The organism is Corynebacterium gottingense, assembly GCF_003693265.1.
In the GTDB taxonomy this organism is placed as follows: domain Bacteria; phylum Actinomycetota; class Actinomycetes; order Mycobacteriales; family Mycobacteriaceae; genus Corynebacterium; species Corynebacterium gottingense.
On sequence record NZ_RDRE01000008.1, the window covers coordinates 1 to 56455 of the forward strand.

The window sequence follows — 56455 nt, forward strand, 5'->3', positions numbered from 1 at the left end:
AATGCCGCGTGCCCCGAAGTCACGCGGTCACCAAAGAGTTTCCCCCGAAAACTGCAGTGTTACTCGATACTCACCATCGCGTTACTCGATACTCACCACGGTGTTACTAAATGCACGCGCGCAACAGTTTGCCTACGGGCAACCGAACCCGGATGCGGTGATCGTCAACCGGGTCTTCGAGACGGCCTAACAACGCCCATACGCAGCGGCCGTCAGGGAATGAGAAACTGAGTCTTCGCTGATCTCCGCCCAACTTTGCAACAACACCAGGTGGAGACTGCGAGTACGCGCTTGACCCCGCCAACAGTGCCGCCAAGCACCTGCAGGTAATACAAGCGGAGTTGCCTGCCACTTCCCCACTGGCCCGCGACGCCGGCATACTCGCCAAGTTCGTACGCGCAGCACAACGAAATCTGTCTCAACAGCGATCCGAAGATAACCCAGATGAACTTCTAAGCTTAGCCACCAGCCTCAAAGAGAAGCTGAAAGGCTCGCAATTATACGGTTCCCCTGCCGTTAGACAGTTAGATAAAACCTCACGTGAAGAAAATCGGCATGCTCTGTGCTATCCATTTTCACCCCTGCTTTCTACCGGTGCCGGAAACAGTAAGGTGGGCGCCGCGCAGCGTGAAAAACATCCCGACAATCAATGAACCAGCCGCCACTGCGAAACTCAAGGTAGTTGAGTTACTAAACACCACAGCGATAACCGCAGGGCCCATAATTTGCCCCAAGCTGTACCATGTCGTCAGGGAAGCCGCCGCAACTGGGCTCCCCGCTTTGAGACCCGCTTCAATAGTCAGCATCGTTACCCCCATGAAGGTAGCTCCGAACAAAAACGCCGACACAAACAAAAGACCGGGCCCAGAGCTGAAGACTGCCACGACAGCACCAGTAACCTGCAGGAAATAGCATCCAGCAAGCGCTTTGAAGGTTCCCACCCGGTTTGCCGCATACGACCAAAACAACGGGGATGGAGCGGTGGCGCATCCAGCTACCAGCCACGTCGAGGCGGCGGCTGTTTGCCCGAAAACCGGCTGCGCTAGAACCACCAGATATGTACCGATGATGATGTAGCCTGCGCCTTGGAAGAGATATCCAGCAGATAACCACCGCAATGGTTCAAGCGAAGATTCCTGTCCTTGGTCACTTCGTGGCCGAGTAGAAGAATCGGAGCGATTCTCACGTATTGGCCAATTCCATGCAAGAAGCGAAAGTGCTGCACTCACTGCTGCGCAGATAAGCCACAGTGCCCGCCATGAGATAACGCTTCCCCCCATGAGGACAATTCCTCCGGAGATGAGAATGCCTAACCCAACCCCAGCGTAAATTATTCCACCATCATGGGCTCGGCGTTTGACCACGGGAATATTCTGCGTCACCGAGACGAAAACTAGAGCTGAGATGGCACCAGCAAAAAAGCGGACCGCTATTTGCCACCACGGTGAGCCAGAGAAAGCAACCGCCGCCAGAAGCACTGTCGTCAACACAAGGGCTGCCCTGTGTAACCTTCTAGAAATCGGCACCCACCCTCGGGAGGCCGCCAAAGAACCCGCAAAATACCCGGCGTAGTTGGAGGTGGCGATCCACGCGCTGGACTGTCCCGACCAACCCAGGGAACCTACCATCAAAGGCAAAATGGGGGTATAAAAGAACCTACCCAAGCCCATGGCTACTGCTAGGCCGGCGGTACCACGCGACACCAAAAGAGCATCCCGGTGGGTAGTTTCAGTCGCAGCGGAGTGAGCGTCTCCTTCAGGCTTCCCCATTGTTTTCCTCTCGTGCAATGCCCTGGCCGATTTTTGCTCCTTCTACTGCAGCCGGCATTCCAGCCGCCAACACAACATTTTTGACCACTACTGTGTGCCCATCAGAGTCCATGAGAGCGTATGCTCCCTCTTGATCGGAAATAGATAGCACTCGCGTGGGCACTAAGTGAATATCTACATAATCTCGATAGGCAGTAACTACCTGAGAAGCTGCCCAGTGAAGATAAGCACCATAGAGAGCCCTAGATGTATAGGTGTCTGGCCCCGTTTGCAGAGCCTCTTCCAAAAGGACAGGATCTGAGTGTAGGAAGGCAGAGGCATTCTCAGATTTCAGCCATTCGTAAAATGTGGGACCTTCGAGATACCTCCCCTCGATACCGGCGCTGGAATCAGGGAAACCACTGAGCTGAGATGCCACAGTATTCATGAGGAGAGCAGGGGTCTGATAAGGATTCCACACCTTGCCGGATCCGAAGGATGAATCATCAAACCAGACCAGTACGGGTGTTTCTTCTCGATCATTACTGTGCGCCAACCGGTCCAGGGTTCTTTCGATGACCGCCAGCCCTCTCGGCCCCCCGCCCACAACAGCTACCTGGGCAGCCAGAGGAACGGCTCGACCGACGCCTAGAGAAGTAGAATATGGGGTCAGCTCATCAACAATATCGGCCGCGGGTGCCGAATGGGCGCACCCGTAGTTCACTCCCGCCCAAAGGTTAAGGCTTTCTACATCGCCAGCGGAATTAGCATTTGCTCTTAACTCTGAAGTCAAATGGTGAAGTTCCGGATACATCGACGGAGCGGACTGGGAGTACTTTTCAGTAAAAGTATTGGTGATGGTGCGAGCCGGTCTTCCGGTGAAGGCCTTAGTAAGGGTGGTCGGTCGACCGCGTAACTCTTTCAGAGCAATCTTGTGGGTCTGTTTCGTCCCCGCCTCATCTGCGAGAAGAAAATGGGTGCCTACCTGTATGGCCCATGCACCCCGGCGAAGGAGTGCGAGGGCTTCTTTTGCAGTCGCGATACCACCTGCAGCAATAACAGGCTTACTTACTTTAGATAAGGCATATTCCAGCAGTTCAGAAGTAGAATGAGTCGATCCCTCACTCTCGGTAGAGAGCACAGTCGCTCGATGGCCTCCAGCTCCTGCCCCCTGAACACATATAGCGTCACACGAGGTGGATGCAAGAAAGTCGATCTCATGAGGCGTTGTCGCATTTAAAACAACACTTTTCCCCGCTTCTTGAAACTCATGGATCAACGTTTCATTAGGGTAGCCAAACGTAAAAGAAACTACTTGAGCCTGCGAGCTTAAAGCAATGTCTATCTTTTCCCGATAAAAGTCGTCCCCCGTAAAGGGTTGATCAGGTAACTCCGCAAGTATCTGGGGATCCTTTTCGAGTAAGACGCGGTACCGCTTCCATAGGTCCTGATCCTTAGAAGAACGCTCTCGATCCGGAGGCGGGCAGAATATATTTATCCCGTACGGGCCGTCCGCTTCACTTTCAACCTGTTGAATTGCCGATATCAGCTTTTCTGGAGTTAAGTAACCTGCAGCGATATTTCCCAAACCGCCGGCATTCGTTACCGCGACACAAAGTTCAGGAGTAGAAGGCCCCCCTGCCATTGGCGCCAAAATCAAGGGTCGCTTCAAGGTGATCATGAATGAAAATCCTTACTCAGTGAGATTCACGGCGTGATTCATGGTACACGATTCCCCCCCCCCCCGAACCACAGACCATCGCTAGGTGTGATATTTGTCACCGCACTACACCGCCCCGTAGAGGTAAGCACGAAGCGATCCCACAGGAATGCGCACGGGCACACCGCGCTTAGGTGGGCGTACTGTTTTCAGTTCGCCTTGCTCGATAAGGCGCTCAACAGACCGAATGCTGATTTGGAGGCGATCGGCTATATCTTGCTTAGTTAGCGCTCGCAGCTCGTCGTGCGTAGAGCCCACGGAAGATAAATTAGGCATGAAAATCCAACTCCTTTGACTAGGAGATGAGCACCATTACCTATCTCGCGGGGGCATGTCTACCTAGTCCCGCAAAGCGCACTCGGATATCGGAGCGGCACGCCAACTGTAACTCTCCCAGCAGATCACCATGCCCAGTTGGCGACATTCACTGCTGACTTCACCATTCACTACTCAGCCGAGGCGCCGGGTGTGTAGGCGCGATCCGACTGGGTGTACGACGCCGAGAAAAGCACACATTTTGTCGCTTAACCCGCGATTGCCACTCCTCCACACAACCCCCTGGCTCGCAGAGGTACCACGTAGGTACCACGGCAACCGCAGTACCACGTATAAAAAATGGAAAAACCGCCAGTTACCTGGCGGTTTGTCTCGTGGTCCTAGCTGGGATCGAACCAGCGACCTTTCCGGTGTGAACGGAACGCTCTTCCACTGAGCCATAGGACCGAACGAATTCATACTTTACAACGCCACCCCGCGATTCCACGAATCCGCAGGACACGACACTCTTCGGCACACCTATGGCCCTCACGGAAGTACGGGGATAGCGGTGGCGTCGATAAGCGAAGGGGCGGGAACGCCAAACGACAACGATGTAACTCAGAGATCGACTCGGCGTCATCGGAAATCGGGGCGTGACCTCACGATTTGGACTATGATTGCCAACCGGTTAATGTTTTATCTCGCACCACGCAGTGTTGGTCACGATGTTGACAGCCACTAAGGTGCGTGCGGATGTAGCGCAGTTGGTAGCGCATCACCTTGCCAAGGTGAGGGTCGCGAGTTCGAGTCTCGTCATCCGCTCCAATCCCGTAAGGGATGAGCGCGATTAGCTCAGCGGTAGAGCACTACCTCGACACGGTAGGGGTCACTGGTTCGATCCCAGTATCGCGCACAGAGTCTTCACTGCAAGACTCGGGGCAAGCTCATGTTTGCCGCGCGGATGTAGCGCAGTTGGTAGCGCATCACCTTGCCAAGGTGAGGGTCGCGAGTTCGAGTCTCGTCATCCGCTCCAAGTACATACGGGTACTTTGGAGGAAGCTCCACGGTGGATTGGTCGAGTGGTTAGGCAACGGTCTGCAAAACCGTGTACACGGGTTCGATTCCCGTATCCACCTCCAAGCTGGAAACAGCCCGCGCGATTAGCTCAGCGGTAGAGCACTACCTCGACACGGTAGGGGTCACTGGTTCGATCCCAGTATCGCGCACAGAGTCTTCGCAAGAAGACTTGTGGCAAGCCCACGCTTGCCCCGCGGATGTAGCGCAGTTGGTAGCGCATCACCTTGCCAAGGTGAGGGTCGCGAGTTCGAGTCTCGTCATCCGCTCCACGCAACACCGTCGGGTTCTTCCCCGGCGGTGTTTTTGCATGTGCCCCTGCTTCTTTATGCTGGCATGTATGAAGCAGACACCGTTCACCACCGCCGACCTGCTGGGCCCCACGCTCCCACCTGCCGAGCGCGAGCTGCGGCTGATCGCAGTCATGTCGCTGTCCGGCGCCGCCGCCGTCGAAGGCACCTCCGAATCGCTCGGTAACGACATCGATGCGGCCCTCCTCACCACGGTCCGCGCCTGGTCCGACGTCGTCCTCGTCGGTGCCGGCACCGCCCGCGCCGAAACCTACTCCGGCGTCAAGTGCAGCGAGTCCGAGCGGGACAAGCGAGTCGCCCGCGGCCAAGCCCCCGTCCCACCTATCGCGGTGCTCACAAAATCCTTCGACTTTGACCCATCCTCGCAGCTGTTCACAGACACCGAAGTGCCGCCGGTCTTCCTCGCGCCGCAAGCCTCCCTCGACGATCCAGGCCTCGCCAGCGCTCGCCAGAAGCTTCTCGACGCCAACGCGCAGCTCATCTCCACCGGTGACGGCTCCGCACACGCCATCATCGACGCCCTCCACACCCACGGATTCAACCGCATCACCTGCGAGGGCGGACCGGGGCTGTACGGAACCCTCCTCGCGGCCGGTCTCGGCGACGCCCTCCACCTCACCATCGACCCGCTCGTCCACGGCAACGTCGAAACCACGCTCTTCGGCGCCGGCGGCAACTACAACGCGCGTCTCGCCCTGGAAGACGTGCACACGAGCGACGATTCCGTCATGTTTTGCCGCTACCGTCGCGCAGACCAATAGCCGCACCGGCGATACCGGAAACGCGCACCCGGTTCGGTACGGTAAATCGCGTGACTACCACGCTTCGCCCCTCCCCCAGCTGGCAGCAGCGGATCAACGCGCTGTGGACCTCGCCCGCGGCGCGCCCACCCGCAGCCGCCGCGCCGCGCAGCAGCACCGGGGACCTTCACTCCCCCTCCGCCCGCGCTGTAACGGCCGCCGCGTGGCCGCTGGCCATCCTGCTCATCGTGCACCGGCTTGTCGTGCTCGCCCGCGAGGGCTCACCCACCGACGACTTCACCACCGTGTGGGCGGCGACACACCGCTTCATCCAGCGGGTCCCGGTCTACAACGAGATCTACCACTACGTGGACCCGCATTACCTGTACAACCCTGGTGCGACGCTCCTGCTCTCCCCGCTCGGATTGGCGGACTCGCCAGACACCGTGCGCCCCTGGTTCATTCTGGCTAACGCGCTCGCGATCATCGGTGCGCTCGCCTGGTGCGCCCGTCTTGCGGGTGGCCGGCTCACCGGACCCGTGTTCCCCGTCGCGCTCGCGGCGGCGTTTGCGACGGAGTCGGTGACCAACACGCTGGTCTTTTCCAACATCAACGGCATCCTCCTGTTGGTGCTCACCGCATTCCTGGCCAGCTACCGCGCCCACCGCTTCCTCGTCGCTGGGGTCGTCCTCGGCCTGGCCATCCTGATCAAGCCTATGTTCGCCCCCCTTCTCGTGCTGCCGCTCATGCAGCTGCGTTTCGGGGCCGTGGCCGCAGGAATCGCGGTGCCAGCCCTCCTGAATGTGGTGGCCTGGCCGCTCACTCCAGGCGCCGACGACTATCTGACCAAGCTCGTGCCGTACCTGGGCATCACGCGCGACTACGCAAACTCTTCGCTCGCGGGCTTCGCTGTTTACTTCGGCATGCCCGCCTGGGCGCACGGTCTCCTCTTCGTCGTGCTCGGCGCGGCCGTCGCGGCCGCAGTCCTGGGCCTTGCGCGCTGGCGTTTTAGCGACGAATGGCTCTGGCTCACGTGTTCCACCGCCGTGCTCCTCGCCGGGGTGTGCCTGCTCAGCTCGCTCGGCCAGGCGTACTACTCAATGATGCTCTTCCCCGCAGCGTTTACGGCGCTGCACCGCGCCAGCCCATTCCACATCGCCGCGCCGTGGGCGGGCCTGCTTCTGTGCGTCAGCCCGCTCCAGTTCAACAGCACCGTCATCGGGCCGGTCGGCCGGTGGCTCAACACATTTCTGCCCACCGCGGGTTGGGCAATCTTCATCGTGGCAATCGCCGCTTGGGTAATCTCAGTGCTAACGCGTAGTCTGCCAGCAGCACCGGCACAGGAGCTACACGAGCCGGGCAAGACACCGGAGGCACAGGAGGCACAGCATGACTGAAAACAGCAACGATTACAGCGCTTTCACTGAGGACGATTGGAAGGCAAAACTCTCCCCCGAGGAGTTCTACGTCCTGCGCCAGGCCGGCACCGAGCCCGCGGGCGTCGGCGAGTACACCAACACCACCACCGAGGGCGTCTACCGTTGCCGTGCCTGCGGCGCGGAGCTGTTCCGCTCCACCGAGAAGTTCGACGCGCACTGCGGCTGGCCGGCGTTCTTCAGCCCGCTCGCGGGTGATGCGATCATCGAGCGCGAGGACCGCTCGCACGGCATGGTCCGCACCGAGGTGCTCTGCGCCAACTGCGAGTCCCACCTCGGCCACGTCTTCGCCGGCGAAGGCTTTGACACCCCCACCGACCTGCGCTACTGCATCAACTCCATCTCGATGACGCTCGACGAGCGCAAGTAAAACGCTTCTCGACGCCACGTGGACCGCGGCGTCTGCAACGGGGCGTCGACAAGCGTGCTCTGCTTAGGGCAGAATCTTGATGATCTCGCCAATGTCCGCGACGCGGCGACCCGTCTGGAACGGGATCTCCTCGCGCACGTGAAGGCGCGCCTCGGTGTAGCGCATCTTGTGCATGAGGTCCTCGATGCGCTCCAGGCTGGGCGCCTCGAACGCGAGCATCCACTCGTAGTCACCCAGCGTGAACGCCTCAACCGTGTTCGCGCGGACATCGGCGAAGTCGCGCGCGGCTTTGCCGTGGTTGGCCAGGATGCGGCGGCGCTCCTGCGGGTCCATGATGTACCAGTCGTAGGAGCGCACGAACGGATACACGGTGATCCAGGCCTCCGCCTCCTCGCCCATGATGAAGCTGGGCAGGTGGGATTTGTTGAACTCAGCCGGGCGGTGCAGGCCGTTGCCCAGCCACGAGACCTCGAGCAGCTGGCCGAGGGCGGTGGTGCGTCGGAAATCTGCCAGCGCCTTCTGCAGGTACTCAAACTCCTCGGCGTGCCACCAGATCATGAAGTCGGCGTCGGCGCGGATGCCCGTGTTGTCGTAGATCCCGCGTACGACGACCTTGCCTTCCGCCTCAAGGTCCGCGAAGAAGCGCTTTGCTTCCGCGGTCAGCTCCTCGCGCTCGGAGCCGAGAGCACCGGGGATGGCGCGGAACACCGCAAACTGGAGGTAGCGCTGAACGGAGTTCAGTGCGTCGAAATCAAGCTTGGCCATAGGTTTGTATCCTTTCTTCGGCCCGGGCGGGCCAAATCAACCGAAAGTCGTAGGGACAGTCTACGCGCCGTCGGCACGCGCCCCGGCGTTCGGCGCGCCTCCCACCCGCGGGCCGCTACGGTAGCTACGTTGAACCCTGTGATGAATTCGGACACCCCCTCCAACACGGGCGACGGCACACCCGCCCCGCACAGCGACACCGCCTCCCTGCCCGCAGATTTCTCTGCTGCGGTGGAGTCTATGCACGCTGCGAAGCTGCGGCCGGAAGTCACCCTCGGCACCATCCGACCACCCCAGCGGCCCGCGCCATACAGCCACGCCGTCGGGCTTGAGGTCGACCGCTCCGGCGACGAGTCCGGCACCGTCCCCGCAGACAGCGAGGGCGACGCGTTCGGCCGCCTCATCCTGCTGCACTCCCCGGACGCCGAGGAGGCGTGGGAGGGGTCCATGCGCCTCGTGGCCTACATCCAGGCCGACATGGACGACGCGGTCGCGTCCGACCCGCTGCTTCCGGACGTCGCGTGGCAGTGGCTCAACGAGTCGCTCGCCGAAGCCGGCGCGGGCTACACCAACCTCGGAGGCACCGTCACCTCCACGGCCTCCGTCCGCTTCGGCGAGATCGGCGGCCCGCCGCGCGCCTACCAGCTGGAGATGCGCGCCTCCTGGACCGCCGAAGGCATCGACCTCTCGGGCCACGTCGAGGCGTTTGCCAAGGTGCTCGCGCACGTCGCGGGGCTGCCGCCGGAGGGCGTCACCGCGCTGGGTGCACGCAAGTAGTTCGCCCCGTGTGTGAAAAGGTAGATTACAGGCTTGTCGATACGCCCGCTGGCTTCCAGGAGGCGGCCGAGGCGCTGGCGGCAGGCCGCGGGCCGTTCGCCGTCGACACCGAGCGGGCCTCGACGTTTCGCTACGGCGACCGAGCATTCCTTATCCAGGTGCAGCGCGAGGACGCAGGCACGTTTCTCATTGCACCCGAGGGGCACCGCGACGACGCCACCCGCGCCCTCTCGCCTGTGCTGAACGGCGAGACCTGGATCCTCCACGCCGCTGCGAGTGACTTGCCCTGCCTGTCCGAGCTGGGCCTGCGCGCCGTCAGCCTGTTTGACACCGAGGTCGCCGCGCGGATAGCCGGATACCAGCGCCCCAACCTGGCCAACATGGTCGAGCGCATCTGCGGCGTGGTGCTGGAGAAGGGCCACGGGCGCGAAGACTGGTCCAAGGTACCGCTGCCCCGAGAGTGGCAGGACTACGCGGCGCTCGACGTGGCCTACCTCACCGATTTGGCCGACGGGCTCGCCGAGGAGCTCGCGCAAACCGGCAAGCTCGAGTTTGCGGAGCAAGAGTTTGCGTACATCCTGGACACCTCCTCCTCGCCCCGCACTGGCACGGGCTCCTGGCGCGACCTGAAAGGAGCCTCGCGGATCAGCAGCGCGCTCAGCATGCAGCTTGCCAGGGCGCTGTGGGCTGCGCGTGAGGCACAGGCGAAGCGCTCCGACCGCTCTCCGTCCAACATTCTGCAGAACCGCGTGCTTGTCGACATCGCACTCGCCCAGCCGACCACCATCCGCGACGTCATGGCCGTCCCGGGGTTCCCGCGCCGACGCAAAGACCTCGCCGCTGCCTGCCTGGACGTGATGACGGAGGCGCGCGAGCAGGATCGCTCAACGTGGCCGTCCCGCCCGAAATCAGCGCCGACGGACGTCCCCTCCAAATCGACCATGCGCCGCGAGTACCCTGCGCTCAGCGAGGCGCTCGAGGAGGCCCGGGACGAGGTAGCGGACCTCGCCGACGCGCTGAACATGGAGGCGAGCACCATCGCCACCACGAAGCTGCTGCGCGCAGCGGTGTGGAAGGCGTCGCACTCGCTGCACCCCTGGGATGTGCGGCGGGCTCAGCAGGAGCTCAGTGAGCTCGGCGCGCGGCCCTGGCAGTGCGAGCTCGTCGCGCCGATCATCGCGGCCGCGGGGCTTTCCGCCGCCGACGAGTAGGAGCGGCTAGTTCTCCCGGTCTGCGAGGTCAAGCGCCCATGTGCGAACCTGCGCGCCCGCAGACTCCGCATCCAGGCCGTACTCCGCCAGTACCTCATCACGCGACGCGTGCTTGGGGTACACGGACGGGAATGCCAGCTGGCGCAGCGGCGTATCAATCTCCGCGGCGTGGAGCGCCTCCGCGACGGCAGAACCCACGCCGCCGCGCATCACCCCGTCCTCGTACACCACCACCAGGTCCGCCGAGGCAGACATATCGATGAGCTCCGGCGCGACCGGAACGACCCAGCGCGGGTCCACAACCGTAACGTTGATGCCGTCGCCGGCGAGGGCGTCAGCGACCTCGAGCGCCGGGCCCGCGAACGTGCCGACAGCGACGAGGAGGACGTTGAGGACGGAGTCGTCGGAGTCGTCGTCGCGGTCAAGCGTGGTGCGCAGCACATCGACCGTACCGCGGCGCTCCTTCGCCTCGATGTCAGCGCCGACCTTGCCCTTCGGGAAGCGGACGACGGTAGGGCCGTCGTCAACGCCGAGCGCTTCGTGGAATTCTTCGCGCAGCCGTGCCGGGTCGCGCGGCGCGGCGATGCGGATGCCCGGGACTATCGACGCCACCGAGAAGTCCCACACCCCGTTGTGGCTCGCACCGTCCGAGCCGGTCACGCCGGCGCGGTCGAGGACCACCGTGATGGGGAGGTGCAGCAGGCCGGCGTCCATCAACAGCTGGTCAAAGGCGCGGTTGAGGAAGGTGGAATAGACGGCCACCACCGGGTGCATCCCACCGAGCGCGAGACCGGCGGCGGAGGTGATCGCGTGCTGTTCCGCGATGCCCACGTCGAAGAAGCGATCCGGGAACTCCTCGGCGAACGGCTGCAGGCCGGTCGGCCCCGCCATCGCCGCCGTGATGGCAACAACGTCGTCGCGCTCGTGGCCGGCACGCAGCAGTTCCTTGGTAAACACGGAGGTCCAGCCGGGAGCGGACTTGGCCAGCGACTCGCCTGTCACCGGATCAATCACTCCAGTGGAGTGCATCTGGTCCGCCTCATTGTTCACGGCCGGGGCAAAGCCGTGGCCCTTCTCCGTCACCACGTGAACGATCAGCGGGCCGTCGTAGCGCTGCGCGTAGTGGAACGCGCTGAGCAGCGCCTTGAGGTCATGGCCTTCCACCGGGCCGACGTACTTCATTCCCAGGTCCGGGAACATCTCCGTGGGCAGCACCTGGTACTTCACGCCTGCCTTGAGCGCGTGGAGCGCTTCGAACGTCCGCTCCCCGACCCAGCCCATGGATTTCAAGGTCTTCTTGCCGGACTCCATGACTTCGTCGTAGCCCGGCTGCATCCGCAGTGCTACGAGCTGGTCGCGCAGTTTGGACAGGTTGTTTGCAAAGCCGCCGATGGTTGGCGAGTAGGACCGCCCGTTGTCATTGACCACGATGACCACGTTGCGGTTGCCCGCCGCGATGTTGTTCAGCGCCTCCCAGCACATGCCGCCGGTGAGCGCGCCGTCGCCCACGACGGCGACCACCTTGTCGTCGCCGTGGCCGCTGAGCTCCTTGGCCTTGGACAGCCCGTCCGCGTAGGACAGCGACGCGCTGGCGTGCGAGGATTCGGTCCAGTCGTGCTCCGACTCAGCACGGTCGGTGTATCCGGAGAGTCCGCCTCGCTTACGCAGCGTGTCAAACTTGTCGGCGCGGCCGGTAAGGATCTTGTGCACGTAGGACTGGTGCGAGGTATCAAAAATGATCGGGTCCTGCGGCGAGTTGAACACGGAGTGCAGCGCCAGCGTGAGCTCGACAACGCCGAGGTTCGGCCCGAGGTGCCCGCCGGTGGCGGAGACCTTAGCAATCAGCAGCTCACGGATCTCCTCCGCGAGCGCATCAAGTTCCTCCACCGACAGCTTTTTCACGTCGGTTGGCGATGTGATTCCCTCGAGCATTCCCACTGTTGTCAAGCTCTCCTTCGTCTCGCCGGTATTCCCCGCCATGTTACACCGTGCCGCCACGCTGCCCTATCCTTGCAGCGCTCACGCCCGGGGCGTCAGGAGGACGACGGTTTCGAAGTGGTGGGTGAGCGGGAAGGCGTCGATAAGCATCATGCGCTCGACGCGGTACCCGTGCTCGCCCCAGGTGCCCAAATCGCGCGCGAGTGTTGCGGGATCGCAGCCGATGTGGATGACACGTGGTGGCGCGGCCTGAGCCACCGCGCCGACGACCTCGGCTCCCGCGCCGGATCGCGGCGGGTCGAGCACTACGAGCGCTGGGCTGGGCAGCTTATCGACGCTCACCTCCACCCGAGCATTCCGCACCCGCACATCCAGGTCCGCAAGCCCCGGCTGCGGCGTCCCGGTCGCCGCCGGCGAGTAGTCCACGGTCTCGACGCGGCCCCCACCCAGCGCGCGACTGATCGCGGGCGCGAACATGCCGACGCCGCCATAGAGATCCCAGCCAACAGCACCGGGAGCGTTGGCAGCCTCGCCCCACTGCGCAACGATGTCGGCGTACGCCTGCGGTGCCGCGGTGTGCGCCTGCCAAAAGGCGGTGGCTGGGAAGGTGAACTCGCGGTCGTCGACACGCTCGGTGACCATCCCGGTGCCTTCGATGACAGTGTCGATTGTCTCCGCGCGGCGCCCGCGCTGCACCTTTGCCGTCTCCACGACGTGCCGGGCTCCAGTGGAATCGATCACCGCGATGACCTCGGCTCCCGGAGTGAAGCGGCGACCGCCGGGGCCGACGAGGCCGTCGAGCAGGCCGGGCACCATCTGGGCACAGGGGAACTCGGTTACCAGCTCGGTGGAACGCAGCTTGCGCAGGCCGACGCGGCCCTCGCTATCCACGCCCAGCCGGGCTCGGGTGCGCCAGCCGTGGTCGGGCGCGAGCGCGGTTTCCTGAAGATCACTGTCGGCTTGGAACCCGTCGAGCACCCCGGATCGCTTCGCCAGGGTACGCAGCTGGCCGACGAGCACCTCACGCTTCAGCTCGCGCTGCGCGGGAGCTGTCACGAAACCGAAGTCGCAACATCCGGCCCCGTGCGCCGCAGCCTGGCACACCTGGCGGGTGCGCTGCGGGGATGGCTCGAGGACCTCGACGAGGTCTGCGCGCGCCCACCGCTTTTTCACCTTGGTGGGCCGGGCTTCGACGCGGTCGCCGGGGATTGCGCCGCGGACGAACACCACACGTCCGTCGGGCGCGTCGGCGATTCCCTCCCCTCCGTGCGCCATTGCGCGGACGGAGACCTCGAGGGTCTCGCCTACCTCAAGTGCCCCGGTTCCCGAGTCTGCCATGCGTGGAAACTACTTATCCTTGTTGAACTGGTTGTTCTGGTCGATGATCTGCTTGAGCGCGTCGCTGAGCAGGTTCGGGTTGCCACTCTGCGGAGCACTCTGGCCCGCAGCGGCGCTCTGGCCCTGCTGAGCACGCTGCTGCACCGCCTGCTGCACCTGCTCTGCGATCTTCTTCGGCAGGATCACATCGAGGGAGCTCCCGGCCAGGACCGGGTCGTTGCCGCGATACACAAAGGATCGCGCTACGATCTCGCGCCCCAGCCTTGCCAGGTCGTCCTCACGGCCCTGCGGCGCGGCGAGGGTGACGCGGTAGAGCCAACGCGGACCCTCCACACCGATGATGCGGATCACACCATTCGTGCCCTGACCAACGATCTCTTTGCCCCACGGCCCCTGCTCGAAGGTGACCGGCATGCCCTCGTTGCGCATGCCCTCTGCAATCTCCTCGGCGGAGTCATCCCAGAGACCACCGCTGCGCGGAGCCGCGAAGGCAACCGGGGTGACGCGACCGTAGCGGGTGACAATGTGGACCATCTTCGGCCCCTGCTCACCCATCTCCACCTGCACCTGCGCCTCCTTCGGGAACGGGATGCGCATGGAGTGCAGGTTCAGCGTGGCGCTGGAGAAGTCAGAGAAATCAAAGTCCTCGATGTTGACGGAGTCGCCGTCGAAGGGGCCGGTGCTACCGTTGATCGGGTCGTAGTCCGTCAGCGGTGCGGTGCCAGCCGCCTGGCCGCCGTCCTGCACCGCGGGTGCCGCCGCCACCGCAGACTCCGATGCTTCGGGCGCAGCTGCTTCTGCCTGTGCTGCTGCGGCGTCCGGAGTATCGGTGGGCTCGGCAGACTCGGTGTGCTCGGGGACCTGCTGGGCAGCCGCGTCGTTGTCGGCCTTGTTGCGGTTTTTCTTCTTGCCAAACGGCCACAGTGCCATAGTTTCTGTCCTCCTCGCGCCCGGTTGGGCGTTGCTGCGAAATTTTCGCGGTGGTTTCGCGTCGTAACGTCGTGCCCTTTGACCATAGCGCGTCGCGCCCCAAGCGCGCGGTGGTGGGGCCTTCAACGGTTGGCGCTATTTCGTCCCGGTCGAGCCGTAACCGCCCTCGCCGCGGACCGTTTCATCCAGCGCATCGACTTCGACGAAGTCAACCAGCTCCACGCGCTGGACGACGAGTTGGGCAATGCGCATCCCGCGCTCGACGGTAAATGCTTGCGAGCGATCCGTGTTCACCAGACACACTTTAAGCTCACCGCGGTATTGGGCGTCGACGGTCCCCGGCGTATTCACAATGCTTAAGCCGTGCTTCGCAGCGAGCCCGGAGCGCGGGTGGATCAGCCCTACCGTGCCGAGCGGCAGGGCGAGGGCCACACCTGTGCCCACAAGCGCCCTTTGTCCCGGTTCCAGGGTGATTGTCTCGGCGGAGTACAGGTCCGCGCCGGCATCCCCGGTATGCGCGCGCTTGGGAAGCGGCAGCTCCTTATCCAGCCGTTTCAGCGGGATCGGCGGCAGCTGGCCCGCGCCAACCAGTTGTGTGTGTTCGTTGTTCTCGCTCATGGTGCCCCACCTTACGGTACGGCTCACACAAGTCGATGCGGCGAATTGGACAGCTCACCCATCCCCTGAACTAAAGTTGCATTCGTGTCTGAAACCTCGCGCTCCAACGATGCAACTGCCCACGCCACCGGCGCCGCAGCGCCCGAGGTGCTCTACCGCGAACGACAGTGGGTGCCGTGGTACTGGTGGGCGGCCGGAATCGGCCTGACGTTACTCCTTGCCGCCCAGTTTGCGCTCAACCGCAACGTCTGGTGGTTCATCGTGCCGCTGGTAGTCATCGGCGCGCTCGTCGCGTGGTTCCTCACGTGGCTGTCCAACACCACAGTGTCCGTCGAGCGCGACCCGGACGGCTCGCGCTGGCTTCGCGTCGGCGAGGCGAACCTGCCCGCGGACGCAGTTGATCGCGCGATGGTTGTTCCCCGCTCCGCGCGGCAGAACGCGCTCGGCCGCCAGCTCGACCCGGCGGCGTACCTCGTCTCCCACGCGTGGGTCCCCGAGCACGCGCTCATCGTGTTGAACGACCCAGAGGACCCAACCCCCTACTGGCTCATCTCCTCGAAGCACCCGGAGGCGTTGCTCGCCGCCTTCGTCCCCGAGAAAGCCCCTGCCGACGGGGCTGCGTAAGGCTTACTCGCAGTCCAGGCAGTACTTCGAGCCGTCATCGGCCGTGTACGCCAGGCGCTTTTTCTTTTGCACCAGGAAGCAGGAGGCGCAGGTGAACTCGTCGTCCTGGCGGGGCTTGACTTCTACGTTAAGCTCCTCACCGGACAGGTCCTGCGCGGGGATTTCCACTGGCTCGACGATCTCGCCGTCGTCGTCCATGCTGCTGCCGGCTACTTCTGCGGCCTTCAGGCCTTCGAGCGAGTCGGTCTCAATCTCGTCGTCCTCGAGTCGGCGACGCGGCGCATCATAATCCGTAGCCATGGTGTTCTTCCCTCCAGCTCAACGTGCAAACGTAAAAAGGTGCGGTGCATTGTTTTGAGCGTCCTGCCAGGTCCTGCCAGGACGCGTTTGAGCGGAATACTAAAGCAAATGGCTCAATCTGTCACTTTCGCCCCCGACCAGGGGCGATGCTGCTAAGCGCCGGCTCCCAAGACGCGCATCGCCCCCGCCTCCTCCAACAGCCGCGGGAACGATTCCGCGAGCCCCGGAGCGCAGGCGTACATCAATGCGCCGTCACCGCCGCGATCGCGCAAGCCCGGGTGGTGCACCACCGCTCCCGCCTCGGCGGCAATCACCGCGCCGGCAGCGTAATCCCAGGGGTGCGTGCCGTGCTCGTAGTAGGCGTCCGCGCTCCCCTCAGCAACGCGGCAGAGGTCCAACGCCGCCGAGCCCATGCGGCGGATGTCGCGCACCTGCGGCAGGAGCGCGGTCAGTATCTGCGCTTGCTGGCCGCGCCACCCGGAGTCGTAGGAGAAGCCGGTCTCCACCAGAGCGGTGGCGTGACGGGAGGCCCGGGATGTGTGAAGGGGGTGGGCGGTGGCGTCGCTAAGCACGAAGGCCCCGTGCCCGCGGGCGGCGAAATAGGTGATGCCGCGGGCGACATCAGCGACCGCGCCAGCGACGAGCTCGCCGTGCACGGCGACGCCGACGGAGACCGCGTAGGCGGGCAGCCCGTAAATAAAATTCACGGTGCCGTCGATGGGGTCGATGACCCATTCAACGCCCGTCTCGCTCGGCTTCGACGCGCCCTCCTCGCCGATGACGCCGTCGCCGTGACGCAACTCCGAGAGCTTGCCCACAATGCGCTCCTCGCACCCCTTGTCCACGGCTGTGACCGGGTCAACCTCGGACGTCTTAGTCTGCGCGACCATCTCCACGGAACCGTGCCTGGTCAGAAAGTCGCGCTGCTTGGCCACGAACCCGGCCGCGTCCTGCACGAGTTCAACGCACAGGTCGCGCAACTCAGATGCGGTGGGAGTGTTGGCGGTGCCATTGGGGGAAGTCGGTGTGCTCATAGTCCCCATCGTGCACCGACTTTCCCGGAAGCGCGACTCGCACCGCCCCATTTATGCCGCGCGTTTGTAAGCTGTGCCGTATGAGCGATACGACTGCAACTCATCTCGGATTCGGCGTGGACGTCGGCGGCTCGGGCATCAAAGGTGCCATCGTTGACATGGATACCGGCGAGTTTGTCGGCGAGCGTGTCAAGATTGCCACGCCCAAGCCCGCGACGCCCCAGGCCGTGGCCGACACCGTCGCGGAAATCGTGCGCGCGCACGACTGGCATGGGCCGATCGGCATCACCCTGCCGTCCGTTATCCGTAACCAGGTCGCGTGCAGCGCCGCCAATATCGACGAAGCTTGGATTGGCACTAACGTCCACGAGCTCTTCTCCGCAGCCCTGGGCACGGAGGACATCGCGGTGCTTAACGACGCCGACGCCGCCGGTCTCGCCGAAGTCGTATTCGGGGAGCCCGAGGCCCGCGAGGGCGCCGTCATCTTCCTGACTTTCGGCACCGGGATCGGGTCCGCCTTCTTTATGGACGGCACCCTTTTCCCCAACACGGAGCTTGGCCACCTGGTCATCTCCGGAGAGGAAGCAGAGCATGTCGCCTCCTCCGCCGCCAAGGACCGCGAGGAACTGAGCTACAAGAAGTGGTCCAAGCGGGTCGACGCCGTCCTGCACGAGTACCAGCGCTTGTTCAGCCCGTCCGCGTTTGTGGTCGGCGGCGGCATCTCCCGTAAGGCGGACAAGTGGGTCCCGAACCTGACGGTGGACGTGCCGGTGGTCGCCGCGCGTCTGCGCAACCGAGCAGGCATTGTCGGCGCGGCGATGGCGGCGAACGAGCACGTTGCGCCGTAATTGATTGGTCCGGCCCAACCACAGATCCATGACTCATGTACGGTGGGCACCGGACAGCAACCACTCCTGCCCTCGTGGGACGCACCTTTCCGGCTCCGTGACACGCACGGCGCGCGAAAGATGCGGCACGATGGCGAGTGCTGGAATAGATTCAGCGCGCGGCCTGTTAGGATTGGCGTTCTAGAATTGGAACCATTGCGCAATCCGGCAGGATATGCATACGAACATTCTCGCAGGAAGCAGGGTTGCGCGCAGTGGAAGAAACCGAATCGGCGAAAGGGCGTACGTGGTAGCCAGCGAAGCATCAGGCAATAACACCGTGGAGAATGCAGCACAGGCATCCTCCGACGGTGGCGCAGGCAACGGTGCAAACGACGCCGCGGCAACTCCGGCGGCGAAGAAGACGGCCAAGAAGGCTGCAAAGAAGACCGCTCGGAAGAAGGCCACGAAAAAGACGGCCAAGAAGACGGCCCGCAAGACTGCGAAGAAGACCACCAAGAAGTCAGCGGCCAAGAAGGCGACCGCTGCGCACGCAGGCGCCGAGGGCGTGGACGAGGACGAGCTGCGCACCGATGCGCTTGTCGACGATGCCGATACCGTCGATGACCGCGACGACGAAGATTACGATCCCGACCTCGCGGACGAGGACGCCGACTTTGATGACGAGCTCGCCGAGGACATCGACGAGGACGACCTGGACGGCGACGACATCGAAGATGACGAAGACGACGACTCGGACGACGAGGAAGAAGACTCTTCGTCCGTCTGGGACATCGAGGAGTCTGCGGCGCTGCGTCAGGCGCGCAAGGACGCGCAGCTGACCGCGTCCGCCGACTCCGTCCGCGCGTACCTCAAGCAGATCGGCAAGGTCGCGCTGCTGGACGCGGAGCAAGAGGTCTCCTTGGCCAAGCGCATCGAGGCCGGCCTGTACGCCCAGTACCGCCTGGACGAGATGGCGCGCGCCGCCGCTGAGGGCGACAAGGATGCCAAGCTCACGCCTGCGGTCAAGCGCGACCTTCGCGCGGTGGCCCGCGACGGCCGCAAGGCGAAGAACCACCTGTTGGAGGCAAACCTTCGCCTCGTGGTCTCGCTGGCCAAGCGCTACACCGGCCGCGGCATGGCGTTCCTGGACCTCATCCAGGAAGGCAACCTCGGCTTGATCCGTGCAGTGGAGAAGTTCGACTACTCCAAGGGCTACAAGTTCTCCACGTACGCTACGTGGTGGATCCGCCAGGCGATCACCCGCGCGATGGCGGACCAGGCCCGCACCATTCGTATCCCGGTGCACATGGTGGAGGTCATCAACAAGCTCGGGCGTATCCAGCGCGAGCTGCTGCAGGACCTGGGCCGCGAGCCCACCCCGCTCGAGCTGGCGAAGGAGATGGACATCACCGAGGAAAAGGTGATGGAGATCCAGCAGTACGCGCGCGAGCCGATCTCCCTGGACCAGACGATTGGCGACGAGGGCGATAGCCAGCTCGGTGACTTCATCGAGGATTCCGAGGCGGTCGTCGCCGTCGACGCCGTGTCCTTCACCCTCCTGCAGGACCAGCTCCAGGACGTGCTGCACACGCTCTCCGAGCGCGAAGCTGGCGTGGTACGCCTGCGCTTCGGGCTTACCGACGGCATGCCGCGGACTTTAGACGAAATCGGCCAGGTCTACGGCGTGACCCGCGAGCGCATCCGCCAGATCGAATCGAAGACAATGTCCAAGCTGCGCCACCCGTCGCGTTCCCAGGTGCTGCGCGACTACCTGGACTAGCCTTTCGCGGATATAGCGGTGCCCCGCCAGGAGGATTCCGGGCGGGGCACCGCTTTTATGTACGGCTGAATTAGCCAAACTCGCGCTCCGCGACATCTTCCACGCACTTTTCGTAAGCGGCCGTGTCATCCACCAAGTGGTCGCACTCCCCGACGAGGGTGGAGACGAGTCCGACACCGACGAGCATAAACACCACGCTGAGCAGCGAGGCGATCGCGCCGAGAACGATGCCGGCGATGGACATCCCCTTCCGCGCGCCCGGACCGGCGATCTTCTTCGCGCTCCGGATCCCCAAAATGCCGAGGATGATCGCGATAACACCGAGGAACACCCCGCCGACGATCGTAATGATTGCAAGCATGGCGAGGATACCCACGATCAAGGCAGCAATCGCCATGCCGTTATTTTTCTGTGCCCCATACGGCTCGCCCTGCGGGTACGCGCCACCGTAGGCGGCACCGCCGCCGTACTGCCATTGCTGGCCCGGCTGGCCCGGCTGTGGCTGACCTGGCTGCGGGTGCTGCCCGTAGCCCGAGAACCCCTCGGGGTGGTTGTACGGACCCTCCTGGTTCGGGTGCTGGTTCGGGTTATAACGATCTGTCATGGTCGTCTCCTTCACTCGTCGCCGTGCACTCGCCCACACTACCGGTCTTTTGCGCTACCAGCCACGCAGATAGTCAATGCGCTGCTGCAGCTGCTCGGCGTTGCACAGTGCGGTCGGCGGCCCGCCGCACGCCTTCCTTGCCTCCGTGTGGATCGCGCCGTGCGGACGCCCCGTCTTGCCCGCGACGATGGAGACGCGCGTGTTCAGCTCCTTGCGCAGCCTGGGGATCTCATCCGCAGCGGTCTCGCCCCCGCCGCCGGTGGAGCCAGACTTGAACGGTGCGGCGCCGGGCCCAGCAGCGACCGGCTCGCCCAGCGTTTTCGCCCGTTCTGCGGCTTCGCGCTCCGCGGCCTTCCGCGCCTTCTCCTCCGCCTCGCGGGCGTCCAGCTGGTCGCTCTGCCGCTTGCGCAGCAGGGTCTTGACCTGTTCGGCGTCCAGCAGTCCCGGGAGCCCAAGGAAGTCTTGTTCCTCGGCGGAACCAGCTGCGGTCGCGGTGCCGTAGGTGGAGCCGTCGAAAATCAGCGAATCCAGCTCAGCGGACGCACCGATGGACTCGTAGCTCGGCCCCTCGTCGGGCTCGTTCTCCTGGCGGTTGGCTTGCTCAATGAGCTCGTCGGACCAGCCCTGCTCGCGGTGCGGCTTGCCCAGGACGTGGTCACGCTCCTCCTCCATGTTCTCCGCCAGCCCCAACAACACGGGCACGGACGGCAGGAACACGGACGCGGACTCGCCGGGCATGCGGGAGCGCACGAAACGGCCGATTGCCTGGGCAAAGAACAGTGGCGTCGATGCGGAGGTGGCGTACACGCCGACGGAGAGGCGCGGGACATCGACGCCCTCGGAGACCATTCGCACCGCCACCATCCACTCGTCGCGGGACGCCGAAAACTCCTCGATGCGGTCGGAGGACCCAGGCTCGTCGGAAAGCACCACTGTGACCGGCGTGCTGGAGATCCCCTCGAGCATCTTGGCGTAGGCGCGCGCCGTGGTTTTGTTCGTGGCGATGACCAGCCCGCCCGCGTCCGGCATGTTGGCACGGATCTTGGTCAGGCGCGTGTGCGCGGCCTGCAGCACGAGCCGGATCCAGTCCCCCTTCGGGTCCAGTGCCGTCTTCCACGCGCGTGCCGTTTGCTCCGCGTTGAGCGGTTCACCGAGGCGGGCTGAGTATTCCTCGCCAGCGGAATCCCGCCATTCTGTCTCCCCGCTGTAGGCGAGGAACACAACGGGGCGCACCACACCGTCCTTGAGCGCGTGCGAATAGCCGTAGGTGTAATCGGCCTCGGAGACGAGGTGCCCCTCGCCGTCCTCGTTGTAGCGCACGAACGGGATCTGTGAGTCGTCGGAGCGGAACGGCGTACCGGTGAGCGCGAGTCGGTGCTCTACGTCGTTGTATGCCTCATAGACGCCGTCGCCCCAGCTCTTCGAGTCGCCGGCGTGGTGGATCTCGTCCAGGATGACCAAGCTGCGCCGCGCCGACGCGACTGCGTGGTGCTTGAACGGGTGCATACCCACCTGCGCGTAGGTGACCACGATGCCGTCGTAGGAGGGGTTCACCGCGGACGAGTTGGTGAAGTTGGGGTCCAGCGACAACCCGAAGCGCTTGGCCGACTCGGACCACTGGTGCTTCAGGTGCTCCGTCGGCACAACCACAATGAGCCGCTGCACCGTGCGGTCGGCCAGGAGGGTGCTCGCCAGCGTCAGCGCGAACGTCGTCTTTCCCGCTCCCGGCGTTGCCACGGCCATGAAGTCGCGCGGTTTTGTACGCAGAAACGAATCAAGGGCCTCTTGCTGCCATTTACGGAGCTGAGGCCCTGGTGTCGACGCTGTCACTTGCGGCGCAGCCCCTCATAAATCCGCTGGCAATCGGCGCAGACCGGGGACCCCGGCTTGGCCTGCTTCTTTACAGAGAACTTCTTTCCGCAGAGCGCGACAACCTGCTTCCCAGAGATCGCGGAATCCACGATTTGGTCCTTCCGCACGTAGTGGAAAAACTTTTCCTTGCCGTCCTCCGTGGTTGACGAGGTGTCCTCCCGGAGGTCGGGGCGCTCAAGAGTCTTCGTCGTCGTATTCACGCCTTCCATCATGCCCCAAAGTGGGTCGGAATTTGCAATGCCCCGCTACCCTTTGCGTTATGAGCGGATCTGACCACACCTTCCACCAACCCGAGTCGGGCGTGCCCGGTCCGCACCCGCACACGATCGACGCCCAGCCGGACGAGGAGCAGCCCCGCCGCCGCCGGCTCCGCCCGAGGCGCTCCCGGCGCGCGCTCATCACCGACGCAACGCGGACCCACGAGCAGGATCTGCAGAGCCGCGAAAAGCAGTATCTGTTGTGGCAGGGTGCGCGCGTGCCACTGATCGCCATCTCCGTCCTGTGCTCGGTGCTGGGCCATTGGTGGTTCGCCGCCCTTTTCTTCTCCATTTCGATCCCGGTGCCGTGGATCTCCGTCATGATTGCCAACGGCCAGGGCGAGGCGCGCGATAAGCGGGACAAAAACGTGTACAAGCCTGCGCTCGCCCGCGAGGAGGCCCGGCTCGCTGCGCAGGCCCGAGCGCAGTTGGAGGCAGGCCAATCGCGCTCTGGCGCCGACCGCTCCCCCGCTATCATCGAGTCCGATCCCGACGCCAGCAAGGAGTAGCCAATGCCTCTCGAACCGCTCCCCGAGTCTCTTCCCAGCGCCGTTCGCGCGCTTGCCGACGCTCTCGCGTCGACCGGTTTTACCGCCGACGGCATCGCCAAGCACCTCGGCCCCCACGCGACTGCGGCGCTCTACCGTGGCGAGCCGGGCGTCGTGCTCGCCGCCTGTGACGCTTCGCCGCTGTCGCGCCTGATCCGTTTCTTCTTGGTACGCGAGCCGGCGTCGCAAGCCCAGCTCGACGAGCTCCTTTCTCCTGACCTGGTGCGCATGCTTCTCGACGCCACCGTGATCCGCCCCTCCGCCAACGACCGGTTCGCCGTGGCCCTCGACCTGCGCCCCCACGTCCTCGCGGGGCAGGACCGACTGATCGTGTCGGACCTGGATGCGTCGATGACCGCGCACGTGCCGGGGCCCGACCACGTCCTGGGCGTTGGGTCGGCGTCGCTCTCGCTGCTCAGCGCCTCGCCGGAGACGCCGGTTGACACGGTGCTGGATCTCGGTTGCGGCTCGGGGGTGCAGGCGGTGGCGCAGGCAGGGGTTGCGCAGCGCGTGGTGGCGACGGATGTGCACCCGCGCGCCCTGGAGCTGGCTCGCGCGACGCTCGCTGCGAACCGGATCGACAACGTCGAGCTGCGCCAGGGCCCGTGGTTCGAGCCGGTTGCCGACGAGCGCTTCGACCGGATCGTAGCGAACCCGCCGTTCGTGGTGGGACTGCCCGAGGTGGGCCACGTGTACCGCGATTCGGGGTTGTCGCTCGACGGGGCAACCGAGCTCGTTGTCGGCCAAGCCCCCGCACACCTGGCGGAGGGCGCGACCGCGTGCATCCTCGGTGCGTGGGTCCACCGCACCGGCGAGAGCTGGCGCTCGCGCGTTGCTTCGTGGCTGCCCTCCCGCGGTGTGAGCGCCTGGGTCCTGGAACGCGATGTTGTCGACCCGGGCCAGTACGTCTCTACCTGGCTTGCTGATGAATCGGTCGACGTCCGCTCCCCAGAGGCCGTCGAGCGCACCGAGCGCTGGCTTGCACACTTCCGCGACAACGACGTCGAGGCCATCGGGTTCGGGTGGATCTTCCTCCGCGAGATCGGCGATAACCCCACCGAGATTACCGCCGAAGACCTCTCGCACCCGTTCACGGATCCCCTCGGGCCGGAGGTGGACGAGTACTTCACCAGGGCCGAATGGCTGCGCGGCAGGGACACCGACGACATCCTGGATGCCGCGTACATGGTCCGCCCGGGCGTGGCGCTGGAAAGGGTGAGCGTCGCCGACGCCGAGGCCGGGATGGGCTTTGCGCAGCGAGTCACGAGGGTTTCGCGTACTGACGGACCGCGCTTTACCCACGAGGTCGACGACGGTGTCGTCTCGATTCTCTCTGGCCTCCACCCACAGGGGTTGCCCCTGCGTGAGGTGGTGGGGTTGCTGGTGGCGTCGCAAGGCGTCGATGACCCGGCGGAACACACACGCCTTGAGAACAACGCAGCGGCGATTGTGGTGGATTGTGTGCGCCACGGCCTCGTCCTGCCCGCTGAGATTATTGCGAAGGAGTCCTGATGAAAGCTGTACTGACGCGAGTGGAGAGTGCTTCTGTCACCGTCGACGGGGAGGTCGTCGGGGCGATCGACTGCCCCGAAACCGGCGGCATCCTCGCCCTCGTCGGCGTGGGCCGCGACGACGCGGAGGACGCGTGGGAGAAGATGGCCCGCAAGATCGCGGAGCTGCGCATTCTCGACGGCGAGCGCTCCGCCCAGGACGCCGGCGCGCCCGTCCTCCTGGTCAGCCAGTTCACCCTCATGGGGCGTACGGCGAAGGGACGCAGGCCGTCGTGGGCGGATGCGGCGCCGGGCGAGGTAGCTGCACCGGTAATTGCCAAGATCGCAGAGGAGCTCCGCGGCCGCGGCATCACGGTCGAGGAGGGCCGGTTCGGCGCGATGATGGACGTGGCGAGCGTCAACAGCGGGCCGTTCACGGTCCTCGTCGAGGCGTGACACGGGACGAAACCTGGCCGCTACCCACGTTCTAGGGAAGAAGTTCCTGGAGTGATGCTGAGAGTCGAGCGAGGCAGACGCGCGTTGCATAATATTTACGCTCAGCCGGAACAATCGGGAGCGTTGCTCCGTTTGATCTATAAGACTGAACTTACGGTTCGAACCCCTTTCAAGGAGGCAGCTCTTCATGACTCAGCCGGACCACGCTCGTGATGCGGGCAACGAAGAAAACGTTGACCGCGGTAGCCGCCGAAATCAGACCAATGACAATCCGTCGGCGGACCTCGTGCGCGTGTACCTCAACGGTATCGGCAAAACGGCCCTGTTGAACGCTGAGGAAGAGGTCGAGCTGGCCCAGCAGATCGAGGTAGGCCTTTACGCCCAGCACCTGCTGGACGACCCGGAGGTCACGCTCACCCGCGCCAAGAAGCGTGACATGAAGATCCTGGCCAAGGAAGGGCGCAAAGCGCGCTCACACCTGCTGGAAGCCAACCTGCGCCTCGTGGTCTCGCTGGCAAAACGGTATACGGGGCGCGGAATGCCGCTGCTGGACCTGATCCAGGAAGGCAACCTCGGGCTGATCCGTGCCATGGAAAAGTTCGACTACGCCAAGGGGTTCAAGTTCTCCACCTACGCCACCTGGTGGATCCGCCAGGCCATCACACGCGGGATGGCGGACCAGTCGCGCACGATTCGCCTACCAGTCCACTTGGTGGAGCAGGTGAATAAGCTCTCGCGCATCCGCCGCGAGATGTACCAGTCCCTGGGCCGCGAACCTACGAATGAGGAGCTCTCCGAGGAGTCCGGCATCGAGGAGTCCAAGATTGAGATGCTGCTGCGCCAGTCGCGCGACCCGGTGAGCCTGGATATGCCTGTCGGCGCGGACGAGGAGGCGCCGCTCGGTGACTTTATCGAGGACGCTGAGGCGACGGACGCCGAAGACGCTGTGGTCTCGACCCTGCGCCACGACGACATCGAGGACATCATCGCAGGCCTGGAGGAACGCGAACAGGACGTGATTCGCCTGCGCTACGGCCTGACCGACGGCGTGCCGCGCACCTTGGACCAGATTGGCCGCCAGTTCGGCCTGTCGCGCGAGCGCGTGCGCCAAATTGAGCGCGAGGTTATGGCCAAGTTGCGCGTCGGCGACCGCGCCGACCGGCTGCGCGACTACGCCTAGGGCACCGCGCGTACACTTGCAGGGCTTGGATGGTCTGTGCGCGAAATGACTCGCGCAGACCGTCTGCACAGAGTGACTCAGAGGGAGAGGCAGCATGCGTGATCTCGTCGACACGACCGAGATGTACTTGAGAACTGTGTACGAGCTAGAGGAAGAAGGCATCACGCCGCTGCGCGCGCGCATCGCGGAGCGCCTTGAGCAATCCGGCCCGACCGTCTCGCAAACGGTCTCGCGCATGGAGCGCGACGGCCTGCTCGTGGTCCAGCCTGACCGCTCCCTCGCGCTTACCCCGGCGGGGCGCCAGCGCGCCACCGCAGTGATGCGCAAGCACCGCCTGGCCGAGCTGCTGCTGACCGACGTCCTACAGCTCAACATCGCGCAGGTCCACGACGAAGCGTGCCGATGGGAGCACGTCATGAGCGAGGACGTGGAGCGCCGCGTCGTCGCCGTGCTGGGCAACCCGACCCGCTCCCCGTTTGGCAACCCGATCCCTGCGTTGGAAGAGCTCGACGCCACGCCGAGCTCCGAAACCGCGTACGGCACCCGCGCGAGCGACCTCGAGCTCGACGGCCCGACCGAGGTCACGGTGGTGCAAGTGAGCGAGATCTTGCAGCAGCTCTCCGCAACCGTCTCCCCGACTGTCGGCGTCGCGTCCTTCGTCGGCTCGCAGGTCACCCTCGAGCAGCACGACGGTGGCGCGATCATGCTCACCACCAAGGACGGCGAACGCGTCGAACTCTCACCCGAACTCGCGCACGCACTGCGCGTCACCCCAGTGGAGGATTAACCCGTGAAGCTTGTAGTCACCGGCGGTGCCGGCTACGTGGGCAGCGTATGCGCTGCTGTGCTCGTCGAGGCTGGCCACGACGTCATCGTCATCGACGACTTCAGCACCGGCAACCGCGACGCCGTCCCCAACGGGGCAACGTTGGTCGAGGGCCATATTTCCGACGTCATCGACCGCGTCCTGTCCGCCGGCGACGTCGACGGCGTGCTCCACTTCGCCGCCCGCTCGCTGGTCGGCGAATCCATGGAGGTTCCCGCCGAGTACTGGCGCGACAACCTCGAGGTCTCACTCACCTTGCTCAACGCGATGCGCGCACACGGCGTGCACTCGCTCGTGTTCTCCTCCACCGCCGCCACCTATGGCGAGCCGGAGGCAGTGCCCATCACCGAGGACGCCCCAACCCGCCCCACCAACACCTACGGGGCGACGAAGCTGTCCATCGATTACGCCATCACCTCCTACTGCCAGGCCTACGGCATCGGCGCGACGAGTCTGCGGTACTTCAACGTTGCCGGCGCGTACGGCGACTACGGCGAGCGTCACCGCACCGAGACGCACCTCATCCCCATCGTGCTGCAGGTTGCCCTCGGCCAGCGCGACGCCATCAAGATGTTCGGCGACGACTGGCCCACCACCGACGGCACCTGCGTTCGCGATTACATCCACGTGAGGGATCTTGCCGACGCCCACGTGCTCGCACTCGAGGCGAATACCCCAGGCACCCACGAGATCTACAACCTTGGCTCCGGCGACGGCTACTCCGTCCGCCAGGTCGTCGAGATGTGCCGCGAGGTCACCGGCCACGAGATCCCGGCCGAGGTCGCACCCCGCCGCGCCGGCGACCCGGCCGTGCTCATCGCCTCTTCGGACAAGATCAAGCGCCAGCTGGGCTGGAACCCCACGCGCACCGACCTGCGCACCATCGTCCAAGACGCGTGGGACTTCACCTCCGCCCGCCACGGGGGTGCTTGAGTCACGCCGCCTGCTCGCGGAGCAGGTCGTCCCACGACTCGCGGCACCCGGCGAGTGCGGTGTTGACCATCCCTTGCCACTCGCCGATCGCCATCAGCTGGCGCTGCACCGCGGACAGCGAATGCCCTGGCACCTCGTCCTGGGCCGCGCGCAGCGCCGCGAACGCCCACGGCTCCAGGCCCGACGCCGCCGCTGCGAGCGCCCACAAGCTCAGCGCATTCGCGCGGATAACACCCGTAAAGTTTCGCGCGATGAGCAGCAGCGCCTGAGCGGCCGTCGCGGAGTGCTCGAGGACGTCTTCGACGAGACAATCGCGCAGCTTACTGCGGGACAGCAGCGAGGCCAGCAGGACGATCTCCTCGTCGTCGCGGAAGCAGTCGCTCAACTGCAGCGGTCGGCGTGACGTCCCCGCCGGAAACTCCGGGTTGCCCGCGCCGCCATGGATGAGCGTCACGCAGCCGTCCTCGATCAGGTTGATGGCGTCCCACCTGTCGCCGCAGCCCTCGCCGGCGCCTGCCGGGTGCGGCGCGAGTTGTTGGACGAGGCGGCGGCCGGAGTGATACGCGGCGTCGTAAAGCGCGCGGCATCGGCGCAGGTCGCCGGAATTGTCGGATTCGAAGAAGAGGTGCATGTCCTCGCGACGAAGCTCTGGAAGCATGCCGTTGTCAAGCAATCCGCGCATGGTTGGCGCGTGCACGATCGACGGCACGGTGCCGGAGAAGTACGAGGCGGGGGCGGCGGTGCGCTCGTGGTGTGCGGGGAAGAGTTGGGGGCTGGTGGCGTCGAAAAGCAGGGTGTAGGGCGTGCCCGCGGCGATCTCGGAGACGTGCCAGCACGCGGCGAGCGGCGGGAGGTCGAGTTGGGTATCCAGGGACTGCAGGAAGTAGGCGGTTTCCATCGCCAAATCCGAGTTCGGGATGCGGGTGATGATAACGGCGAGGTGGAGGTCCTGGTGGGCGTCGAAAAGCGCCCGCAGCCCGAACGCGATCTGCTCTTCACTCGCCAGATCAGCGCGCACGATCGGGCCGACTGTGTACGAGGTGGCATCCTCGCCGGCGTGGCTCAGGCCAATGAGGACGAGGGATTCTTGCGGGTAGAAGCCGAGCGCGCCTGGGATGCAGGCGATGAGTTCGGCGGGGCCGTACGGCGGGTTGTTGGGGCGGTGGTCATTGGCGTCAAAGTTTCGTGATTGCTTCATACATATTGGACGCAAAAAGCACCGCCTCGGTTCCCTCGTCCGGGAAACTTCTTTGCTGCGGTATCATTGTTGCCACCTTGGCGCGGGACGCGTGGAATAGTTTCACCCCTGGCGTAGTTGTCTTTGATAATGCGAAAAGGTACGCCACCCGGCATTTGTCCGGGCAATGTGGCGTACCGCGAGATCATTTGGGAGGAAGCACATGTCTGATACGTCTCGCATGTATGAACTGGAATACCCGGCGCCCTCCGTCGGCGAGGAATCCGCGAACGGCCCGGCGCTCGTGGTGGCAATGCAGGGTTACGCCGACGCCGGCCACGCCGTCGAGGGAGCCGCCGAGCACCTCAAGGCGGCGCTGGACTCCCGCACGCTCGCCACGTTTAGCAACGATGAGCTCATTGACTACCGCTCGCGCCGCCCCGCGGTGACCATCGCGCAGCACGAGATCACGGACATCGATGACCTGCAGCTGGACCTGCGCGTGCTTCGTGACGAAGCAGGGCGCTCCTTCCTCCTCCTGTCCGGCCCCGAGCCCGACCTGCGGTGGGAGGCGTTCAGCGAGGCCGTGAGCGACCTGGCGCAGCGCTTCGGCGTCGCGCAGACGATCTGCCTCTACGCGGCGCCGATGGGCGCCCCGCACACCCGCCCGCTGGTCGTCTCGGCGCACGGCAACAGCAGCGAGCTGGTGGGCAACATGTATACCTTCGACGGCATGGTCACGGTACCCGGCTCCGCATCGATCCTCATCGAGCGCGCCCTGCACAAGCGCGGCAAGCCCGTCGCCGGGTTCACAGCGCACGTGCCCCACTACGTGGCGTCGTCCCCGTACCCGCACGCGACGTTCCAGCTGCTCCAGTCCATCGAGGATGCGACCAAGCTGAAGTTCCCGCTGCGCGCGCTGGAGTCGGACATCACGCGGGTGTCGCAGCAGCTGGCCGAGCAGATGGCCGGTTCCGACGAGATCGCCCACGTGGTCCACGCGCTGGAGGAGCACTACGACAAGGAGATCAGTGACTACCGCGAGCGCCACCCGCAGGCCATGATGCCGGGCGAGGCGCAGGTGCCGAGCGGCGAGGAGATCAGCGATGCGTTTGAGAACTACCTCACCGCCATCGAGGACCGCGACCGCGTGCTCGGCCAGGACGAACAGCAGCTGAGCCTGCCGTTCGGCGACGACGAGAACAATTTGCTGATGGACCACTTCCTCATCGATCCTGAAGACCCGGCAGACCCGGAAAAACCGGACGACGACGAGTAGGTTTCGCCCCTCGGCTACGGTGGTGAGCGTGACTTTATCTGACATGCTCGCCGATCTCGCCGACGTCCCCGCGCCGCTTCTCGACGAAGCCGCGTGGGACTCCTTCCTCTCCTGGACCTCGTCCCGCGGCATCTCGCTGTACCCGGCGCAAGAGGAAGCGTCGCTCGCGCTGCTCGCCGGTGACAACGTCATCCTCGCCACCCCCACCGGGTCCGGCAAGTCCATGGTGGCCAACGCGGCGCACTTCATTGCCCTGACCCGCGGGCAGCGCACGTTCTACACCGCGCCGATCAAAGCGCTGGTCAGCGAGAAGTTCTTCGCCCTGTGCGAGATCTTCGGCGCCGAAAACGTCGGCATGATGACCGGCGACGCGACAGTGAACGGGTCTGCGCCGATTATCGCGGCGACGGCGGAGATCGTCGCAAATATTGCCCTGCGCGAGGGCAAGGACGCGAAGATCGACCAGGTGGTCATGGACGAGTTCCACTATTATTCCGAGCCCGACCGCGGCTGGGCCTGGCAGGTACCGCTCCTCGAGCTGCCGAAGGCGCAGTTCCTGCTCATGTCTGCAACGCTCGGCGACACCGCTTGGCTGGAGAAAGACCTCACCGAGCGCACGGGCCGCCAAACCACCTATGTCGGCGGGTCCGAGCGCCCCGTGCCGCTCGATTTCCACTACGTGTTCACCCCGGTCCACGAGACGATCGAGCAGCTTCTCGACGATGGCAAAGCCCCCATCTACGTCGTCCACTTCTCCCAGCGCGAAGCTACCGAGCGCGCCCAGGCGCTGACCAGCCTGAAGATCATCACCGACGAGGAGAAGCGGCGCATCGCCGAAGAGATCGGCTCGTTCCGCTTCACCACCACCTTTGGCAAGACGCTGTCCAAACTGGTGCGCCGCGGCATCGGTATCCACCACGCCGGCATGCTGCCCAAGTACCGCCGCTTGGTGGAGCGGCTCTCACAAACCGGCCTTCTCAAAGTGATCTGCGGTACCGACACGCTGGGCGTGGGCATTAACGTGCCGATCCGTACCGTTGTGATGACCGGCCTGGCCAAGTACGACGGGACGCGCCAGCGCATCCTCAAATCCCGCGAGTTCCACCAGATTGCCGGCCGGGCCGGGCGCGCCGGCTACGACACGGAGGGCACTGTCGTTGTGGAAGCGCCGGAGCACGAGATTGAGAACGTGAAGCTGCGCAGGAAGGCCGGCGACGACCCGAAGAAGCGCAAGAAGCTGCGGAAGAAGTCCGCCCGCGACGGCGAGGTCTCCTGGTCCGAGGACACGTTCAACCGGCTCACCACCGCGGAGCCTGAGGAGCTGACCAGCCAGTTCAGCGTGTCCAACTCGATGCTGCTCAACGTGGTGGCCCGCCCGGGCGACGGTTATGAGCACATGCGACACCTGCTGCGCACCAACCACGACTCGCGGGCGAAGCAGAACCGAGACATCCTCACCGCGGTGGAGCTCTTCCGCGGGCTGATCAACGCGGGCGTCGTCGAGCGCACGCCCGACTCGCCCGCATTCCGCCCCTACACGCTCACCCGGGAACTGGACCGCGACTTTGCGCTCAACCAGCCGTTGTCACCGTTCGCGCTCGCGTTCCTCACCATCTTGGACCCCGAGTCCGACACCTACGCGCTCGACGTCATCTCGACGTTTGAAGCAATTCTCGACGACCCCCGCCAGCTCCTCCAGGCACAGCAATCCGCCGCCCGCGGCGAGGAAATCGCCGCGCTTAAGGCGGACGGCGTGGACTACACCGAGCGCATGGCGCTCATCGAGGACGTCACCTACCCGAAGCCGCTTGCTGACGAACTCGACGAGGCCTTCGATACCTTTTGCCAGGGCAACCCGTGGGCGAAAGAGTTCGAGCTCGCGCCGAAGTCCGTCGTGCGCGACATGATCGAACACGCCATGACGTTTTCCGACCTCATCGCCACGTACGGCCTCGCGCGCAGCGAGGGCGTGGTGCTGCGCTACCTCACCGACGCGTGGCGCACCCTCTCCCACTCCATCCCCGAAGCCAACATGAACGAGGAGCTCGAAGACATCATCGTGTGGCTCGGCGAGTTGATCCGCCAGGTGGACTCGTCGCTTATCGACGAATGGGCGCACATGGCCGACGAAGACTCCCCCATCGACCAGGCGACGCTGGACCGCGAGCTAGCGTTCGGCGTCGAGGACCCGAACGCCCTCACCGCCAACCGACGCGCCTTCACCATCATGGTCCGCAACGCCTTCTTCCGCCTCGCCGAACTTTTCGCGCTGGAGAAGGAGCGCGAGCTGGACGAGATGTTCGACTACCTTGACCCAGACGCGCGCCCCGACTTCCCCGCCGGGATGGACGACTACTTCGACGAGTACGACGACGTGGACACCGGCCCCGACGCTCGCGGGCCCGAGTACTTCCGGCTTGGCGACACCACCGGGCGCACCTGGGAGGTCACCCAGATCCTCAAGGACCCGGAGGGCGACAACGCGTTCCAATTCCACGGCGTTGTGGACTTGGACGCCTCCGACGAGGCGGGAGAAGTCCGGCTCCAATCTTTGGAGTTGCGGGAGGGGTAGCTCTTTTGGGGGTGGCGTGGCGTCGATAAGCATGCCCCTTTTCTGTGGATAGACAGGTACATGAGCTGGTCCTTTCATTCGCGCCGCTGCATAACTTGCGCAATATGCAGTGCGTAAAATTCACTCAGCGAACGTGACATTCACCTCACTGGCTTGCGGTACATTGTTGTTCCAAACACAATCCGACAATTTGTGAGGAGTAACACAATTGACTCGTGCGCTCGTGATCGGCGCAGGCATGACAGGCCTGTCCACCGCATGGTTCCTGCAGGAATACGGGTACGACGTTGAGGTCGTAGACAAAATTGGCGTCGCGGGCGGCTCCTCGTGGGGCAACGCCGGCTGGCTCGCGCCCGGCAAGACGATCCCGCTGTCCAACTCCAGCCTCTGGGCGTACGGGCCGACCGCGCTCTTCGACCGCAACGCCGCGCTCTCCGTCCCCGTGCGCGTCGACCCGAAGCTGTGGGCGTTCTGCGCGCAGTTCATGGCGCACGCCACGCAGCGCGCGTGGGACAAGACCATGGCCGGTCTGACCCCTGCCGACATGGCCTCGCTCGCCGCCTTCGACGACCTCGAAGCGGGCGGCGTGACCTCAAAGTCCTACCGCTCGCCGTACATCATCGGCTTCGAGTCACAGTCGCAGGCCAAGGGCTTCCTCAAGGAGGTCGACGGGGCCATCCGCCACGGCCAGGAGATCCCGTTCGAGCCGATTTCGCTTGACGACGCCCGCGAGCACGCCCCCATGCTCACCGACAATGTCAAGGCCATATACCGCATGCAAGGCCAACGCTTCATCGAGCCGGGCCCCTACTGCCAGGCCATCGCCGACTCGTTCACCGCGCGCGGCGGCACCATCACCACCGGCGCCGAAGTGACGAAGGTGACCTCCACCCGCAAACCGGCCGTGCAGCTGTCCACGGGCGAATGGAAGCCTGCCGACGTCGTCGTGATCGCCACCGGCGCGTGGATGCCCGCTCTGGCGCGCGAGCTGGGCGTCACCACCATGGTGCAGGCGGGTCGCGGCTACTCGTTCAGCGTAGAGACAGAGACCGTGCCCGAGTGCCCCGTCTACTTACCGGAACAGAAGATCGCCTGCACGCCGTACCAGGGCCGCCTGCGCGTGGCGGGCACGATGGAGTTCCGGGGTCCCGACGAGGCGTTCCAGCCGGGCCGCGTCGCCTCCATGATCCATGCGACGAAGCCGATGTTCCGCGGCATCGACTGGGACGACCGCCAGGACGAGTGGGTCGGCTCGCGCCCCGTGACCCCGGACGGCCTGCCGCTCGTCGGTGCGACCAAGGTGCCCAACGTGTACACCAACGGCGGCCACGGCATGTGGGGCATCGTCCTCGGCCCGGTGTCGGGCAAGATGCTGGCCAAGCAGATCGCCACCGGCGAGGTGGACCGCACCATCGAGCCTTTCGACCCACTGCGCAGCCCGTTCGCCGGCCTGTAGGCCGCCGCCTTTCGGGCATGCGTGTATGCGCCAGGGGCGCTGGCGCATGCGGTGGCTAATGCGCGGGTCTTCGGTGCGGCGCGCGGGCGGTGTGGTCGGTGCCGGTGGGGGTGGCGTTTCCGTATGGCGAGACGTAATAGATCTGTCCGTCCCGCCGTTCGGTGTGGCCCCGGGCGCCGGTCGCGGCTTGCGAGTTGTGGTACTGGCACAACCAACCAAGGTTGGCGGGTGTGGTATCGCCGCCGTGGCGGTGTTCGCTCATGTGGTGGGCGTGGCAGCGTGTGGCTGGTACGGTGCAGTCTTTCCAGGTGCACGTGGTGGCGTCGGCAAGCATGATCTCGCGGTGCTTCGCCGAGGCAAAACGCGCGTTGTAGGCGTTGACCGGCCCGTCCATCGCGCCGACGAGGATGATGCTGCCGAGCTCATCGAGTTGCATGCGCACGAATTCTTCCCCGGTGGTGATCACCCCGTTGGCGAAGTGGACCTCAACGTCGTCGCCCGTGCCGGTGATGATGCGCTGGTAGTCGCCGAGGTCCAGGTTGGCGGTAACGCGTACGAGGTAGTCGGCTTTGGGGCAGTCGTTTGCCAGCCAGCCGGTGATGTTGTTGTTCGCCGCGTCGTAGACGCCTTGGATGGCTAGGGCGGGCCCGGTGATGCGCAGGGTGGCCATGCCGTCGCCGTGGTGGGTCACGCGGGCTTTTTCGGTACGCGGGGGTGCCGGTTGGAGTTCGGCTTTCAGTTCGTTGGCAACGCGGGTGATGTGGGTTAAATCGCCGGGGGTGTTGCAGAGGGCGTCGATGTAGGTCCAGCGGGCGGTGGTGTCGGTGATGGTGCGGGCGCTGCGGGCGATGTAGGCGAGGGTGTCCAGGCGGTGCTGGTTGGTTGCGGCGCCGGTGTGGGCGCGGCGTTGGTAGGCGGTGTGGCTGGTTGTGCCGCACAGTACGGTTGCGGCGGTGTGGAGTTGGCGGGCGCGGTCGCGTGGCAGGCCGAGTCCGGTGAGGTCCTCGTGGGTCATGCCAGCGGCCGCCGCGACAAGTTGCATGCCGCGGCGGTCGATGGATACGAGGTCTGCCAGTGCGTTCATGGCAGCCACGTTACCGGCTCTGAGCTGGGGAAACAATGGGTTGTGAGGATTCACCCATTTTCGGCCCGGGAGGGAACCGCGGGCCGGTTTGGTGCGTCTAAATAGGGTTGGGGGTTTGCGTGGCGTCGATAAGCGAGCTGCTAGCGCGCTGCCTCGATCTCGATGGCCTGGGCGACGGCCTGCACGACGGCGCCGACCTTGACGCCCTCCCAGATCTGCTCCTTGGTCAGGCCCTCCTCGCGCAGTGTGTTCGCGTGGGCGACGCTGCAGTGCTCGCAGCCGTTGATCGCGGAAACGGTGAGGGACCACAGCTCGAAGTCGGCCTTCTCCACACCCGGCTTGGAGATGATGTTCATGCGGAGGCCGAACTTGACCTGCGCGTAGTCGTCGCCAAGCCAGCCCTTGGCGCGGTAGCCGACGTTGTTCATCGCCATCACGGTGGCGGCGCCGAACGCAGCGTTGAGGGCCTCCTCGGAGAGGTGCTCCTTCGCCTCGTCGGTAATTTCGGAGATGACGGTCGCGTTGCGGGTCGCGGCGGCAGCGGCGACGAGCGCGCCCCACAGCTGCTGCTCGCTCAGCTCGGTCGAGCGGGTCAGCGAGCCGAGGTTCAGCTTCTGGTCCTTGGCGTACTCCGGCAGAGCGCCGCGCAGGTTATCAATAGACATTGGGTGTCCTTTCGTGTGATTGGTGGTGAGTAGACGAGCGCCCCGCCACTCCAGCGGTGCGGAGCGCGGGGCGGCTTCGGGCGAAGAATCGCGCTACTTCAGGGCGTCCTGAACCACGGCCATCTTGTCGATGTTCTTGGTCGGATCGTTCTTCTGCCAGTCGCAGGCGCAAACCTCCTCGGACTGCAGTGCGTCGAGGACGCGCAGGACCTCGTCGACGTTGCGGCCGACGGCGTCCGGGGTGACGGACACGAACTGGACGATGCCGTCCGGGTCGATGATGAAGGTCGCGCGGTCGCACACGCCGTCAGCGTTCTCGACGCCGAGAGCGCGGATCAGGTCGTGGCGGACGTCGGCGAACATCGGGAACGGGATGTCCAGCAGGTCCTCGTGCGTTGCGCGCCAGTTGAAGTGGGAGAACTCGTTGTCCGTGGAGCCGCCGAGCACCTGGGTGTCGCGGTCCTCAAACTCCTCGTTGAGCTTGCCAAAGGCGGCAATCTCGGTCGGGCATACGAAGGTGAAGTCTTTGGGGTAGAAGAAGACGATCTTCCACTTGCCCTCGTACTTGTCCAGGGAGACCTGCTCGAAGTAGTCGTCCGGGGAGGACGCGTCTGCTTCCTTGAGGTTGCCGCCCTTGAGCGCGGTCAGGTTGAACTCCGGGAAACGCTCCCCAACAGTCATGATCGGCATAGTGATTCCTCCATATACATAGGGTGAATTTGCGTACTGTGACGCAGTTAGTCACGAACACGTTCTCACGTCTTCTGCCACCCGAGTATGCCACAGCCCACCCGGAAGCTCAACAACAAAACCTATAAAGGTGCGGTATGGTGATAGGCATGAGCAATAAGGAATATAAACCGACGCTCGCGCAGCTGCGCACCTTCGTCACGATCGCGGAGAACAAGCACTTCGGCACCGCCGCGGCCAAGCTCGGTATCTCGCAGCCGTCGTTGTCGCAGGCCCTCGTCGCGCTCGAGGGCGGGCTGGGCATCCAGCTCATCGAGCGCTCGACGCGCAAGGTCATCGTCACCGCCGCCGGCGAGGAGCTGCTCCCCTTCGCAAAAACCACGCTCGAAGCAGCCGACGCTTTCGTCGCCCGCGCACAGGGCGCCCACGGCGTGCTCAACGGCCCGTTGACCATCGGGATGATCCCCACGGTCGCCCCGTACCTTCTGGCGGATCTCCTGCCGCGTCTGCGGTCCGAGTATGAGAACCTGCAGCCGCGCATCGTGGAGGAACAGACCGAGCGTTTGCTCGAGCAGCTTCGCGACGGCCGCATCGACCTCGCCGTCCTCGCCCTCCCCACCGAGACGCCCACGCTCACGGAACTGCCCCTCTACGACGAGGAATTCGTCGCCGTCACCCACGAGGATGACGCGCTCGCGGGGCGTCGCGACCTGCCGCTCGCAGCCCTCGAGGAGCTCGACCTGCTGTTGCTTGACGACGGCCACTGCCTCCGCGAACAAATCGTCGACCTGTGCAAGCTGGCGAATGTGTCTCACCCCGCCGCCAACCAGTCGGTGACGCGGGCAGCGTCGCTCACCACGATCATGCAGCTCGTCGGAGCTGGTTTCGGCGCAACGCTGGTGCCCAAGTCCGCCGTCGCGAGCGAGTGCACCCGCCCCGGTATCGGGCTGGCGACCTTCGCCACCGGCGTTGGGGCGCAGCGGACCATAGGGCTTGCGTACCGGGCGTCGTCAAGCCGCGCTGAAGAGTTCGAGGCCCTGGGCGAGTTGGTGAAAGCCGCGTACGCGGAGGCTGCCGCGCGCGGAGATGCAGCGCTCACGCAATGAGCTACTAAGCTGGTCCAGCAGTGATGAAAAAGGATCCAGACAATACGGACGTGCCGAGCAAGGACGAGCTGTACCGTCGGCTCGACTCGGTGCCGATCAACCAGGAGCGCGGGTTCCGGCGGCGGCTTTCCAAGGCCAAGGCGCCGCAGGCGCTCGCCGCGATCGGGGCAGACATTGCGGAGGCGGCGCGTGGCGTCGAGAAGCGAAATGCCCTCGTGCCCGCCATCGAGTACCCCGAGCAGCTGCCCGTTTCCGCGCGGCGCGACGACATCATGGAGCTGATCCGCGACAACCAGGTCGTGATCATCGCTGGCGAGACGGGCTCGGGCAAGACCACGCAGATCCCGAAAATGCTGCTGGAGATGGGGCGCGGGCGACGCGGGCTGATCGGACACACGCAGCCGCGCAGGATCGCCGCGCGCACGGTGGCCGAGCGCATCGCCGACGAGCTGGGGCAAAAAATTGGTCAAACCGTCGGCTACGCCATCCGCTTCGACGACAAGGTGTCGGACTCTACCGCCGTGAAGCTGATGACGGACGGCATCCTCCTCGCGGAGATGCAGCGCGACCGTTTTCTCAACGCCTACGACACGATCATCATCGATGAGGCCCACGAGCGCAGCCTGAACATCGATTTCCTCCTCGGATACCTCAAGCGGCTCCTGCCGAAGCGGCCGGATCTCAAAGTCATTGTCACCTCGGCGACGATCGACCCGGAGCGCTTCGCCGCGCACTTCGCGGCCGCAGACGGCACGCCCGCGCCAATCATCGAGGTCTCGGGCCGCACCTACCCGGTGGAGATCCGTTACCGGCCGCTCGTCGAGCAAGTGGAGACGAAGTCGGGCACGAAAGACGTGGACATCGACATGATTGACGGCGTCGTCGATGCCTGCAAGGAGCTCATGGGCGAGGGCAAGGGCGACATCCTCTGCTTCTTCTCATCAGAGCGCGACATCCGCGACTGCATGGAGGCGCTGGAAAAGCAGCACTGGCGCGGCGTGGAGGTCGTGCCGCTGTTCGGGCGCCTCTCCAACGCGGAGCAACACCGCGTGTTTTCCGCGCACTCCGGCCGCCGCATCGTGCTGGCCACCAACATCGCGGAGACCTCGCTGACCGTGCCGGGGATCCACTACGTGGTGGATACCGGGCTGGCCCGTATCTCTCGCTACTCCACCCGCACGAAGGTACAGCGCCTGCCCATCGAGGAGGTTTCGCAGGCCAGCGCGAACCAGCGATCGGGCCGCTCCGGACGTACCGCCGACGGCATTGCCATCCGCCTGTACTCGGAGGAAAACTTCGAGGCGCGGCCCGAGTTCACCGACCCGGAAATCCTGCGCACCAACCTGGCCAGCGTCATCCTGCAAATGATTTCGCTGCGCCTCGGCGACATTTCCGAGTTCCCGTTTATCCAGCCGCCGGACCACAAGGCAGTGCGCGACGGTCTCCTGCTCCTCCACGAGCTGGGCGCGATCACCGACAAGGAGCGCAGCGGCGCCCCCGTCTTGACGGACATCGGCCTCGACCTCGCGCGCATCCCCGTCGACCCGCGCATGGCGCGCATGCTCGTCGAGGCCAACACCCTTGGCGTGCTCGATCGCGTCACCGTGATCGTCGCCGGCATGACCATCCAGGACGTGCGCGAACGCCCCCTGGAGTACCAAGCACAGGCGGATCAGGCGCACGCACGCTTCAAGGATAAGACGTCCGACTTCCTCTCCGTGCTCAAGCTCTGGGACTACATCAACGAGTCCCGCGACGAGCTGTCGGGCAACGCGTTCCGCAAACGGATGAAGCGCGAGTTCCTGCACTACATGCGCATCCGCGAGTGGTACGACCTGGTGCGGCAGCTGCGGGATGTGGAAAAGCAGTTGGGGTGGATTGTGCGGGCGTCGCAAAGCACTCAAGCCGACGGCGCAGCAGACGCCGACGCCGTGCACAAATCGCTGCTCACCGGCCTGCTGTCAAACATCGGCGCGCGCGACGGCAACTCGAAGGAGTTCCAGGGCGCGCGCGGCACCCGCTTCCTCGTCTTCCCCGGCTCGAGCCTGAGCAAGAAGCCGCCGGAGTTCCTCATGGCCGCGGAACTGGTGGAGACCTCGCGGCTGTGGGCCCGCGACGTGGCCAAGATCGAGCCGCAGTGGGTGGAACGCGCCGCGAAAGACCTGCTCAAGCACAGCTATTCCGAACCGGTGTGGTCGCGCAAGCGCTCCGCGGCGATGGTGCACCAGAAGTCCATGCTTTACGGCGTCACGATTGTGCGCGACCGGCTCGTTCCGTACCACAAGGTGGATCCGGAGGCAGCGCGCAGCATGTTCATCCGACACGCGCTGCTGGAGGGCGATTGGAACCGCCACCACACGTTCATCGAGCACAACGACGCCCTGCTCGCGGAGGCCTCCGAGGTGGAGGAAAAGGTCCGACGCCGCGGCCTCGTGGTCGATGAGGACACGCTGTTCGAGTTTTACAACGCCAAGCTGCCCGCCGACGTGACCACCGCGCGGCACTTCGACTCCTGGTGGAAGAAGCAGCGCCGCACAGACAAGCACTTCCTCGACTTCGACCCGGAATCGCTGCTTGACGACGCCGGCACCGACACCTCAGCCACCGCCTTCCCCGAGACGTGGCGCCAGGGATCGATCAACTACGACCTGAGCTACAGGTTCGAGCCCGGCGACCCCTTCGATGGCGTCACGGTCGAGGTCCCGGTCCCGCTGCTCGCAGGCCTAAGCCCCGACGGCTTCGATTGGCTTGTGCCTGGCCTGCGCGAGGAGCTCATCACCGAGCTCATCCGCTCGCTCCCCAAGGCCATTCGCACCACCGTCGTCCCCGCGCCCGACTTCGCGCAGCGCGCCCTGCCCCTCCTCGAAGACGGGCAGCCGCTTGTCGACGCCCTCGCGTCCGCCCTCCAGTCACTGGGGGCCTCCGGGGTCAACGGGTCAGACTTCTCACCGACTCGACTCCCGGCGCACCTGACCATGACGTACGCCGCAATTGACAAGCGCGGGAAGGTTGTCGACCACGACAAGGACCTTGCCGCGCTGAAGAAGCGGCAGGCGGGCAAGATCCGCTCGTCGGTGTCAAAGGCGAGCCGGGCAGCGGAGTCTAAGGCCGTGGCGAAGTGGACGGCGGACTCCCTGGGCGAGGTGCCGGCGACGGTGCAAACCACCATTGATGGCAATAGCGTCGACGCGTTCCCCGCGCTGGAGGCTACCCGCGACGGCGTGCGCGTCACGGTCTTCCCAACGAAGGCTGCCGCGGACGCGTCGATGATCACCGCGACCCTCACGCTGCTGATCCGCGAGATTTCGGTGTCTGCGCAGCAGATGACCAAGGGGTTGCCGCTGCGACAGAAGGTGGCGGTGGACCAGTACCCGCACGGTGGCGCGAAGGGGCTCGTGGAGGATGCGCGGGTGGCCGCGATTCGCGACCTGATGATGCAGCACGGCGGCCCCGTGCGTACTCCGGAGGAGTTTTCGGCGCTCGTGGCCAAGGTGTCGCCAGAAGTTCCTGGCGCGGTGCGGCGCATGGTGGTGGGCATCGCCCCTGGGCTCGTCGCGTACGCGAACATGGCGCAGGAGCTGTCGCAATGGGAAGGTCCCGCGATTGATGACATGCGTTCGCAGCTCGAGTTTTACCTCCCCCGCAACGCGTTGACCAGGCACGGACTGACCCACCTCCAGCACATGCCGCGCTACATCGAGGCTATCCGGATTCGCCTTGAGGACATGCGCGTGGATCCCGACCGCGATGCGGACCGGCAGGCAATTGTCGACGGCGCGAAGTCGTACCTTGCCGCCAAGTTGGCCAAGCTCCCCGCCGGGCGGGAAAAGACTCGCGCCTACAAGGACGTGTTGTGGAGGATTGAGGAACTGCGCGTGAGCGTCTTCGCGCAGCGCCTTGGCACGCCGAAGCCGGTCAGCGCGCGGCGCATTGAGAAGATGGTAGACAAGCTGACCTAGCGGCGTGAGCTACAGACTCAACCGGCTCAGAAGTCCTCTTTGTCGCGCCGCCGCATCAGACGAATCTCTGATTCGAAGTCGTCGGCGCTCTCGAACGACTTGTACACGGACGCGAAGCGCAGATAGGCGACCTCGTCAAGCGCGCGGAGCGGTTCGAGCACCGCGAGGCCGATTTCGTGCGCGGGGATCTGTGAGCTGCCGTGGGAGCGCACGATCTCCTCGACCTGTTGCGCCAGTCGTTTGAGCGCGTCGTCCGACACGTCGCGCCCCTGGCAGGCACGCCGCACGCCGACGATGAGCTTGTCACGGTCAAACGGCTCGCTGATCCCGTTGCGCTTCACCACCGTCAGCACTGCCTTTTCCACGGTGGTGAATCGCCCCCCACATTCGGTGCACTCACGACGCCGGCGGATTGCTGATCCTCCTTCAATGATGCGGGAGTCCATCACGCGCGAATGATCGTTGTGGCAAAACGGACAGTACATTGCAGGCTCCCGCTCCTCGCTGTTCTGGGTACGCCCCGGGGACGTGCGCCCGGGCTTGCCTCCTCAATGTACCGTCCCCCGCGCCGCTTCCCTAGCGGGCGCCAGCGACGTATTGGGCGGAGACTTGGTGGCTCATCGACGCGGTGTCGTCCGAGAACGCACCGCCCACGATCGACCCGATCACCAGCGCGGCGCTCAAGCCCAGTCCCACGAGCACGCTCTCGCGCTTTTCGCGGTGGGATTCGAACCGATCGTCCGCTCGGTCTGGCCACTGCGCCGGATCACCCCTCCCCACATCAACGGCCATTATCGAATTACTGAGCGTTCGAACATGCTCAGCCCCACACCGCCGAACACCACGGGTTTCAATGTCCCACTCGTCAGCACGAGCCGGCATGGAAGCCACCTCGAAGCGAGTAGTAGAAGCACCGTAAGTACCATTTTGCATCATCGTCATGAGTTCATTCCTTTCACGTTCACCGCAATCTTACGAACCGAACCAACACTGTCGAACGGAATACCGTTCAGGCGTTCGATGTCGGTTGCATGTTCGATTTATAGCAGGCACGTCAAAGCTTGTCTAGCGGGCGGGTTGAGAACTCGAACATGTTTGCCCGATCTGGTAGGTTGTGCAGTGCGTAGTTAGCGCGAATAAACTCACACACAGTCACCATCAAAGGAGCACCTCATGGCCCGCAAAAAGGCTGATGTCAAGGATTTGGACATCTCGACGCTGTCTGATCGTCAGCGGCGAATTTTGGAAGTAATTCGGGACGCCGTCGTCCTTCGCGGCTACCCGCCAAGCATTCGCGAGATTGGCGACGCAGCTGGGTTGCAGTCCACCTCGTCCGTCGCCTACCAGCTCAAAGAGCTTGAAAAGAAGGGCTTCCTGCGCCGCGACCCGAACAAGCCTCGCGCGGTCGACTTGCGCCATCTCCCCGACGCACCCGGCAAGAAGCCGAAGCCGAGCACGGACACAAACGTGCCGGAGGATGCGTCGACTCCGCGCTACATCCCAGTGGTCGGCCAGATTGCCGCCGGGTCGCCGATCCTCGCAGAGGAGAACGTGACGAGCTACTACCCGATGCCGGAGGATCTTCTCGGCGACGGCGACCTGTTCATGTTGCAGGTCGTCGGCGAGTCGATGCGCGATGCCGGCATCCTCCCCGGCGACTGGGTCGTCGTTCGCTCCCAGCCCGTGGCAGAGGAGGGAGAGTTCGTCGCAGCCCTGCTCGACGGCGAGGCGACGGTGAAGGAGTTCCACAAGGATTCCAGCGGCGTGTGGCTCCTCCCCCACAACGATGCCTACTCGCCTATTGACGGCACCAATGCGGAAATCATGGGACGCGTCGTCTCCGTGTTCCGCACCATGTAGCACCTCCACCCTGAACACACGCCCGCAGCGATCCCTCGCGCGGGCGTTTTTCTTGTTTGTAGTTCACCTCCGCTTATCACCTTCAACCACTGTGACGATTTCCGGATATGTGGCGGGTGCTGCCCCCGCTTCGGGGGAGTCGGGCACAACAACAACCAATCGGGCACCAATCAATGCGACAATGACAGGTATACGTTTTCCCGTCTTACATCCCGACATACTGAAGGAGCGCCGTGTACGCAGAAGAACGCCGGCGACAAATTGCCTCCCTCACCGCGGTTGAAGGTCGAGTCAATGTCACTGAGCTGGCCGAAAAGTTTGGAGTCACCGCGGAGACGATCCGTCGCGACCTGGCTGTGCTCAATGATGAGGGCATTGTCCACCGCGTGCACGGTGGCGCCGTAGCGAGCCAATCCTTTCTCACCACCGAGTTTCCGCTTGAAGCCCGCTATCGCGCCGCGTCCACGGCCAAGATGGCGATCGCCCGTGCAGCGCTCCAATTCCTCCCGGACCGGCCGGACCGATCTCTCTTCCTCGACTCTGGCACAACCATCAATGGTCTGGCCGAGATTATTGCCAAGCACCCCTCGGCCAAAGATTGGCACATCGTGACCAACTCGCTGCCCACCTCCCTCGACCTGGCAAGCGCGGGTTTGGAAAATGTGCAGCTACTGGGTGGAACCGTTCGTGCGATCACCCAAGCGGTCGTCGGAGACATCGCGCTTCGCTCCATCGCCATTCTGCGCGCCGACGTCGCCTTCATTGGCACCAACGCATTGACCATTGATCACGGGCTCTCCACGGCCGACCCCCAAGAGGCCGCGATCAAGAAGGCGATGGTCACAAACGCGCACAAGGTGGTGGCGATGTGCGACTCGACCAAGCTCGGAAACGACTACCTGGTGAGCTTCGCCCGCCTGAGCGAAGTCGATGTGCTGGTGACCGACTCGGAGGCGCCAAAGTCCTTCATCGATGAACTCGTCGCACACGGCGTCGACGTCATTACCGCGTCCGAGTAAGCCCGTTTTCCCGCTCACTCGTGTGAGATCGCTTCCGAATGGTTGAAAAATCACACCTATTCGGACATACTTGGGGGGTGGCGCTTAGTGCCCGGCATCGCCAACAGACTCGCTGCGTAGGGGCGCTCTCGTGCCTCACCCCACTACATCAACAGTAGGGAGCGAATCCATGATCATCACGTTAACGCCGAACCCGAGCATCGACGCCACACTCAACGTCGATGCCGTGGCGCGCGGCGAAGTGGTCCGCGCCACCGATGTCAGACGCGAAGCCGGGGGTAAAGGCATCAACGTCGCCAACGCTGTCGCGCTGGCTGGCAAGGACACCCTCGCGATCGCGCCGTGTGGACCACACGACCCATTCATCAGCGCTGTCGAGCGCGCGCGCATCCCGTTCGCACCAGTGCCCATCCAGGGCAACGTGCGCACGAACACTGCGCTCACCGAGCCGGACGGCACCACCACCAAGATCAACGAGCGTGGTGCCGAGTTGTCGGGCGAGGAGCAGCGTGGCGTCGAAAAGCAACTGCTCAACCACGCACGAAACGCCGACGCTGCAGTGCTGGCTGGTTCGCTGCCGCCTGGTGCGGCGCCGGACTGGTACGCCGAGCTTGTCGCTTCCCTGCGCAAGGCTTCGCCGGATCTTGTCATTGCTGTGGACACGTCGGATGCGCCGCTGCAGGCGCTCGGGCGCAAGCTCGACGGTGCGGCACCGACCATCATGAAACCGAATTCGTTCGAGCTGGCCCAGCTCACCGGCGCGGACGGGCACGAGCTCGAGGCCGCCGCCGAGCGCGGCGAGTACGATGCCATCATCGCCGCAGCGCGCGCCCTCGTGAAACGAGGTGTGCAGGAGGTGCTGGTCACGCTCGGTGGCGCCGGCGCGTGCCTGGTCACGGCCAACGGCGCGTGGGCGGCCTCCGCTCCCCCGATCACCGTTCGCTCCACCGTTGGCGCGGGCGACAGCTCGCTCGCCGGCTACGTGATGGCGCGAGTCGAGGGCCTCGAGCCCGCGGATTGCCTCCGCCGGGCCGTGGCCTACGGCTCGGCCGCTGCCTCGATGCCGGGCACGGGGATTCCTTCCCCGTCCGACCTGGACGTCGAGCGCACCAAAGTCTTCAGTCTTTCCAACTAATTCAATACCCATATCCTTCGCTACAGAGTAGGAACTCCTATGAACTCCCCACTCATCACACCTGACCTGGTCAGGCTGGACGTGGACTTCGGCTCCTCGCCCGCGGACGTCATCCAACACCTTGCCGGGCTCATAGAAGCCACCGGGCGCGCGACCGACGCAGGCCCCATCGCTGAAGCGGCGACTGCCCGCGAAGCGAAGGCCGGCACCGGTGTCAACGGCCGTGTGGCCATCCCGCACTGCCGCGTCGCTACGGTCAACGAGCCCACCCTTGCCTTCGCGCGCCTGTCCAATCCGGTTGATTTCTCCGGCCCCGACGGCGATGCCGAGCTGGTCTTCCTCATCGGCGCCCCCGAGGGCGGCGGCAAGGAACACCTGAAAATCCTGTCCAAGCTGGCCCGCGCGCTGGTCCGCGGTGACTTTGTGGAAAAGCTTCGCAACGCCAGCACCGAGCAGGAGCTTGTCGACGCAGTGCTGGAGGTCGTCAACGCCGAACCGAAAAAGAAGAAGCCGAAACCGGCCACGACCGATGGCGCCGCAGCCGCCGGCAGCACGGCCGTAGCCGCGGGCGCTGCAGGTACCTCGGACGATTCCGGCGCGAAGCAGGACGTCATCCGCATCGCTGCGGTCACCTCGTGTGCGACCGGCATTGCCCACACCTACATGGCGGCTGACGCGCTCACCCAGGCAGCCGAAAAGCGCGATAACGTCGAGCTCATTGTGGAGCCGCAGGGGTCGTCCGGCGGGGACCCGCTCGAGCAGTCCTTCATTGATAGCGCCGACGCAGTCATCTTTGCCCACGACGTGGCCGTGCGAAACAAGGGCCGCTTTGCCGGCAAGCCGGTCGTGGACTCCCCGGTCAAGCGCGGCGTGAACGAACCGGACGCGATGATCGACGAGGCCATCGCCGCGGCGAAGGACCCGAAGGCCCCTCGCGTCGCGGCTGCCTCCGAGTCAGCCGGCGAGGACTCCGCAACCGGTTCCTCCGGCGAAAGCTGGCCGAAGCGCCTGCAGCAGGCGATCATGACCGGCGTGTCCTACATGGTGCCGTTCGTCGCCGCGGGCGGTCTCCTGCTCGCGCTCGGCTTCCTGCTCGGCGGCTACGACATGGCCAACGGCTGGCAGGCGCTGGTCACCCAGTTCACGCCGTGGGATCTGCCGGGCCACGAGGTGACGGTTGACGGTGTCACGGCAACCTTTGAGCGCTCCGGGTGGGCGCTCTACCTCGGCGCCGTGCTCTATGCCACGGGCCAGATGGGCATGCAGTTCGTCGTGCCGGCCCTCTCCGGCTACATCGGCTACGGCTTGGCCGGGCGCCCCGGTATCGCACCGGGCTTCATCGGCGGCGCCATCTCCGTCATGGTCGGTGCCGGCTTCATCGGCGGCCTGGTCACCGGCCTGCTCGCCGGCGTGATCGCGTACTGGATCCAGACCTGGAAGGTGCCGCGCTGGCTCGGCTCGCTCATGCCGGTTGTGATCATCCCGCTGCTGACCTCCCTGATCGTCGGCCTGCTGATGTTCCTCCTGCTGGGCCGCCCGCTCGAGGCGCTCATGCTGGGGCTGACCGACTGGCTGTCGTCCATGACGGGGTCGTCGGCAATACTGCTTGGCATCATCATCGGCCTGATGATGTGCTTTGACCTTGGTGGCCCGGTGAACAAGGCGGCGTACCTGTTCGGTACCGCAGGCCTGTCCGCTGGCACGGACGCCAGCTTCGAGATCATGGCGACCGTCATGATCGCCGGCATGGTGCCGCCAATCGCGCTGTCCATCGCGACCTTCCTGCGCAAGGAGCTGTTCACCCCGGCCGAGCAGGAGAACGGCAAGTCCGCGTGGCTCCTGGGCCTGTCCTTCGTCTCGGAGGGAGCGATCCCGTTCGCAGCAGCTGACCCGTTCCGCGTCATCCCCGCGATGATGCTGGGTGGCGCTACCGCGGGCGCGGTCTCCATGGGCCTGGGCGTGGGATGCCAGGCGCCGCACGGCGGCGTGTTTGTCATCTTCGCCTACGACCCGTGGTGGGGCATGGTTATCGCGCTGGCCGCGGGCGTACTCGTGGCCACGTTGGCCGTAATTGCCATCAAGCGTTTCTGGCCCAACAAGGAAATCCAGAAGGCCGCTGTTGACAAGGCTGCGCAGGAAAACACCGCTTCGGCGGGCGCGCAGCAGGTAGCGGCATAACCAACCGGGTGCCTACACTGGTACCCAGTAAATCAGCACTCAACCAAAGTATTTTCGAAAGGACCTCATTATGGCTTCCAAGACCGTCAAGGTTGGCTCCACCGTCGGACTGCACGCACGCCCGGCAACGGTCATCTCCGACGCCGCAGGCGAGTTTGATGACGAGATCATCCTGACCCTCGTTGGTGGCGACGAGGACGACGAGACTGACGCCGCGTCCTCCCTCATGATTATGGCGATGGGCGCGGAGCACGGCGACGAGGTCACCATCACCTCCGACAACGCCGACGCCGTTGAGAAGATCGCCGCGCTGATCGAGCAGAACCTCGACGAGGAGTAGCCTCCGCGCGATCGCACAACTTCAGGCCCCTGGCACCTTCCCCGTGAAGGCCCAGGGGCTCTTTCGTGCTTATCGACGCCCCCGTAATCCCCTCCTTACCGGTACTGGCCCTCCCCGACCGAGTTGTACAGCCACCGCATGAGTGGGTAGCCGACGATGATGCCCACAGACCCGATGGCGATCCCCTCGAGCGTCACGGAGCCGACGGTGAAGGACAGGTTGCCAATGCCCACGATCAGCGCGACCGCGGCGGCAGTGAGGTTGACCGGGTTGGTGAAGTCCACGTTGTTGTCCTGCCAGATGCGCACGCCCAGCATGCCGATCAGCCCATACAGGACCAGGCACGCGCCGCCGAGAACACCGACGGGAATCGTGAAGATGATGGCGCCGAACTTGGGCACGAACGCCAGCGCGATGGCAAAGCACGCTGCCACCCAGTACGCCGCCGTGGAGTACACCTTCGTCGCCGCCATCACGCCGATGTTTTCGGCGTACGTGGTCGTTCCGGAGCCGCCGAAACCGCCGGCGAGGGTGGTGGCAATGCCGTCGCCGATAAGTGCCCTGCCCTGCAGGTCATCCAGGTCTCGGTGGGTCATCTCGGAGACCGCCTTGACGTGCCCGACGTTTTCGGCGATGAGCACCACCATCACGGGCAGCGTGACAAGGATGGCAGAAAGGTGGAATTCCGGCGAGTGGAACTGCGGCAGGCCGATAAGGGGCGCGGCGGCGATGGTGTCCAGGGCGTCGTCGGCAAGCCCGCCCGTGGCTGCGGCGTAGGCCCAGCCCACGATCACGCCGATCAGGATGCTCAGGCGCGAGATCATCCCGCGGGTCGCCACGGTGATCAGCACGATCGCCGCGAGGGTCACGCCAGCGACGGCCGGCTGTGCTTGGACGTTGCTCACCGCGGTCGGCGCGAGGTTGAAGCCGATGAGGGCGACGATAGCGCCGGTGACGGTGGGCGGCATGACCGCGTCGATCACGCGCTTGCCGGCCACGTGCACGACCGCGCCGACGGCGATGAGGAGCAAGCCTGTCACCAGCACCCCGCCCAGCTGCGCGCCGATGCCGTACTGCTGGGAGGCGGACAGCGGCGCGATGAAGGCGAACGAGGAGCCAAGGTAGCTGGGCAGCCTGTTCTGGGTGATCAGCAGGAAGAGGATCGTGCCCAAACCTGAAAAGAGCAGTGTCGTGTTGACGGGGAACCCAGTCAGGGTCGGCACGAGCAGGGTCGCACCGAACATGGCCACGACGTGTTGCATGCCGATGCCGATGGTGCGCGGCCAGCTCAGCCGTTCGTCGGGTGCGACGACCGCACCGGGTTTCACGGTGCGGCCGTCGCCGTGCAGGGACCAACCATACGAAGTATTCACGCCTGGCAGTCTAGGCAGGTGTACCTAGCTGGTCCCAATCGTTTACGCAGGCACTCGCCCGCTTACGCGACTACGAATTCCGCGTACTGGTCGGCGAGCACCTGGGGCAGACGGACGTCGATACGCGTGCCCTGCTCCTCGTACTCCTCGCGGCGCACGGTGCCCTCCTCGTGGACGTGCGAGACGACGTCGCCGCGGGTGTACGGGACGAGCATCTCCACGTGGGCGTCGAGGGTGTTGAGGAACAACTCGACTTTGCCTTCCAGCTCGGGGATGCCCTCGCCGGTAAGGGCGGAGACGAAGACAACATCGTGGCCGGAGGAATCGAAGGCGTGGCGCAGCTCTGCAAGCACAAGCGGATCAGCCTCGTCGATCTTGTTCACCACGACGATCTCCGGCGGGATTTCCTCGCCGGATTCGCGCGTAATCTCTGCCAGGACCTCGTTGACCGCCTTGATCTGCTTCAGCGGGAACGGGTCCGAGCCGTCCACCACGTGCAGCAAGAGATCCGCGTTCGTGACCTCTTCCAGCGTGGACTTGAACGCCTCGACCAGTTGCGTGGGCAGGTGGCGCACGAAACCGACGGTATCGGTGAGGACAACATTGCGGCCGTCCGCCAGCTGGGCACGCCGCGTCGAGGGGTCCAGGGTGGCAAACAGCGCGTCCTCCACCAGCACGCCCGCGTCCGTCATCGCGTTAATCAGCGAGGACTTGCCCGCGTTGGTGTAGCCAGCGATGGCAATCTTGGGCGTGGTGGAACGCTGGCGCCGCGCGCGTTTCACCTCGCGCGCCGTCTTCATCCCCTTCAGCTCGTGGCGCAGGCGCGCCATGTCCGCGCGTAGGCGGCGACGGTCTGCCTCAATACGAGTCTCACCAGGGCCGCGGAGGCCCACGCCCCCGTTGGAGCCGGCGCGGCCGCCCGCCTGGCGGGACAGGTTGCCGCCCCAACCACGGGTGCGCGAGAACAGGTATTCCATCTGCGCCAGCGAGACCTGTGCCTTACCCTCTCGGCTCTTCGCGTGCTGGGCGAAGATGTCCAGGATGAGCATGGTGCGGTCGATGACCTTGGTCTTCAGCGCCTCCTCCAGCGCCACGATCTGCGAGGGCGAGAGCTCACCGTCAAAAACCACCGTGTCCGCGCCGGATGCCTGCACGATCTCGCGCAGCTCCCCGACCTTGCCGGCACCGATGTAGGTGCCCGGGTCGGGCTTGTCGCGCTTTTGGTAGATCATCTCCACGACTTCCGCGCCCGCCGTCTCCGACAGCGCAGCGAGCTCACGCATGTTCGCTTCCATCTCCGCAGTCGTGCCCTCGAGCCACGCGCCAACGAGGATCACTCGCTCAAGGCGCAGCTTGCGGTACTCAACTTCGTAGTCGTCTTCGAGCTCGTCAGTACGAATCTCGGTGTGCTGTGTCACCCTGCGGAACGAGTTACGCTCCTCCAAGTCGAGCGCGCCAGTCGTCGGGGCGTCAGCCCCGGGCTGCGGCGAGTTGTGCCGGAACGCCCGCTCAAGCAGCGCATCACGCGCCGCATCCTGGTCGCTCTGGTCGTCCTGTGCTCCCTGAGCACCCTGGGTGTAGAACGTTGAGGTCATTCAGTCCTTCTGGTCAGAACTTCCGGGCCGCGTGGGTTCGCGCGCCCAGCGCATTCCGAAGAATGCTTACGTTGTAGTTTACGTGTTTCTTCCAACACCGTGTGCATGCGGATCATTCCGTGCGCACAGTGCTTTGCGACGCCACCGCGACCCCGCAGTTCTCACCCCGGTGCATTCGCCGACTAGGCTGTGCTCCATGAGCGAAACTCTGAGTACCCGAGCCCAAGCGGCCACCGCGAGCAACGGCGCCCACCAGGACCTTGCTGCGATCGGCCTCGGTTTTTCCAAGTGGCAGGAAGCAGTCGAGCAGGCAATCGCCACCAACCGCCTCGAAGTCACGGGCGAGGTCCGTGGCGGGCAGCTGATTCAGTACGGCGACCCGTCGGGCGCGCAGCTCAACATCCTGGCTGTTGAGCCGTTTGCCACCTTCGCTGGCTTTGCGTCGCAAACGCGCACGTTTGCGCACATCACCCCGCTCAATGACGTCGTCGCACTGGCCGACGTTGTTGATCCGCACGGTAACACCATTTCCTCCGTTACCGTGAATCTGGCGCAGGGCCCGCTAATCGTCGACGAGCCGACGCTCCAGTGGCAGGAGCTGGGCATCACCGCACTGATGCTGGACCAGCAGCGTTTCGATTCCACCGACGCGTACCTGGCGGCCAACCCGGGTGCAGTCCTCGGCGCCGTGACCTCCCCTGGTGCGGAAGCCGTGGGCAACGGCGCGGCCACCACCCCCGACGCAGCGGCGCAGCTTTCCGCACGCGTCCTCGACGCGGAATACCGCACCTCCGAGCTGACCGGCCAGCGCTTCATCCACGCGTCCGTGGATGGCGCCTTCCCCTTCGACGTGTGCCTGCCGGACGGCGAGCTCCCGCAACGCGACTCCGTCATCGCCGGTACCGCGGTGCTCGCCGGCTCCATCCCCGCTCCGAGCGACGGCGGGTGTGGCGGCTGTGGCGGTTCCTGTGGCTGCGGTGGGCACTAGGAATACAGACATTCGGTCCCGGCGACCCCGTTGACCCCGTTGACATGGTCCCCACACGCCGATCGAGGAGGTGACCGCACATGGATCCATCACGAAAAGACTTACTCCGCGCCTTGTGGGGCGCTCTGTTGTTCGCAGTGGCGGTCCTGCTGGTGATCTTCCTCCGGCTCCCAGGGCTCATGCTCACGCTGCTCCTCATCCCGCTCGCGCTCGCGATACACCGCCGGTACGACACGAATCCGGAGATCGCGTCGCTGAAGGCGTCGCTGCGCATCGCGCGCGACGACATGGAGGAGATCCTCCAAAGCTACGACGATCTCAAGTACGGCACGTCCACGCAGTCCGTCGCAGATCGCACGCTGCACTACCCGGCGCTGGCCAACGGCGACGTCTCGCAGCACGCCATCAGCGAGTTCCTGCTGCGCACCTCCTCGGCGCGCCGCTTCATCGCGCGCATTGACGGCTACTTGGAATCCCCGGACATTGACCGCTTCCAGCTAGAAAAGCTCATTGGCATTGCCGACGAGCGCGCGCTCGAGCTTTCCGAAGCGTGGGACGACGCCCGGCGCGTCGCGCGCCAAATCGGGCCCGCGTAGCGCTGCGAGCGCAACCCCCTACAGCAACTGCTGCAGCTGCGACGGCAGTGTGATGCCCAGCCGAGGCGCGACTGCGACTGCGCCGCCGACGAGGAGCCCGAGCGCGGCGAGCACCCCAAGTGCGATGGCAACTGCCTTTCCCGCCGAGCTGGCCTGCTCCGTGTTTTCTGCTCTCGCCGGGACCGCTGGGGGCGCCGCGGTGTCGGCCAGGGGCTCACCTGCGGGTGAAGGGCCGTCGCCGTGACGCGTGCCGACGCCTCCTTGCTGGTTCACGTCCGCTTCCGTGGGGAAGCTGACCGTTACGTTGCCGCCCTGCGCGCACGCCTTGTCTGCCTGCTTCGTCGCGGCGACGTTTGCGCGCTCGTAGGCGATGGCTGCGGGGAGGTCGACGACGCGCGGTGCTTCCTCGTTAAACCTCCTGATCTGGTCCTGCGTCAGGTCCAGCTGTTCATTGGCGGAGAAAACCTTGCCCGGGTTCTGGGCGAACTCATCCCATCCCTCGTAGCCCATTTCGGCCCACGCTGCGTTTGCGGTCTCTCCCGGGAAGAGCTCGAACTCCCACGAATTTGCCCTCCCGGACTCCACACGTTGCAGGTACGCGTCGGTTCGGGCTTGCGCTGCGACGATGTCCGTGATTGTTCCGGCCGTATCGGGGCCGTATGCGTCCTCGAGCGACGCAACTTCGCGTTCGTATGCTGCTTCGACGTCTGGGGCGACGTCGGTAAAGTTTTCGTAGCTGATCAAGGTCTCTACCACGGACTCGTTTGCTGCTAACGCATCGAGGCGCTTGAGTTGTTCGGGTGTGAGCGTGGTTTTACTCGCAACGATGAAGAGTCGCTCCAGCGCCACGGTGTCATACAGCGCGTACGCCTTGGCCTCGTCTTCGGTGAGGCTGACAAAGCAAGACTGCGCGCCCAGTAGCCCCGAGTCTTCCAGCGGGCCGACATCGGCGGCGTTGGCGGGTGGCGCCACTGCGGCCATCGGGGCGGCTGCGCTCAGCGCGACCGCCGCGCTGGCAAGCCGCCGGGAGCTGGGTCGCTTGGTGTCCCGGTGATCGTCGTGAAGCGGACGGGCGAACGAGGCTGCGAGGTGCATTGCGGCTACTTTCAAGGAGCTTCTACTGCGCGCCGGAGGGAGAATGGGCGTCCGCAGCAGGACAGGGAAGGATGACATCTCCGTGCGCCACGATACGCGAGGGGCCCGTCATGCGCGCGGTTTGCTCCGAATTTGCTGGGTCTTCACTGATTGCAACGTCCACCGCACCGCCGGGGACGCGCACGGTGACGGTCCCAGCCGTCTCGCTCGCGGCACGCAGCGCGGCGGTCGCGGCGGCGACGGTGCCAGTCCCACAGGAGCGGGTCTCTCCTACGCCACGCTCCCAAACGCGCATGGAACACTGCCCGTCGCGCGCCTCGGTGAGGAGCTCCACGTTGACGCCCTCCGGGAACACGGCAGCGTCAAACTCAGGAGCGGACAGCTCCATGGCTGCGAGCTCCTCAGGGGTCATGCCGGGCACGACCGCGGCGAGGTGCGGGTTCCCCACATCGACGGCGACGCCTTCAAAGGTGTGCGATCCGATGGTCGCCCAAGAGTCAGCCCCAACGCGCACGGTGCCCATGCCGACGGCAACGACGGCGTCGCGCTCGTCGAAGCGCACGACGTGGATGTGCTTCACTCCTGCGCGGGTGTGCACGTCAAAGTCGTCGGCAGGTTCGAGGCCTTCGGCTTTGAGCACATGGGCGAATGCGCGGATGCCGTTGCCGCACATCTCGGCGATCGAGCCGTCGGCGTTGCGGTAGTCCATGAACCAGGTGCCGTCGATACGCACGACGCGCAGCAGGCCGTCGCCGCCGATCCCGGCGCGGCGGTTGCACAGCCAGGCAACCTGTTCGGAGGCGAGGTCGAGCTGATTGTCGACGTCTACGAGTACGACAAAGTCATTTTCTGTCGCGTGGGCTTTGATGAACTGTTGCGGCTGAGTCATGGTTGCGAGTCTAGACGCAGTGCGCCCAGCGCCTGGTCGAGCGTCTCTCCCGACGCTGCGTCGAGCCACGCGATGCGGTGGTCCCGGTTGAACCACGAGCGCTGGCGGCGCACGTAGCGGCGCGTGCCGGTCACCGTGCGCTCGACGGCCTCGTCGTGGGAAAGCGTGCCTGCCATCATGTCGAGGACCTGGGCGTAGCCGATGGCGCGCCCGGCGGTGGAGTCGCGGACGAGCCCGTCACCGATGAGCGATTCGACCTCGTCGATGAGGCCGCGCTCGAACATGAGGTGCGCGCGTTGTTCCACACGCGGGTTGAGCCACTCGGCGTTCGTGCGCAGCCCCACGATGCGTGTCCCCCAGCGCGGCGGCGCGTCCTTTGGCGGCTGGGACGCCTGGAAGGGCTTCCCGGTCAGCTCGATGACCTCGAGCGCGCGCACCGTGCGTCGCGGGTCCTTGTCCTCGATGACGCGGGCGGCTTCGGGGTCGATCGCGGCGAGCTCGTCGTGCAGCGCGTCGGTGCCGATGGCGAGCCTGCGGTCCTCGTACTTTTGGCGAACTGCGGGGTCGGTGGGCGGGAACGTCCAGGCGTCGATAAGCGACTGCACGTACAGCATCGAACCGCCGACGAGGACGGGGACCTTGCCGCGCGCCATGATCTCCTCAACGGTGGCGACGGCGAGTGCCTGATACTCGGCCACGGACGCGGTCTTGGTGACGGGCCAGATGTCCAGCAAGTGGTGTGGGATGCCGCCGCGCTCGTCGGGGCCGAGCTTGGCGGTGCCGATGTCCATACCCCGGTAGAGCTGCATGGAGTCGACGTTGACCACTTCCCCGCCGACGTGCGAGGCGAGCGCGATGCCCAGGTCGGACTTTCCGGACGCCGTGGGGCCAACGACGGCGATCGGGCTGATCGAACCCGCGGATACGTGAGTCATGCGACCTCCCACAGCGCAACGTAGCGGCCGACGCCAAGCGACGCGTCAGAATCAACCAACTGGCTGCTCACCCGGTTGAGCCGGGCGAGTTCGAACCACAGCCCCGGCTCGAGCACGCCAAGCTCCTCCAAGTTTTCGGGCAGCGCGACATCCTCGCCGTCGGCGAAACGCTCCATTGCGCGGTGCAGTTCCGGAGCTCCGTAGATGAGCGCGAGCGGCGCGCGCTCGGTCAGGCCCGCCGACCCGTCCGCCACGACGATGGTGAGCACGCCTGGGTCAGGTGCTCCCACGTGGCTGCGCACCTCACGCACGCGGGTGCTCCGGCCGGCCAGCGAGGGTTGCGCGAGCGCGTAGCGGGCGACGAGCTCCGGCAGGTAGTTTCCCTCGCCGACACTGACTTGCGGTGCGCCCCACGCGGCGAAGGAGCCAGTGTGGGCGGTGTAGTGCTGCTGGTTGCGCGGGCAGACAATGTCAATGGTCGCCGCTGTTTCTCGGG

51 protein-coding genes, 7 tRNA genes and 1 pseudogene (1 of these 59 cut by a window edge) are annotated in these 56455 nt (G+C 64.9%); 33 read left to right on the forward strand and 26 right to left on the reverse strand.

Going from position 1 to position 56455, the window contains the following annotated elements:
* A pseudogene (locus EAW56_RS12860) lies at window positions 1–190 on the forward strand (hypothetical protein); the annotation flags it as partial.
* 385 nt (window positions 191–575) lie between these two features.
* On the opposite strand, the gene EAW56_RS06355 reads toward EAW56_RS12860, so the two are convergent.
* The 4 genes from EAW56_RS06355 to EAW56_RS06370 form a co-directional block, all read right to left on the reverse strand.
* Complete coding sequence (locus tag EAW56_RS06355) at window positions 576–1769, reverse strand: YbfB/YjiJ family MFS transporter (RefSeq protein WP_095276256.1); 1194 nt, start codon at window positions 1767–1769, stop codon at window positions 576–578.
* The gene (locus EAW56_RS06360) at window positions 1756–3429 is read right to left on the reverse strand and encodes an FAD/NAD(P)-binding protein (protein WP_165765510.1); all 1674 of its coding nucleotides are present in this window, start codon (window positions 3427–3429) and stop codon (window positions 1756–1758) included. Before EAW56_RS06360 ends, EAW56_RS06355 begins: the two co-directional genes overlap by 14 nt.
* A gap of 105 nt (window positions 3430–3534) precedes the next feature.
* Window positions 3535–3744, reverse strand: a complete 210-nt coding sequence (locus EAW56_RS06365) for a helix-turn-helix domain-containing protein (protein ID WP_095276254.1) — start codon at window positions 3742–3744, stop codon at window positions 3535–3537.
* A 375-nt stretch (window positions 3745–4119) separates the two neighbouring features.
* Window positions 4120–4191, reverse strand: a tRNA-Val gene (locus EAW56_RS06370).
* 284 nt (window positions 4192–4475) lie between these two features.
* Here EAW56_RS06370 and EAW56_RS06375 point away from each other — a divergent pair.
* The 9 genes from EAW56_RS06375 (at window position 4476) to msrB (ending at window position 7657) form a co-directional block, all read left to right on the forward strand.
* A tRNA-Gly gene (locus EAW56_RS06375) sits at window positions 4476–4551 on the forward strand.
* A 16-nt stretch (window positions 4552–4567) separates the two neighbouring features.
* Window positions 4568–4639: transfer RNA gene (locus tag EAW56_RS06380), tRNA-Val, on the forward strand.
* Between the two features lie 44 nt (window positions 4640–4683).
* Window positions 4684–4759, forward strand: a tRNA-Gly gene (locus EAW56_RS06385).
* 32 nt (window positions 4760–4791) lie between these two features.
* Window positions 4792–4865: transfer RNA gene (locus EAW56_RS06390), tRNA-Cys, on the forward strand.
* Window positions 4866–4880: 15 nt separating this feature from the next.
* Window positions 4881–4952: transfer RNA gene (locus EAW56_RS06395), tRNA-Val, on the forward strand.
* A 44-nt stretch (window positions 4953–4996) separates the two neighbouring features.
* Window positions 4997–5072: transfer RNA gene (locus EAW56_RS06400), tRNA-Gly, on the forward strand.
* A gap of 68 nt (window positions 5073–5140) precedes the next feature.
* Window positions 5141–5872, forward strand: a complete 732-nt coding sequence (locus tag EAW56_RS06405; RefSeq protein ID WP_167457403.1) for a pyrimidine reductase family protein — start codon at window positions 5141–5143, stop codon at window positions 5870–5872.
* 50 nt (window positions 5873–5922) lie between these two features.
* A complete protein-coding gene (locus EAW56_RS06410; protein WP_244213371.1) occupies window positions 5923–7248 on the forward strand; it encodes a glycosyltransferase family 87 protein in 1326 nt (441 codons plus the stop codon).
* A complete protein-coding gene (gene msrB / locus EAW56_RS06415; RefSeq protein ID WP_122085727.1) occupies window positions 7241–7657 on the forward strand; it encodes a peptide-methionine (R)-S-oxide reductase MsrB in 417 nt (138 codons plus the stop codon). Before EAW56_RS06410 ends, msrB begins: the two co-directional genes overlap by 8 nt.
* 63 nt (window positions 7658–7720) lie before the next feature.
* Here msrB and hemQ read toward each other — a convergent pair whose 3' ends face one another.
* Window positions 7721–8422, reverse strand: a complete 702-nt coding sequence (gene hemQ / locus EAW56_RS06420) for a hydrogen peroxide-dependent heme synthase (protein ID WP_095278957.1) — start codon at window positions 8420–8422, stop codon at window positions 7721–7723.
* Window positions 8423–8563: 141 nt separating this feature from the next.
* Between hemQ and EAW56_RS06425 the strand changes: the two genes are divergently transcribed.
* Window positions 8564–9199 carry a DUF3000 domain-containing protein gene (locus EAW56_RS06425; protein WP_122085729.1) on the forward strand — a complete coding sequence of 212 codons (636 nt, stop codon included), beginning with the start codon at window positions 8564–8566 and terminating at the stop codon, window positions 9197–9199.
* Between the two features lie 8 nt (window positions 9200–9207).
* Window positions 9208–10410 carry an HRDC domain-containing protein gene (locus EAW56_RS06430; protein WP_167457404.1) on the forward strand — a complete coding sequence of 401 codons (1203 nt, stop codon included), beginning with the start codon at window positions 9208–9210 and terminating at the stop codon, window positions 10408–10410.
* Window positions 10411–10416: 6 nt separating this feature from the next.
* Here the strand turns inward: EAW56_RS06430 and dxs are convergent, their stop codons facing one another.
* The 4 genes from dxs to dut form a co-directional block, all read right to left on the reverse strand.
* Window positions 10417–12348: a 1-deoxy-D-xylulose-5-phosphate synthase gene (gene dxs, locus EAW56_RS06435; protein ID WP_122085733.1), complete on the reverse strand. Its 1932-nt coding sequence runs from the start codon at window positions 12346–12348 to the stop codon at window positions 10417–10419.
* A gap of 81 nt (window positions 12349–12429) precedes the next feature.
* A complete protein-coding gene (locus EAW56_RS06440; RefSeq protein ID WP_122085735.1) occupies window positions 12430–13686 on the reverse strand; it encodes a class I SAM-dependent RNA methyltransferase in 1257 nt (418 codons plus the stop codon).
* A 9-nt stretch (window positions 13687–13695) separates the two neighbouring features.
* Window positions 13696–14616: a DUF3710 domain-containing protein gene (locus EAW56_RS06445; protein WP_095554395.1), complete on the reverse strand. Its 921-nt coding sequence runs from the start codon at window positions 14614–14616 to the stop codon at window positions 13696–13698.
* Between the two features lie 135 nt (window positions 14617–14751).
* The gene (dut, locus tag EAW56_RS06450) at window positions 14752–15234 is read right to left on the reverse strand and encodes a dUTP diphosphatase (RefSeq protein ID WP_095547114.1); all 483 of its coding nucleotides are present in this window, start codon (window positions 15232–15234) and stop codon (window positions 14752–14754) included.
* 84 nt (window positions 15235–15318) lie between these two features.
* Here dut and EAW56_RS06455 point away from each other — a divergent pair, with 84 nt between their 5' ends.
* Window positions 15319–15858 (forward strand): DUF3093 domain-containing protein, encoded by a 540-nt coding sequence (locus EAW56_RS06455; protein WP_095278963.1) that lies wholly within the window; start codon window positions 15319–15321, stop codon window positions 15856–15858.
* Window positions 15859–15861: 3 nt separating this feature from the next.
* Here the strand turns inward: EAW56_RS06455 and EAW56_RS06460 are convergent, their stop codons facing one another.
* Together EAW56_RS06460 and EAW56_RS06465 are read right to left on the reverse strand one after the other, a co-directional pair.
* Complete coding sequence (locus tag EAW56_RS06460; protein ID WP_095278964.1) at window positions 15862–16158, reverse strand: DUF4193 domain-containing protein; 297 nt, start codon at window positions 16156–16158, stop codon at window positions 15862–15864.
* Window positions 16159–16310: 152 nt separating this feature from the next.
* On the reverse strand, window positions 16311–17192 hold the full coding sequence (locus EAW56_RS06465) for an inositol monophosphatase family protein (RefSeq protein WP_244213372.1): 882 nt from the start codon (window positions 17190–17192) through the stop codon (window positions 16311–16313).
* Window positions 17193–17272: 80 nt separating this feature from the next.
* Here EAW56_RS06465 and ppgK point away from each other — a divergent pair, with 80 nt between their 5' ends.
* The gene (ppgK, locus tag EAW56_RS06470; RefSeq protein ID WP_095555572.1) at window positions 17273–18040 is read left to right on the forward strand and encodes a polyphosphate--glucose phosphotransferase; all 768 of its coding nucleotides are present in this window, start codon (window positions 17273–17275) and stop codon (window positions 18038–18040) included.
* A 214-nt stretch (window positions 18041–18254) separates the two neighbouring features.
* Window positions 18255–19802 (forward strand): RNA polymerase sigma factor, encoded by a 1548-nt coding sequence (locus tag EAW56_RS06475; protein WP_122085739.1) that lies wholly within the window; start codon window positions 18255–18257, stop codon window positions 19800–19802.
* A 70-nt stretch (window positions 19803–19872) separates the two neighbouring features.
* On the opposite strand, the gene EAW56_RS06480 is transcribed toward EAW56_RS06475, so the two are convergent.
* From EAW56_RS06480 to EAW56_RS06490, 3 genes are read right to left on the reverse strand one after another with little or no spacing between them, the layout of a single operon-like run.
* Window positions 19873–20406 (reverse strand): DUF4190 domain-containing protein, encoded by a 534-nt coding sequence (locus EAW56_RS06480; protein WP_122085741.1) that lies wholly within the window; start codon window positions 20404–20406, stop codon window positions 19873–19875.
* Window positions 20407–20460: 54 nt separating this feature from the next.
* Window positions 20461–22236 carry a DEAD/DEAH box helicase gene (locus EAW56_RS06485; RefSeq protein WP_122085743.1) on the reverse strand — a complete coding sequence of 592 codons (1776 nt, stop codon included), beginning with the start codon at window positions 22234–22236 and terminating at the stop codon, window positions 20461–20463.
* On the reverse strand, window positions 22233–22487 hold the full coding sequence (locus tag EAW56_RS06490) for a DUF3039 domain-containing protein (protein WP_095278982.1): 255 nt from the start codon (window positions 22485–22487) through the stop codon (window positions 22233–22235). Before EAW56_RS06490 ends, EAW56_RS06485 begins: the two co-directional genes overlap by 4 nt.
* Before the next feature lie 50 nt (window positions 22488–22537).
* On the opposite strand from EAW56_RS06490, the gene EAW56_RS06495 reads away from it, so the two are divergent.
* From EAW56_RS06495 to galE, 6 genes are all read left to right on the forward strand, one after another.
* A complete protein-coding gene (locus EAW56_RS06495) occupies window positions 22538–23044 on the forward strand; it encodes a DUF3099 domain-containing protein (RefSeq protein ID WP_208636493.1) in 507 nt (168 codons plus the stop codon).
* A gap of 3 nt (window positions 23045–23047) precedes the next feature.
* The gene (locus tag EAW56_RS06500; RefSeq protein ID WP_122085745.1) at window positions 23048–24595 is read left to right on the forward strand and encodes a DUF7782 domain-containing protein; all 1548 of its coding nucleotides are present in this window, start codon (window positions 23048–23050) and stop codon (window positions 24593–24595) included.
* Window positions 24595–25029: a D-aminoacyl-tRNA deacylase gene (gene dtd, locus EAW56_RS06505; protein ID WP_095536685.1), complete on the forward strand. Its 435-nt coding sequence runs from the start codon at window positions 24595–24597 to the stop codon at window positions 25027–25029. The genes EAW56_RS06500 and dtd overlap by 1 nt, the downstream gene beginning before the upstream one ends.
* Window positions 25030–25216: 187 nt before the next feature.
* Window positions 25217–26209: a sigma-70 family RNA polymerase sigma factor gene (locus tag EAW56_RS06510; RefSeq protein ID WP_095278973.1), complete on the forward strand. Its 993-nt coding sequence runs from the start codon at window positions 25217–25219 to the stop codon at window positions 26207–26209.
* Between the two features lie 94 nt (window positions 26210–26303).
* Window positions 26304–26996: a metal-dependent transcriptional regulator gene (locus EAW56_RS06515; RefSeq protein ID WP_095536686.1), complete on the forward strand. Its 693-nt coding sequence runs from the start codon at window positions 26304–26306 to the stop codon at window positions 26994–26996.
* 3 nt (window positions 26997–26999) lie between these two features.
* Complete coding sequence (gene galE, locus EAW56_RS06520) at window positions 27000–27968, forward strand: UDP-glucose 4-epimerase GalE (RefSeq protein WP_095534733.1); 969 nt, start codon at window positions 27000–27002, stop codon at window positions 27966–27968.
* A gap of 1 nt (window position 27969) precedes the next feature.
* On the opposite strand, the gene EAW56_RS06525 is transcribed toward galE, so the two are convergent.
* The gene (locus EAW56_RS06525; RefSeq protein ID WP_095555569.1) at window positions 27970–29166 is read right to left on the reverse strand and encodes a DUF4192 domain-containing protein; all 1197 of its coding nucleotides are present in this window, start codon (window positions 29164–29166) and stop codon (window positions 27970–27972) included.
* Window positions 29167–29368: 202 nt separating this feature from the next.
* On the opposite strand from EAW56_RS06525, the gene EAW56_RS06530 reads away from it, so the two are divergent.
* The 3 genes from EAW56_RS06530 to EAW56_RS06540 all read left to right on the forward strand — a co-directional run bounded on the left by EAW56_RS06530 (window position 29369) and on the right by EAW56_RS06540 (window position 34452).
* On the forward strand, window positions 29369–30424 hold the full coding sequence (locus tag EAW56_RS06530; RefSeq protein ID WP_095534735.1) for a PAC2 family protein: 1056 nt from the start codon (window positions 29369–29371) through the stop codon (window positions 30422–30424).
* Between the two features lie 43 nt (window positions 30425–30467).
* Window positions 30468–32996, forward strand: a complete 2529-nt coding sequence (locus EAW56_RS06535; RefSeq protein ID WP_122085747.1) for a DEAD/DEAH box helicase — start codon at window positions 30468–30470, stop codon at window positions 32994–32996.
* A 238-nt stretch (window positions 32997–33234) separates the two neighbouring features.
* On the forward strand, window positions 33235–34452 hold the full coding sequence (locus tag EAW56_RS06540) for an NAD(P)/FAD-dependent oxidoreductase (protein WP_165765356.1): 1218 nt from the start codon (window positions 33235–33237) through the stop codon (window positions 34450–34452).
* Window positions 34453–34507: 55 nt separating this feature from the next.
* Here the strand turns inward: EAW56_RS06540 and EAW56_RS06545 are convergent, their stop codons facing one another.
* From EAW56_RS06545 to EAW56_RS06555, 3 genes are all read right to left on the reverse strand, one after another.
* Complete coding sequence (locus EAW56_RS06545) at window positions 34508–35536, reverse strand: HNH endonuclease signature motif containing protein (protein ID WP_122085749.1); 1029 nt, start codon at window positions 35534–35536, stop codon at window positions 34508–34510.
* A 140-nt stretch (window positions 35537–35676) separates the two neighbouring features.
* Entirely contained in the window at window positions 35677–36201 is a 525-nt protein-coding gene (gene ahpD / locus EAW56_RS06550; RefSeq protein WP_095277227.1) for an alkylhydroperoxidase, AhpD family, read from the reverse strand.
* 93 nt (window positions 36202–36294) lie between these two features.
* Window positions 36295–36891 carry a peroxiredoxin gene (locus EAW56_RS06555; protein ID WP_095277230.1) on the reverse strand — a complete coding sequence of 199 codons (597 nt, stop codon included), beginning with the start codon at window positions 36889–36891 and terminating at the stop codon, window positions 36295–36297.
* A 149-nt stretch (window positions 36892–37040) separates the two neighbouring features.
* Here EAW56_RS06555 and EAW56_RS06560 point away from each other — a divergent pair, with 149 nt between their 5' ends.
* Together EAW56_RS06560 and hrpA are read left to right on the forward strand one after the other, a co-directional pair.
* Window positions 37041–37997, forward strand: coding sequence for a hydrogen peroxide-inducible genes activator (locus EAW56_RS06560; protein ID WP_122085751.1), 957 nt, complete (start codon window positions 37041–37043; stop codon window positions 37995–37997).
* 23 nt (window positions 37998–38020) lie between these two features.
* On the forward strand, window positions 38021–41956 hold the full coding sequence (gene hrpA / locus EAW56_RS06565) for an ATP-dependent RNA helicase HrpA (protein WP_122085752.1): 3936 nt from the start codon (window positions 38021–38023) through the stop codon (window positions 41954–41956).
* A gap of 26 nt (window positions 41957–41982) precedes the next feature.
* Here the strand turns inward: hrpA and nrdR are convergent, their stop codons facing one another.
* On the reverse strand, window positions 41983–42441 hold the full coding sequence (gene nrdR / locus EAW56_RS06570) for a transcriptional regulator NrdR (protein ID WP_095277238.1): 459 nt from the start codon (window positions 42439–42441) through the stop codon (window positions 41983–41985).
* Window positions 42442–42532: 91 nt separating this feature from the next.
* Window positions 42533–42748 (reverse strand): hypothetical protein, encoded by a 216-nt coding sequence (locus EAW56_RS12565; RefSeq protein WP_133063988.1) that lies wholly within the window; start codon window positions 42746–42748, stop codon window positions 42533–42535.
* 381 nt (window positions 42749–43129) lie between these two features.
* Between EAW56_RS12565 and lexA the strand changes: the two genes are divergently transcribed.
* The 5 genes from lexA to EAW56_RS06600 all read left to right on the forward strand — a co-directional run bounded on the left by lexA (window position 43130) and on the right by EAW56_RS06600 (window position 48488).
* The gene (gene lexA / locus EAW56_RS06580; RefSeq protein WP_122085754.1) at window positions 43130–43816 is read left to right on the forward strand and encodes a transcriptional repressor LexA; all 687 of its coding nucleotides are present in this window, start codon (window positions 43130–43132) and stop codon (window positions 43814–43816) included.
* Window positions 43817–44049: 233 nt separating this feature from the next.
* Window positions 44050–44835 (forward strand): DeoR/GlpR family DNA-binding transcription regulator, encoded by a 786-nt coding sequence (locus EAW56_RS06585; protein ID WP_095277246.1) that lies wholly within the window; start codon window positions 44050–44052, stop codon window positions 44833–44835.
* A 169-nt stretch (window positions 44836–45004) separates the two neighbouring features.
* Window positions 45005–45970, forward strand: a complete 966-nt coding sequence (locus EAW56_RS06590) for a 1-phosphofructokinase family hexose kinase (protein WP_122085756.1) — start codon at window positions 45005–45007, stop codon at window positions 45968–45970.
* Window positions 45971–46009: 39 nt separating this feature from the next.
* Complete coding sequence (locus EAW56_RS06595) at window positions 46010–48148, forward strand: PTS fructose transporter subunit IIABC (RefSeq protein WP_122085773.1); 2139 nt, start codon at window positions 46010–46012, stop codon at window positions 48146–48148.
* Between the two features lie 70 nt (window positions 48149–48218).
* Window positions 48219–48488, forward strand: a complete 270-nt coding sequence (locus EAW56_RS06600) for an HPr family phosphocarrier protein (RefSeq protein WP_095277256.1) — start codon at window positions 48219–48221, stop codon at window positions 48486–48488.
* Window positions 48489–48583: 95 nt separating this feature from the next.
* On the opposite strand, the gene EAW56_RS06605 is transcribed toward EAW56_RS06600, so the two are convergent.
* Both EAW56_RS06605 and hflX read right to left on the reverse strand, forming a co-directional pair.
* Window positions 48584–49861 (reverse strand): uracil-xanthine permease family protein, encoded by a 1278-nt coding sequence (locus EAW56_RS06605; protein ID WP_095547131.1) that lies wholly within the window; start codon window positions 49859–49861, stop codon window positions 48584–48586.
* 62 nt (window positions 49862–49923) lie between these two features.
* The gene (hflX, locus tag EAW56_RS06610; RefSeq protein ID WP_095277259.1) at window positions 49924–51456 is read right to left on the reverse strand and encodes a GTPase HflX; all 1533 of its coding nucleotides are present in this window, start codon (window positions 51454–51456) and stop codon (window positions 49924–49926) included.
* Between the two features lie 196 nt (window positions 51457–51652).
* On the opposite strand from hflX, the gene EAW56_RS06615 reads away from it, so the two are divergent.
* Window positions 51653–52444 carry a hypothetical protein gene (locus tag EAW56_RS06615; RefSeq protein WP_122085775.1) on the forward strand — a complete coding sequence of 264 codons (792 nt, stop codon included), beginning with the start codon at window positions 51653–51655 and terminating at the stop codon, window positions 52442–52444.
* 80 nt (window positions 52445–52524) lie between these two features.
* Window positions 52525–53040 (forward strand): hypothetical protein, encoded by a 516-nt coding sequence (locus EAW56_RS06620; protein ID WP_095277264.1) that lies wholly within the window; start codon window positions 52525–52527, stop codon window positions 53038–53040.
* A gap of 18 nt (window positions 53041–53058) precedes the next feature.
* Here EAW56_RS06620 and EAW56_RS06625 read toward each other — a convergent pair whose 3' ends face one another.
* The 4 genes in view from EAW56_RS06625 to EAW56_RS06640 are tightly spaced (at most 22 nt apart) and all read right to left on the reverse strand, a layout consistent with a single transcriptional unit that may run on beyond the window.
* Complete coding sequence (locus EAW56_RS06625) at window positions 53059–54135, reverse strand: hypothetical protein (RefSeq protein ID WP_122085777.1); 1077 nt, start codon at window positions 54133–54135, stop codon at window positions 53059–53061.
* Between the two features lie 22 nt (window positions 54136–54157).
* Complete coding sequence (dapF, locus tag EAW56_RS06630; RefSeq protein WP_122085779.1) at window positions 54158–55024, reverse strand: diaminopimelate epimerase; 867 nt, start codon at window positions 55022–55024, stop codon at window positions 54158–54160.
* Window positions 55021–55959 (reverse strand): tRNA (adenosine(37)-N6)-dimethylallyltransferase MiaA, encoded by a 939-nt coding sequence (miaA, locus tag EAW56_RS06635; RefSeq protein WP_244213373.1) that lies wholly within the window; start codon window positions 55957–55959, stop codon window positions 55021–55023. Before miaA ends, dapF begins: the two co-directional genes overlap by 4 nt.
* On the reverse strand, window positions 55956–56455 hold the 3' portion of the coding sequence (locus EAW56_RS06640) for a hypothetical protein (RefSeq protein ID WP_239214837.1). 148 nt of this gene lie beyond the right edge of the window; the window shows 500 of its 648 coding nt (coding positions 149–648); its start codon lies off the right edge, out of view; it ends in the stop codon at window positions 55956–55958. Before EAW56_RS06640 ends, miaA begins: the two co-directional genes overlap by 4 nt.

Excerpts from the sequence above, each read along its gene's own strand:
- EAW56_RS06355 (WP_095276256.1), bottom strand. The coding sequence starts at position 1,769 with ATGGGGAAGCCTGAAGGAGACGCTCACTCCGCTGCGACTGAAACTACC.
- EAW56_RS06360 (WP_165765510.1), bottom strand. The coding sequence starts at position 3,429 with ATGATCACCTTGAAGCGACCCTTGATTTTGGCGCCAATGGCAGGGGGG.
- EAW56_RS06365 (WP_095276254.1), bottom strand. The coding sequence starts at position 3,744 with ATGCCTAATTTATCTTCCGTGGGCTCTACGCACGACGAGCTGCGAGCG.
- EAW56_RS06405 (WP_167457403.1), top strand. The coding sequence starts at position 5,141 with ATGAAGCAGACACCGTTCACCACCGCCGACCTGCTGGGCCCCACGCTC.
- msrB (WP_122085727.1), top strand. The coding sequence starts at position 7,241 with ATGACTGAAAACAGCAACGATTACAGCGCTTTCACTGAGGACGATTGG.
- hemQ (WP_095278957.1), bottom strand. The coding sequence starts at position 8,422 with ATGGCCAAGCTTGATTTCGACGCACTGAACTCCGTTCAGCGCTACCTC.
- EAW56_RS06425 (WP_122085729.1), top strand. The coding sequence starts at position 8,564 with ATGAATTCGGACACCCCCTCCAACACGGGCGACGGCACACCCGCCCCG.
- EAW56_RS06440 (WP_122085735.1), bottom strand. The coding sequence starts at position 13,686 with ATGGCAGACTCGGGAACCGGGGCACTTGAGGTAGGCGAGACCCTCGAG.
- EAW56_RS06445 (WP_095554395.1), bottom strand. The coding sequence starts at position 14,616 with ATGGCACTGTGGCCGTTTGGCAAGAAGAAAAACCGCAACAAGGCCGAC.
- dut (WP_095547114.1), bottom strand. The coding sequence starts at position 15,234 with ATGAGCGAGAACAACGAACACACACAACTGGTTGGCGCGGGCCAGCTG.
- EAW56_RS06460 (WP_095278964.1), bottom strand. The coding sequence starts at position 16,158 with ATGGCTACGGATTATGATGCGCCGCGTCGCCGACTCGAGGACGACGAG.
- EAW56_RS06465 (WP_244213372.1), bottom strand. The coding sequence starts at position 17,192 with ATGAGCACACCGACTTCCCCCAATGGCACCGCCAACACTCCCACCGCA.
- ppgK (WP_095555572.1), top strand. The coding sequence starts at position 17,273 with ATGAGCGATACGACTGCAACTCATCTCGGATTCGGCGTGGACGTCGGC.
- EAW56_RS06475 (WP_122085739.1), top strand. The coding sequence starts at position 18,255 with ATGCATACGAACATTCTCGCAGGAAGCAGGGTTGCGCGCAGTGGAAGA.
- EAW56_RS06480 (WP_122085741.1), bottom strand. The coding sequence starts at position 20,406 with ATGACAGATCGTTATAACCCGAACCAGCACCCGAACCAGGAGGGTCCG.
- EAW56_RS06490 (WP_095278982.1), bottom strand. The coding sequence starts at position 22,487 with ATGGAAGGCGTGAATACGACGACGAAGACTCTTGAGCGCCCCGACCTC.
- EAW56_RS06495 (WP_208636493.1), top strand. The coding sequence starts at position 22,538 with ATGAGCGGATCTGACCACACCTTCCACCAACCCGAGTCGGGCGTGCCC.
- EAW56_RS06500 (WP_122085745.1), top strand. The coding sequence starts at position 23,048 with ATGCCTCTCGAACCGCTCCCCGAGTCTCTTCCCAGCGCCGTTCGCGCG.
- dtd (WP_095536685.1), top strand. The coding sequence starts at position 24,595 with ATGAAAGCTGTACTGACGCGAGTGGAGAGTGCTTCTGTCACCGTCGAC.
- EAW56_RS06510 (WP_095278973.1), top strand. The coding sequence starts at position 25,217 with ATGACTCAGCCGGACCACGCTCGTGATGCGGGCAACGAAGAAAACGTT.
- EAW56_RS06515 (WP_095536686.1), top strand. The coding sequence starts at position 26,304 with ATGCGTGATCTCGTCGACACGACCGAGATGTACTTGAGAACTGTGTAC.
- EAW56_RS06525 (WP_095555569.1), bottom strand. The coding sequence starts at position 29,166 with ATGAAGCAATCACGAAACTTTGACGCCAATGACCACCGCCCCAACAAC.
- EAW56_RS06530 (WP_095534735.1), top strand. The coding sequence starts at position 29,369 with ATGTCTGATACGTCTCGCATGTATGAACTGGAATACCCGGCGCCCTCC.
- EAW56_RS06535 (WP_122085747.1), top strand. The coding sequence starts at position 30,468 with ATGCTCGCCGATCTCGCCGACGTCCCCGCGCCGCTTCTCGACGAAGCC.
- EAW56_RS06540 (WP_165765356.1), top strand. The coding sequence starts at position 33,235 with ATGACAGGCCTGTCCACCGCATGGTTCCTGCAGGAATACGGGTACGAC.
- EAW56_RS06545 (WP_122085749.1), bottom strand. The coding sequence starts at position 35,536 with ATGAACGCACTGGCAGACCTCGTATCCATCGACCGCCGCGGCATGCAA.
- ahpD (WP_095277227.1), bottom strand. The coding sequence starts at position 36,201 with ATGTCTATTGATAACCTGCGCGGCGCTCTGCCGGAGTACGCCAAGGAC.
- EAW56_RS06555 (WP_095277230.1), bottom strand. The coding sequence starts at position 36,891 with ATGCCGATCATGACTGTTGGGGAGCGTTTCCCGGAGTTCAACCTGACC.
- EAW56_RS06560 (WP_122085751.1), top strand. The coding sequence starts at position 37,041 with ATGAGCAATAAGGAATATAAACCGACGCTCGCGCAGCTGCGCACCTTC.
- hrpA (WP_122085752.1), top strand. The coding sequence starts at position 38,021 with ATGAAAAAGGATCCAGACAATACGGACGTGCCGAGCAAGGACGAGCTG.
- nrdR (WP_095277238.1), bottom strand. The coding sequence starts at position 42,441 with ATGTACTGTCCGTTTTGCCACAACGATCATTCGCGCGTGATGGACTCC.
- EAW56_RS12565 (WP_133063988.1), bottom strand. The coding sequence starts at position 42,748 with ATGGCCGTTGATGTGGGGAGGGGTGATCCGGCGCAGTGGCCAGACCGA.
- lexA (WP_122085754.1), top strand. The coding sequence starts at position 43,130 with ATGGCCCGCAAAAAGGCTGATGTCAAGGATTTGGACATCTCGACGCTG.
- EAW56_RS06590 (WP_122085756.1), top strand. The coding sequence starts at position 45,005 with ATGATCATCACGTTAACGCCGAACCCGAGCATCGACGCCACACTCAAC.
- EAW56_RS06595 (WP_122085773.1), top strand. The coding sequence starts at position 46,010 with ATGAACTCCCCACTCATCACACCTGACCTGGTCAGGCTGGACGTGGAC.
- EAW56_RS06600 (WP_095277256.1), top strand. The coding sequence starts at position 48,219 with ATGGCTTCCAAGACCGTCAAGGTTGGCTCCACCGTCGGACTGCACGCA.
- hflX (WP_095277259.1), bottom strand. The coding sequence starts at position 51,456 with ATGACCTCAACGTTCTACACCCAGGGTGCTCAGGGAGCACAGGACGAC.
- EAW56_RS06615 (WP_122085775.1), top strand. The coding sequence starts at position 51,653 with ATGAGCGAAACTCTGAGTACCCGAGCCCAAGCGGCCACCGCGAGCAAC.
- EAW56_RS06620 (WP_095277264.1), top strand. The coding sequence starts at position 52,525 with ATGGATCCATCACGAAAAGACTTACTCCGCGCCTTGTGGGGCGCTCTG.
- EAW56_RS06625 (WP_122085777.1), bottom strand. The coding sequence starts at position 54,135 with ATGCACCTCGCAGCCTCGTTCGCCCGTCCGCTTCACGACGATCACCGG.
- dapF (WP_122085779.1), bottom strand. The coding sequence starts at position 55,024 with ATGACTCAGCCGCAACAGTTCATCAAAGCCCACGCGACAGAAAATGAC.
- miaA (WP_244213373.1), bottom strand. The coding sequence starts at position 55,959 with ATGACTCACGTATCCGCGGGTTCGATCAGCCCGATCGCCGTCGTTGGC.